Origin of the sequence: uncultured Jannaschia sp., from assembly GCF_947494055.1 — a bacterium.
In the GTDB taxonomy this organism is placed as follows: domain Bacteria; phylum Pseudomonadota; class Alphaproteobacteria; order Rhodobacterales; family Rhodobacteraceae; genus Jannaschia.
On record NZ_CANLTR010000001.1, the window covers coordinates 1 to 55,756 of the forward strand.

The window sequence follows — 55,756 nt, forward strand, 5'->3', positions numbered from 1 at the left end:
ACCACCGGCCGCGCGCTACGCTACACCGAGGGCTCCGCGCGCGGCCTCCTACACCACCAGCCGGGGCACTACCCGCGCTTTCCGGGACGGACCCGGAGATGCGGCTTTCACCAGTCCACCAGACGCCTTCTGAACAATACGGCTCCGGGAATGACTCGTCGTGTCCCGGCTGGTAAAGGCTAGCAGAGGCTTTCGAAGGATCGCGCGTGCATGGCGACCTACCGCGACACGTTTCCGGACACGGACACCGGATTGTTCCTGGCCTATGTCGGCATGGAAACCGACCTGATCTTTACGCGCGGCATCGATCTGTCAGGGTTCGCGTCGTACCCGCTCCTGCAAACGGCGGACGGCCGTGCGCTGCTCGAAGGGTATCTGAAGAACATTATCGAACTCGCGAGGGAGATGGGCCACGGCGTGATCCTCGAAAGCCCGACCTGGGTCGCCAACCGGGATCGAGGCGCGGCGATCGGGTATTCTCCCCGGACGTTGAAACGGCTCAACCGGGACGCGATAGCCTTGATGGCAGACATACGCGCCGCCAGCGGTGACGTGCCGACGATCATCAGCGCCAATATCGGACCACGCGACGACGCTTACGAACCCGCGGCGCGAATGACCGCCGAGGAAGCGGATCGCTATCACTCCGAACAGATCGCGGCCCTCGCGGATACGGACGTCGATATCGTGAGCGCCTACACGCTCGCCTACCCGGCCGAAGCGATAGGTATCGTCCGGGCAGCGCGGCATTTCGGATTACCGGTCGTGATTTCCTTTACCGTGGAGACGGACGGCAAACTCCCCACGGGAAGCACGTTGCCGGACGCTATTGCGGAGGTCGATTCCGCGACGGACGGATATGCGGCTTATTTCATGATCAACTGCGCGCATCCGGACCATTTCAGCCCCGTTCTCGAGGACCAGCACTGGTTGCTACGGGTCCAGGGGCTCGTCGCGAACGCATCGCGTTGCAGTCATGCCGAGCTGGATGAAGCGGAAGAACTGGATGACGGTGATCCGGACGAGCTTGCGCAACAGCTTTCCGACATTCGGCGGCGATTCCCGCATATTCGCGTCCTGGGCGGGTGCTGCGGCACCGACATGCGCCACATGCGAAACATCGCTGTGGCGGCTGCCTTGTAGGCCAAACCTTCACGCCCGCCATCCTTGCACGGAACAGGCTCCCGTCGATCTTTCGCCGTTGAGAGACAAGGTTGTCGGAAAGTGAGGCGACCCTGACATCGCGCAAGGCCATTCCTTCACCGTTTTCGGATGGAATTGCTCGGCCTCGGTGGCAGGCTTCAGCAGCAATCTCGACACCGAGCCGCTTGTGGATCCGTCATCTCAGCCTCAGAGAACGGACAGGATCGCCGCATAGGCGACCGCCGCGCCGACGAACGGCCAGAACCGGCTTTCGCGCTCCTCCGGCAGTTCCTCCTTCAGCACGTTCAGCACGACCCCGCCGGCCAAGAAGGCGAATAGGAAGGCGATCCAGATCTCCGACAGATCGGCGAGGCTGCCCAGTACCCAGCCCCCCAGGACGGCCCCGGCAAGGACCCAGCGCGCGACGCGATCGTAGCGCGCCTGATGGTCCTGCCGAAGCCCGAAATCGTTGGTGACGAAATGCAGCGCCATCACCGCCCCGTAGATCACCAGCGACCGGAACCCGGCATCCTCCCGGTGCAACAGGAGATAGCCGATGATCACGTTGTAGAGCGCGAAGGAGCCGATATGGAGCCAGAACGCCCAGGCCGTTGGATGCGCCCGCTCCACGCGCTTGCGGTGCGTTTTTATGGCCCGCTCCAGCCCGTAGAACGTCACCAGTCCGGTGAGCGCGAGCGAATAGACGATCGCTTCTGCGGCCGCCTCGTCCGTCTCGAGTTCGTGGGCGAAGGTGGCCCGGTGGCTCGCGAGTTCCGGCAGGATGTGCAGGAAGACATAGGCGACCGCCACGCCGCCCGCCCCCGACAACCAACGGCTGCGGGGGGTGCGGTCGAGGACCTTGATCCAGCCGATGCCGACGTGAACGAGGGCGAACAGGCTCGCGAAGAGGAAGCTGGCGACGATCATGCCGGGTCAATGCCGGGCGGCGTGCTCCGTTCCCCGCGCCCGCCCGGAGACCGGATCCGGTCCGGGAGGGGACGGTCCGAAGGCGCGATCAGGCCCGCGTCACGTCGTGGTCGTAGAGCCAGCGATAGGCACCGGTCAGCGTCGACGGCCGCACCCGGTCGAGCGTCCGCAGCGCCAGATGCGCCGCCCGTTTCCGCGCGCCCGACAGGTGATAGTTCCGCGCGTTCCCCCGCGCCGCGCGGAGCGCCCGCGCCACGCGGGGCCGGCGCGCATCCTCCCAAGCGGCCGGATCGTCCAGCATCGCGGCCAGCGTCCACGCGTCCTCGAGGGCGAGGTTGGCGCCCTGCGCCAGAAAGGGCAGCGTCGGATGCGCGGCATCACCGATCAGGGTGCAGACGCCCCGACGCCAACGCGGCGTCGCCCCATGATCCATGAGCCCCCAGAGATGCACCATATCGACCTGCGCCAGGAGGCCGGGCACCGGGTCCGCGAACCCGGCGAAAGCGCGACGGAGGTTCTCGGGCGCGTCCCTTCGCGACCAGCCCTCCGCGGCCCACTCGGCACGCTCCTCCACGGCCACGAGGTTGAGCGAGGTGCCGTCCCGCAGGGGATAGCAGACCAGGTGCCGTCCGGGCCCGGCATGGATGCGCGCCTCGCCGGGCCAATCCGTGACCGGCACGATGGCCCGCCAGGCGACCTGCCCGGTGAAGTCCGGACGGTGATCCGGCGCGACGAAGGCCCGCGCCGCCCCGCGTGCGCCATCGGCGCCGATCAGGCGGGACGTCGCGATCGTCTCGCCGGACGCCAGCCGGAGTTCGCGCCCGTCGACCCCGACCCCCGCGACCTCCGCCCCGAGCCGGATCGCGACACCCGTCGCCTCGGCCCGGGCCGCCAAGGCGGCGATCAGGTCGGCGCGATGCAGGAACCGGAAGCCGGGCCCGAGCGGGGCGCGAATGACGCGGCGTCCCGTAAGGCCTTCGATCAGGTGGATCGCCGCATTCCCGATCGCGGGCGGCGCGACGCCCAGCGCGTCCAGCACCCGTCCGCCATTCGGCGCGATCTGCAGGCCGGCCCCGATCTCCGTCAGCGCCGGGGCCTGTTCAAGGAGGGTGACGGCGTGGCCACGCTGCGCACAGGCGATGGCGCAGGCCAGCCCGGCGACACCGCCGCCGAGAATCGTGACGGCACCGCGACGGGCGTCAGTCGTCGCGATGGACCTTCTCGCGCCGCTCGTGCGTCTCCTGCGCCTCGACCGTCATCGTGGCGATCGGGCGCGCGTCGAGACGCTTGAGCGAGATCGGCTCGCCGGTCTTCTCGCAATAGCCGTACTCGCCCTCCTCGATCCGGCGCAGGGCCGCGTCGATCTTGGCGATGAGCTTGCGCTGCCGGTCCCGGGTGCGCAGCTCGAGGGCGCGGTCGGTCTCCTCGGAGGCGCGGTCGGCGATGTCGGGGATCGAACGCGCGGCGTCCTGCAGCCCCTCGATCGTCCGCTCGGTCTCGTCCAGCAGGTCGTTTTTCCAGGCGAGGAGCTTGCGGCGGAAATATTCCGTCTGCCGATCGTTCATGAACGGTTCGTCCTCGGCGGGCGTGTAATGGTTCGGAAGAAAGGTTTCGGCTTTCATGTGCGGTCCCTCGTGCCGGTTAATATGAGGACGGGGCCGTGGCGGACCTCCGTATCCGGCGCTTATGGCGGGCGCTTACAGGAGACCGCCCGCGATGTCACGCCCCGCGGGGGGTCCTGTTGGCTCCGTGTCACCGGGCTGTTATCGCGCGGGAAACGATGGCGGGCGAGGTCGCGGAATGATGCGGTTCGAGGGAACAAGCGACTACGTCGCGACGGATGATCTGCGGGTCGCGGTCAACGCGGCGATCACGCTGGAGCGGCCGCTTCTGGTCAAGGGCGAGCCGGGCACCGGCAAGACCGAGCTCGCCCGGCAGGTGGCCGCCGCGCTCGACGTGCCGATTCTCGAATGGTCCGTGAAGTCCACCACCCGCGCGCAGCAGGGCCTCTACGAATACGATGCCGTCAGCCGCCTGCGCGACAGCCAGCTCGGCGACGAGCGCGTCCACGAGATCTCGAACTACATCCGCCGCGGCCGGCTCTGGCAGGCCTTCGCGGCGGAGGAGCGCGTCGTCCTGCTCATCGACGAGATCGACAAGGCCGATATCGAGTTCCCCAACGACCTGTTGCAGGAGCTCGACCGGATGGAGTTCCATGTCTACGAGACCGGCGAGACCGTCCGCGCGCGCCACCGCCCGATCGTCATCATCACGTCGAACAACGAGAAGGAGCTGCCCGACGCGTTCCTGCGCCGCTGCTTCTTCCACTACATCCGCTTTCCCGACGAAGACACGCTGCGCCGGATCGTGGAGGTCCACCATCCCGGCCTGAAGCCCGCCCTCCTGACCGCCGCGCTCACCAGCTTCTTCGCGCTCCGCGAGCAGCCGGGGCTGAAGAAGAAGCCCTCCACCTCGGAGATGCTGGACTGGCTGAAGCTGCTGCTGGCCGAGGATCTCTCGCCCGAGGATCTCCGGCGCGACGGCGCGAACGCCTTGCCGCGCCTGCACGGCGCGCTCCTGAAGAACGAACAGGACGTGCATCTCTTCGAGCGGCTGGCTTTCATGGCCCGAGGGGGGCGCTAGGCGTCCGGACGCCGATCGGCGACGGCCCGCCGCATTCCGGTCACATTCCCCGCCCATGATCGACGGCAACGCACGAAGATGCGAGCGGGCAGGAATGGACGAACACGCACTCGAGCTTCGGCCGGTGACGGCGGCGGACCGGACAGTCTGGGGCGAACTCTGGACCGGCTACCTGGCCTATTACGAAACCGAGCTTCCGACGCAGGTCTACGAGACGTCGTTTGCGCGGCTTCTGTCGGACGATCCGACCTCGTTCTCCGGCCTGATCGCCTGGTCCGGTGGTGCCGCAAAGGGGCTCGTGCACTGGGGCCGGCACCCCCACATGTGGCGACCCGAGGGCGTGGTCTACCTTCAGGACCTCTACACCGTGCCGGAGGCGCGCGGGCGCGGCATCGCGCGGCGACTGATCGAGGCGGTCTACGCGGATGCGGATGCGCGGGGATGTCCGCATGTCTACTGGCTGACGCAGGAGTTCAACTACGCGGGCCGAATGCTCTACGACCGGATCGGCCGGCGCACGCCCTTCATTCGCTACGACCGTCCCCTCTGATGCGCCGGACGCTCGTCACCCTCGCCGTCATGGCGCTCGCCGCCTGCGCGCCGGTCCTGCCGCAGGCGACGCGCGGCGCGGTGGCGGAGGCCCGGATGGACCTGCCGCCGTTGCGCCGGTTCTCGGGCCCGCCCGCGCTCGCGATCCCGGTGCAGTCGAACCGGTCGCTCGCCCGCGACTTCATGGCGCTGACCTTCCGGCTCGAGACGGGGACGCAACTCGACACCTTCACCCGGTTCGAGGGTCCGATCACCGTCGGCGTGGAGGCACGCGGGCCGGTCCCGGGGACCCTCGGCCCCGATCTCGACGATCTCCTCGCGCGATTGCGGACGGAAGCCGGGATCGAGATCGCGCGCGCGACGCCGGGTGAGAAGCCCTCGATCACCGTCAGCGCCCTGCCCCGCGCGACGCTCGCGCGCCATGTGCCCGGCGCGGCCTGCTTCGTCGTGCCGCGAGTGAGCGGCTGGGCCGATTACCTCGCGCGCCGCAGAACGGACGCGGTCGACTGGACCACGCTCGTCACGCGCAGTCGGGTCAGCGTGTTCCTGCCCGCCGACGTCAGCCCGCAGGAGATTCGCGACTGCCTGCACGAGGAGCTGGCGCAGGCGCTCGGGCCTCTCAACGACCTCTACCGCCTGCCGCATTCGGTCTTCAACGACGACAACATGCATGTCGTGCTGACGGATTACGACATGACGATCCTGCGGGCGACCTACGATCCCCGGCTCGCCTCCGGCATGTCGCGCGACGCGGTCGCGGCGCGGCTTCCGGCGATCCTCGCGGACGCCAATCCCCGGGGCCGCGTCGCGGCGCGGGCGGCCGCGGCGTCGGACGCGAACTGGGATGCGGCGCTGCGCGGCGCGCTCGACCCGGCCGGCACGGACCGGACGCGGCTCGACAGCGCGCGGCGCGCCGTGGCGCTGGCGGAGGCGGCGGACTGGCCCGACGGGCGGCTCGCCATGTCGCATCTGGCGCGCGGCCGGGCCGCACTCCCGCTGGACGGCGACGAGGCCGTCGCGTCGTTCCGCACTGCCGAGCGGACCTACCGACGCGCCTTCGGCCGTGGCCTGCAGACGGCGCAGGTCTCGATCCAGCTGGCCGCCTTCGCGCTCTCCTCGGGCCGGGCGGACATCGCGCTGGCGGAGCTCGACCGGGCGATCCCGGCGGCCTACGACGGCCAGAACGCCGCGCTTCTCGCCACGCTCCTGCTGATGCGGGCCGAAGCGGTCGAACTGCGGGGCGACGCCGCCGAGGCACGCGCCACGAGGCGCGAAGGGCTGGCCTGGGGCCGCTACGCCTGGGGCGACGCCGCGCTGACGCGGCAGGCCGCCGAGGTTGCGAGCCTGCGCCCGGCGGCGTAAGGCGCGGCCATGCTCCCCCTGATCACAGCCATTCTCGGCGCCGTCCTCGGCGCGTTCACCGCCCGCCGCCGGCGCGGCAACGGCTTCGACATCGCGCAATGGGCGACGGTCTGGGCGATCATCGGCGGGCTCCTGGGCTTCCTCGCGCTCCTCGTGCTCGTGCGGCTCTGACCGGAGGCGCGATGTTCCTGCGCTTCTTCGAGACCCTGAGAGCCGCCGGCGTGCCCGTCTCGCTGCGCGAGCATCTGGCCTTTCTCGACGGCATGGCCGCGGGTCTCGTCACCTTCGACGTCGAGGGGTTCTACTACCTCGCCCGCGCTGCGCTGGTGAAGGACGAGCGGCATATCGACCGGTTCGACCGCGCCTTCGCCGAGACGTTCGAGGGACTGGAGCATATCTCGACCGAGGACGTGCTGAACGCCGTCGACCTGCCCGCCGACTGGCTGGCGAAACAGGCGGAGAAACACCTGAGCCCGGAGGAGCGCGCCGAGATCGAGGCGGCGGGCGGGTTCGACAAGCTGATGGAGAAGCTGCGCGAGCGTCTGGCCGAGCAGACGGACCGTCATCAGGGCGGCTCCAAGTGGATCGGCACCGCCGGCACCTCGCCGTTCGGCGCCTACGGCTACAACCCCGAGGGCGTCCGCATCGGTCAGGACGAGAGCCGTCACCGGCGCGCCGTCAAGGTCTGGGACCGTCGCGAGTTCCGCAACCTCGACGACAGCGTGGAACTCGGCACGCGCAACATCAAGGTCGCGCTGAAGCGCCTGCGCGCCTGGGCGCGGGAGGGCGCGGCGGACGAGCTCGACCTCGACGACACGATCCGGTCCACCGCGAAGGCGGGCTATCTGGACGTGAAGACCCGGCCGGAGCGGCGGAATGCGGTGAAGCTGCTGCTGTTCCTCGACATCGGCGGTTCGATGGACCCGCATGTCCAGGTGGTGGAGGAGCTGTTCTCCGCCGCCCGCGCCGAGTTCCGCACGCTCGAGCACTTCTACTTCCACAACTGCCTCTACGAAGGCGTGTGGCGCGACAATCGCCGCCGCTGGAACGCGGTCACGCCGACGCAGGAGGTGCTCAATACCTACGGCCCCGACTACCGCTGCATCTTCGTCGGCGACGCCGCCATGTCGCCCTACGAGATCGCCGTCCCCGGCGGCGCCAACGAGCACTGGAACGCCGAAGCCGGACAGGTCTGGCTCGAACGGGCGCGGGGGCAATGGGGTCGCAACCTCTGGATCAACCCGCTGCCGCGCGAACATTGGGACCACACCCGTTCCGTCGGCATGATCCGCGAGATCTTCGGGGACCGGATGGTGCCGATGACGCTCGAAGGGCTGGCGCGGGGGATGCGGATGCTGACCCGCTGACCGATCGTGCATACGTCAAGTTGCTTGATTAATCAAAGGTCGGATTGGACGCGCGCAAGTCGGCGTCGCAGTCCTGGCGATATTGCATGTCCATCGGTTCGTCGCGGACCGGGCGGACATATTCGTCAAGTTGCTTGAATAAGTCGCGCGCCGGCGAAAGGTCGGTCGCATGCGACGTGCCGACCGGTTCCCTTCGGCCGCCATCGCCCCCATATCGTCTGGCGATGCTGAAGCTTCCCGCCCTCCTCCTCGCGCTCGGCTACGGGCTCGTCATGTGGTTCTTCTCCGCCTGGCGGCTGAAGCGGGAGATGGACGAGTCCTCGACCCAGCTCGAGGATACCCGCCTCGACGCGGTGTTCGGGCGGATGGCCAAGGTGCTCGACGTGCCGCGGATCCGGGTGAACGTCCACGAGGTGCAGCCGGTCAACGGGCTCGCCGCGCCCGACGGACGCATCTTCCTGACCCGCGGCTTCCTCGACAAGTTCCGCACCGGCGAGGTCACGGCGGAGGAGCTTGCGAGCGTCGTGGCGCACGAGTTGGGCCATGTGGCCCTCGGCCATTCGCGGCGGCGGCTCATCGACTTCTCCGGCCAGAACGCGATCCGCGTGGTCCTGATGGGCGTGCTGGGCCGGGTCCTGCCGGGCGTCGGACCCTATCTGGCGAACATGCTCGCCTCGCTCGTGGCCGCGCGGCTCTCGCGGCAGGACGAGTACGAGGCCGACGCCTATGCCAGCGCGCTTCTCGTCAAGTCCGGTATCGGCACCGGGCCGCAGAAATCGCTGTTCCAGAAGCTCGAGAAGATGCACGGCGCCGGTGGCCGCGGCGTGCCGGCCTGGATGCTGAGCCATCCGAAGAGCGACGAGCGGATCGCCGCGATCGAGGCGAACGAGGCCCGCTGGCAGGTCGAGCGCTGAGCCTCTGGACGCGGGCCGCCCGCTCCGGCAGATGCGGGGCATGAGCGCCGCGACCCCCGACATCCTCTGCATCGGCTCGGTCCTGTGGGACGTGATCGGCCGGTCCAACGCCCACATGGAGCGGGGATCGGACGTGCCGGGCCGGATCGTGCGCCTGCCCGGCGGCGTCGCGCTCAACGTCGCGATGGCGGCGCGGGCCTACGGGATGACGCCCGCGCTCCTGTCCTGCGTCGGGCGGGACGCGGCGGGCGACGAGCTCGTGGCGGCGCTCGACCGGATGGGGCTGGTGACCGACACGCTCTACCGCTCCGAGGATCTGCCGACCGACATCTACATGGCCGTCGAGGGCGGCAACGGCCTGATCGCCGCCATCGCCGACGCCCATTCGCTGGAGGCGGCGGGGGAGAAGGTGCTGCGCCCGCTGGAGCGGCTCGCCTTCGCGGGCCCGATCGCCGTGGACGGGAACCTCACGCAGGACCTGCTCGCGCGGATCGCGGGGCGCGACGACCTTCGCGGCGCGGATCTGCGCCTAGCGCCCGCTTCGCCCGGCAAGGCGGAACGGCTGCTGCCCTTCCTCGAGCATCCCTCCGCCACGCTCTACGTCAATCTCGAGGAGGCCGGGCTGCTGCTGCACGCGCCGCAGGACGACGCCGCCCGGGCGGCGGAAGCCCTGCGCGAACGCGGCCTGTACCGGGCGCTGGTGACGGACGGCCCCCGGCTCGCCGCCTGTGCGCATCCCGGCGGCGTCGAGGCGCGTGCCCCGCGCGAGGTGATGGTGACGCGCGTGACCGGCGCGGGCGACACGTTCATGGCCGCGCACATCGCCGCCGAAGTGCAGGGAATGGACGTCGCGCGGGCGCTCGACCGGGCGCTGGAGGCGGCGGCGACCTACGTTTCGGGCGACACCTACTGATCGCACCCTGCCCGTTTCGCGGGCATCGGGCCACGTGCGGCATCGCCGCGGCGCGGGGGCTTGGTTGGCCTGCGTCCTTTGGCTTGTTCGCGCTCCGCGCCCGTCCTATGTCGGGGCGGCACCCAGACGGAACGACACATTTCCATGCAACTCGGCGACGACACGCCATCTCGCCCGCCGCGTCCGGGCCTGTTCGCCCGGTTGAGGAACAATTTCCTGACCGGCCTGATCGTGATCGCGCCGATCGGACTGACGTTCTGGCTGATCTGGTCGGTGATCGGCTGGATCGACGGGTGGGTGCTGCCCTTCGTGCCGCACCGCTACCGGCCCGATATATGGCTTCTGCAGCAATTCGGCCTCGACCTCGACATCCGCGGCATCGGGGTCGCGTTCTTCCTCGTCTTCACGCTGATCGTCGGCTGGGCAGCCAAGGGACTCATCGGCCGGTCGATCCTGCGCTTCGCCGAGAACCTCGTGCAGACCATGCCGATCGTGCGTTCGGTCTACGGCGGCCTCAAGCAGATCGCCGAGACGATCCTCGCGCAGGACCAGTCGAGCTTTGAGCAGGCCTGCCTAGTCGAATATCCCCGTAAGGGCATCTGGGCCATCGGCTTCGTCTCGACCAGCGCCAAGGGCGAGCTTGCGGCGCGGGCCGAGATGCCGATGCTGTCGGTCTTCCTGCCGACCACGCCGAACCCGACATCGGGATTCCTGCTGCTGGTTCCCGAGGACGACGTGGTGATGCTCGACATGAGCGTCGAGGATGCGGCCAAGCTCGTGATCTCGGCCGGCCTCGTCTATCCGGGCGAAAAGGACGCGAAGGACCGGGTGCCGGACCTCGACCCGGCCGGTTGAGCGCGTCCTTCAGACGGGATTGGTGTCCGACGGACGGCGATATTCGCCGTCATGCACGTGATCGATGCGGTCCTGCACATCCTGCGGCAGGCGGTCCCGGCGCAGCATGACCTTGCCGTCATGTGCATCGGCGATGTGGTCCGGCCCGATCTCGAGTTCGCCGTAGCCCTCGATATGCACGATCAGGTGGTCCGGTCGCACGTCGCGGACGGCGCCGATGCCGGTCTCGCCGTCCTTCACGAAGAGTTCGTCCTCGACTCGAATGCTGGACAGGGGCATGGCGTGGTCTCCTTGGCGGGCGGGGTATGGAACGCGCGGTTCCGGTGCGATACCCGATCAACGCATGCCGGGCCCCGCAAGTTCGCGCGAAATCGAACTGCCACGGCACGGACGCCGGTTTCGCGCTGTCAGGCCGGGCCGAGCGCGGCCACGCGCGCGGCGAAATCCTCGCCGCGTCGCTCGAAATTGTCGTATTGATCGAAGCTCGCCGCGGCCGGCGCCAGCAACACCGTCTCCCCCGGTCGCGCCTCGGCGGCGGCGTGCGCGACGGCCGTGGCCATGTCGGTGCAGATCTCCATGGCCACCCCCGGCCCGAGGGCCAGCGCGAAGGCCTCGGCCTCGCGCCCGATCACGTAGGCCCGGACGACGTGGCCCAGATGCGGCTGCAGCCCGCCGAGCCCGCCTTCCTTCATCAGCCCGCCGCAGATCCAGCGGACGCGGTCGAAGGCCTGCAGCGCCTGCGCCGCGGCGTCGACATTGGTGGCCTTGGAATCGTTGACGAAGGCCACCCCGCCCCGCTCCGCGATCCGCTGCGAACGGTGCGGCAGGCCGGGATAGGAGCGCAGCCCCGCCTCGATCTCGCGCGGGCCGAGGCCCAGAGCGCGGGCCGCGGCCCAGGCGGCGCAGGCGTTCTGGTGGTTGTGGCGCCCCGGCAGGCCGGGCACGTCGCGCAGGTCCACGCTCGCGATCTGCCGCGCCTTGCGATGCTCGGCCAGCCACCCCTTCCGCGCGGTGACGCGCCAGCCAGCGCCGGTGAGCTTGCCCGTGGAGACGCGGATCACCCGGTCGTCGCCGGGCGCCTCCTGCATCTGGTTGGCGAGGAACCGCCCCTCGTCCTCGTCCACGCCGACTACCGCGCGGTCCGGGCCGCCTTCCGCGAAGAGCCGGCGCTTGGCGGCGAAGTAGCCGCCCGGCCCCGCATGGCGGTCGAGATGGTCGGGCGAGAGGTTGGTGAGCACCGCGATGTCGGGCGTCAGCGAACGGGCGAGTTCGGTCTGGTAGCTCGACAGCTCCAGCACGACCACGTCCGCCTCCCCCGGCGGATCGAGGTCGAGCACGCCACGCCCGATATTGCCGGCCAGATGCGCGGTACGGCCGGCATGGGTGAGGATGTGGTGCAGCAGCGCCGAGGTCGTGGACTTGCCGTTCGACCCGGTGATCGCGACCGTCCGGGGCGGCGCGCCGTCCTGCCCAAGCGAGCGGAAGAACAGGCCGATATCGTTGTCCACCGCCACGCCCGCGTCCCAGGCGGCGCGGATCGCCGGGTGCGGCGCGGGATAGAGGTGCGGGATGCCGGGCGAGGTGACGAGCGTGACGACCCCTTCGAGCGCGCCGGGCTGCGTCAGGTCGCGGCACGCGAACCCCTCCGCCGCCGCCGCCGTCCGGCCTGCCTCGCCGTCGTCCCAGGCGATCACGTCCGCGCCGCCCGCCCGCAATGCCCGCGCCGCGCTGAGCCCCGAACGGCCGAGGCCCAGCACGGCGACGGTCGCGCCGGCGTAGCCGCCCACGGGGATCATTCCGCCTCCATCCGCATCTCGCGCCCCATCTGCTTCAGCGCCTCCCAGGGCGAGGGGTCGAGGACCGGGAAGACGGGCCCCTCGCGGTACCCCTGCACCACGGGAATCGCGAGGATCGCAGCGCCGATGAGGAACGCGACCGCCCCGTAGCGCGCCGCCGTCTCGGCCAGGGAAAGCGGCGGTCGTGCGCGCGCGGTGCGCCAACCGAGATAGCGTGCCAGGAGCCGCACGTCGCGCTCACCGTACCTTCAGCGTGGCGAGGCCGATCAGCGCGAGGATCAGCGCGATGATCCAGAACCGGATCACGACCTGCGGCTCGGCCCAGCCCTTCTTCTCGAAATGGTGGTGGATCGGCGCCATCAGGAAGACCCGCTTGCCGGTCGACTTGAAGTAGGCGACCTGGATGATAACCGACAGCGCCTCCACCACGAAGAGGCCGCCGATGATCGCCCAGACCAGCTCGTGCTTGGTGACGACCGCGATCGTGCCGAGCGCGCCGCCGAGCGCGAGCGAGCCGGTGTCGCCCATGAAGACGGCTGCCGGCGGGGCGTTGTACCACAGGAACCCGAGCCCGCCGCCGATCAGCCCCGCGCAGAAGATCAGCAGCTCCCCCGTGCCCGGCACGTAGTGGACGTCGAGATAGTCGGTGAAGTCCACCCGACCGACCGCGTAGGAGATCACGCCCAGCGTGCCGGCGGCGATCATCACCGGCATGATGGCGAGCCCGTCGAGCCCGTCGGTCAGGTTCACCGCATTGGCGGAGCCCACGATCACCAGCATCACGAAGGGCAGGTAGAACCACGACAGGTTCAGCAGCACGTTCTTGAAGACCGGCACGGCGAGCTGTCCTTCGAGTTCCGCCGGGTGGACGTAGAGCGCCACGAGCGCCGCGACGAGGCCGATCGCGAAGCCGAGCGCCAGCCGCACCCGGCCGGGCACGCCCTTGCTGTTGCCGGCGCTGACCTTGGAATAGTCGTCGACGAAGCCGATCGCGCCGAAGCTGATCGTCACGCCGAGGACGAGCCAGACATAGGCATTGTCGAGCCGCCCGAACATCAGCGTCGCCACCGTCACCGCGCCGAGGATGAGCACGCCCCCCATCGTCGGCGTGCCGGCCTTGGCGAAATGCGTCTGCGGTCCGTCCTCCCGGATCGGCTGGCCGCGCCGCTGCCGCTTGCGGAGCAGGTCGATGAGCGGACGGCCGAACAGGAAGCCGAAGATCAGCGCGGTGAAGAACGCGCCGCCGGCCCGGACGGTGATGTAGTTGAAGAGGTTGAAGACCCCGCCGCCGTCCGAGAATGTGGTGAGCCAGTAGAACATCCGTCACGCCTGCCGTTCGGTGTCGCCCAGGGCGCGCAGCCCGTCGACCAGCAGCGTCATCCCCATCGACAGCGAACCCTTCACAAGGATCGCGTCGCCCGGCCGGACCATCTCGCGCAGATGGCGGGCCATCCGCGTCGCGTCGGCCTCGTGGTGGCCGCGCTGGTTCGGGTCCAATGCGTCGTGCAGGCCGTGCATCAGCTCGCCCACCGTATGCACCGTGTCGAGCCGCTCGGTGGCGGGATGCCGGGCCAGCGCGCGGTGCAGCACCGGGCCGGTCGGGCCGAGCTCGCGCATGTCGCCCAGGATCGCGATCCGCCGCGCGCGCCGGGGAACCTCGGTGGCGGCGAGCAGGTCGAGCGCGGCGCCGACGCTCGCCGGGTTGGCGTTGTAGCTGTCGTCGATCAGGTCCACCGGGGCGGCGTCCGGGTGCAGCGAGATCGCGTATCGGCGGCCGCGCCCCTCGGGCGGGGTCCAGTCGGCCAGCCGCAGCGCCGCGCGCGCCACGTCGCCGCCGACGGCATGCACGGCGGCCAGCACCGCCATCGCGTTCGGCGCGAAATGCGCGCCGGGCGCGCCGATCCGCAGCATCACGTCGCCCAGCGGCGTGATCGCGGCACAGGTCGTGCTGTCGGCATTGGCGTTGACCTGGACCAGCCGCCAATCCGCACCCGCGGTCCGGCCGAAGGACACGCCCGCCGGGCGGGCGAGGATGTCGGTCATCTCGCTGTCGGCGTTCCAGATCGCCGTCCCCCCGGGGGTCAGCCCCTCGAAGATCGACGCCTTCTCGCGCGCGATGCCCGCGAGCCCGTCCGGAAACGCCTCCAGGTGGACCGGTTCGATGTTCGTGACCACCGCGACGTCCGGCGCGGCGAGCCGGACGAGCGGGGCGATCTCGCCGGGGTGGTTCATGCCGATCTCGACGATGCCGTACTGACATTCCGGCGGCATGTTGGCGAGCGTGAGCGGTACGCCCCATTGGTTGTTGAAGGACTTGACCGCCGCATGGGTGACGCCCTGCGCGGACAGAACGTGGCGCAGCATGTCCTTGGTGGAAGTCTTGCCGACGCTGCCGGTGACGGCGATGACGCGCGCCGCCGTCCGGGCGCGCCCGGCGCAGCCCATCGCCTCGAGCGCGGCCTGCACGTCGTCGACGATCAGCAGCGGCGCGTCGGCGCAGCCCTCGGGGACATGCGAGACCATCGCGGCTCCCGCCCCGGCCTCGAGCGCGGCGCGCACGAAGTCGTGCCCGTCGCGCGCCGCCGAGAGCGCGACGAACATCTCGCCCGGTCGGATCGCCCGACTGTCGATGGAGAGCGGCCCGGTTTTCCAGTCGCCCCGGACCCGGCCGCCGGTGGCGTCGGCGGCGTCCCCGGCCGTCCAGAGGCTCATGCCCGTCCCTCCAGCGCCGCCACCGAGATCGACGCCTGCTCCGCGTCGTCGAAGGGCAGCACCATGTCGCCCACCACCTGTCCGGTCTCGTGGCCCTTGCCCATGATCAGAAGCGCGTCGCCCGGCTCCAGCAGGCCCGCGCCGCAGAGGATCGCCTCCGCCCGGTCGCCGATCTCCGTCGCGTCGGGCGCGCCCTCGCGGATCGCGGCCCGGATCGCGGCCGGGTCCTCGCTGCGCGGATTGTCGTCGGTCACGATCACGAGGTCGGCATTCTCCGCCGCGGCTCGCCCCATCAGCGGACGCTTGCCGCGGTCGCGGTCCCCGCCCGCGCCGACGATGGCGACGATCCGGCCCATCACGTGCGGGCGAAGCGCGGCGAGCGCGGTCGCCACGGCGCCGGGCGTATGCGCGTAATCCACGAAGATCGCCGCCCCGTTGCGGCGCGACGCGGCGAGCTGCATCCGCCCGCGGACGCCGGCGAGCTTCGGCAGGGCGGCGAAGACCGCCTCCGGCGCCTCGCCCCCCGCGACGGCGAGGCCCGCCGCCACGAGCGCGTTCGCCGCCTGGAAGCCGCCGATCAGGTCGAGCCGGGCGCTGTGGCCCTGTCCCTGCCAGCGGAACAGGACCTCCTGCCCCGTCGTGTCGAAGCGCTGCCCCGTCAGGCGCAGGCGCGCGGCCTCGTTGCGGCCGACGCCGATCACCTCCTGCCCCCGGCTCTCGCAGGCGGCGGCGAGGTCGGGGCCGTGCGGGTCGTCGAGGTTGATGACGGCGATTCCGTCGCCCGGCAGCACGCGGTCGAAGAGCCCGGCCTTGGCCGCGAGATAGGTGCCCATGTCGCCGTGATAGTCGAGATGGTCCTGCGTCAGGTTGGTGAAGGCCGCCGCCGCCAGGCGCACCGCCTCCAGCCGCCGCTGGTCGAGCCCGTGCGAGGATGCCTCCATCGCCGCGTGGGTCACGCCGAAGGCCGCCATCTCGGCCAGCAACCCGTGCAGCGATATCGGCTCCGGCGTGGTATGGAGCGCCGGGGCGTGGAACGCGCCCTCCACGCCGGTCGTGCCGATATTGACCGCCGTGAGGCCGAGCGCCTCCCAGATCTGGCGGGTGAAGCTCGCCACGCTGGTCTTGCCGTTGGTCCCGGTCACCGCGACCATCAGCTCGGGCTGCGCGCCGGCCATCAGCGCGGCGGCGAAGGCCAGCGCGGCGCGCGGATCCTCGACCACGATCGCCGGCGCCTCGGCGGGAATCATCCGGGCGCCGGCCGGGTCGGTCAGGATCGCCGCCGCGCCGCGGGCCAGCGCGTCGGCGGCGAAGCGCGCGCCGTGGGTCGCGCTGCCGGGTAGCGCCGCGAACAGGTCGCCCGCACGGACCTTCCGATTGTCCACCGCGAGCCCCGTCACGGCGAGGTCCGCGGGGCCGGTCAGGCCGAGTTCGGAAAGGGTCTTCTGCATCGGTCCATGTCCCCCGGGCGCGGGCCTAGCGCGGGTCGGGCCGCGCGTCCATCACTGCACGGCTGCGTTGGCGAGATAGGCGCCGAACGTGTCAGACCCGGCATCGAAATCCGGCCGCACGCCCAGAAGGGGCGCGATCCGGCGAACGATTTCCGCGGCGATCGGCACGGCGGTCCACCCCGCCGTCCGCCGCTCCTCGCCCGCCGCCTCGATCTCCGGCTCGTCCAGGGAGACGACGAGGACGTAGTCGGGATCGTTCGCCGGAAAGATGCCGGCGAAGGTGGTGATGACCTTGTCGTCGTAATAGCCGCCGGTCGGGCTGGGCTTGTCGGCGGTGCCGGTCTTGCCGCCGACCTGATAGCCCTCGACCTCGGCCAGCGAGGCGGTGCCGCGCGTCACGACCTGCCGCAGCATGTGCCGCGCCTCTGCCGAGACGCGGGGGCTGACGACGCGGGGGCCGGGCTCCGGCGGGGTCTCGCGCGCCAGCAGCGTCGGCGTCACCCGGGTGCCGCCGCCGAGGAGCGACGCGTAGGCGGTGGCGAGGTGCAGCGGCGAGGCCGACAGGCCGTGGCCGTAGCTGACGGTGGCCGTCGTGATGTCGGGCCAGCGCGTGGGCACGATGGGCTTCGCGCCCGGCGCCTCGGTCAGCTCCACCGGCGTCGGATCGAAGAAGCCGAGCGATCTCAGGAACGCCTGCTGGCGGGTGGCGCCGATGTCGAGAGCCATGCGCGCGGTGCCCCGGTTCGAGGATTCGACGATCACGTCGGTGACCGAGAGGCGCGGCCCGTAATCGTGGAAGTCGCGGATCGTGAAGCGATTGACGCGCAGCGGGCCCGACGTGTCGATCATCGTCCGGGCATTGGTCAGGCCCAGTTCCAGCGATTGCGACGCGGCGAAGATCTTGAAGGTGGAGCCGAGTTCGTAGACGCCCTGCACCGCGCGGTTGAAGAGCGGATCGTCCCCCCGGTCGCCCTCCGTCCGGACCTGCGGACGGTCGTTCGGGTCGAAATCCGGCAGGCTCGCCATCGAGACGATCTCGCCGGTCCGCGCGTTCATCAGGATCGCGGCCGCCCCCTTGGCCTGCATCAGGTTCATGCCGGACGCGAGCACCCGTTCCACCGCCGTCTGCACCGACAGGTCGAGCGACAGCCGGAGCGGCGCGCCTTCGCGGGCGGGGTCGCCCAGATACGCGTCGAACACCGCTTCCACGCCGGCCACGCCGCGGATCTCGGCGGCGCGGACGTCCTGTTCGCCGTAGCGGGCGCCGCCGAGGATATGCGCGGCGAGCGGGCCGTTCGGATAGACCCGCATCTCGCGCCGCCCGAACAGGAGGCCCGGCTCGCCCAGATCGAAGACGGCCTGTTGCTGCTCGGGGGATATGTTTCCCTTGAGCCAGTAGAACTTGGAGCCCGAGGTGAAGCGGCGTGTCCAGGTCGCGGCCTCCATTTCGGGGAACACGCTGGCGAGCCCCTCGGCGGCGGCGGCGGGGTCCACCATCTTGTGCGGCTGCGCATAGAGCGCGGTGGCGGAGACGTTGGTGGCGAGCACCCGTCCCTCCCGGTCGGTGATGTCGGCACGCTCGGAGACGATGCCGGCGCCGGCGAGCCCGCCCGTCGCGGGCTCGCGCGCCTCGGAGGCCGAGATCGCGCCCATCTTCGCGCCGATCACGGCGAAACCGAAGACGAAGCAGACCGCGGTGAACTTGATCCGTCGCTCGGCCCGCCGGCGGGCCTTCTCCGGGTTCTCGCGGGCGGGCGCGGGCCGCGCCGGCGCGGTCGTCGGCGCGACGGGCACGAAGGGGTCGGTCGCGATGGCGCGGCGGCGTCGGAAGGGATGTCTCACGGCAACTGCTCTCCGTCGCGGGCCGGCGCGGGCGGCACGACGGGTTCGCGCACCTCCTCCTCGAGCCGGTGGTTCATCACGATCACCCCGTCGATCTCGGTCTCGAGCGCGCGGGCGGCCCAGTCGAAGCCCAGCTCGCGCGGGCCGGCCGTGGCGGGATAGGCGACCTGATCGGTCTCGGCGAAATGGTCCGCGGAGAGGGGCACGAGGCCCAGCATCTCGAAATTCATCTCCGCCAGTTCGTGCAGGCGGTCGGGGCGATTGAGATAGGCCCATTCGGCGCGCAGCATCGCGAGCTCCTGATGCCGGGCGCCGATCTCCCGCTCGAGACGGGCCACCTGCCGCTCGAGCGTACGGGTCTCGTAGCTCGAGCCATAGGCCCAGAAGGCAAGGCCGATCACCGCGCAGATCGACAGGGTGTAGAGCAAGCCGCGCATCAGATCGCCTCCAGTCGCACGGGATCGGGCAGGCCCAGCGCGCGGCGCGGCACGGAACCGGCGGGCGCGGCGGTCCGGCGGGCGAGGCGCAGGCGGGCGGAGCGGGCGCGCGGATTGCGCGCGACCTCCGCCGCGGTCGGCGACACCGCCTTGTGGGTCAAGGTGAAGGCCGGATCGCGGATCTCGCGTGCCGGGGCGTGCCGGCTGCCGCCGCCACCGGCATCGGCGCGGTCGGCGAGGAAGCGCTTGACCGCGCGGTCCTCGACCGAGTGGAAGGTCACCACGGCGAGCCACCCGCCGGGGGCGAGCGCGCGCTCGGCCGCGGACAGCCCCTCGGCCAGCTCTCCGAACTCGTCGTTCACGGCAATGCGGATCGCCTGGAAGCTGCGGGTCGCGGGGTGCGACTGGCCGGGCTTCGGGCGCGGCAGGCAGGCGGCGACGGTCTCGGCCAGATCCGCCGTCGTCACGAAGGGCGTTTCCGTGCGGCGGCGGACGATGGCGCGGGCGATCCGCCGGGCGGCCCGCTCCTCGCCGTAACGGTGCAGGATGTCGGCCAGCGTCGCCTCCGGCAGCGTGTTCACGAGCTCGGCGGCGGTCGGCCCCGCCTCCCCCATCCGCATGTCGAGCGGTCCGTCGCGCAGGAAGGAGAAGCCGCGATCGGCTTCGTCGAGCTGCATCGAGGAGACGCCGAGGTCGAGGACGACGCCGTCGAGGTCGCGCGCCGCTTCGTCCATGTTCGAGAACACGTCCTGCACCAGCGTCACGCGGCCCTCGGCGTAGTCGCGGGCCCAGTCGCGCGCCATCCGGTGCGCAAGCGGGTCGCGGTCGAGACCGACAACCCTGTCGGCACCAGCGTCCAGAAGGCCCCTCGTGTAGCCGCCCGCGCCCATCGTGCCGTCGAGCCATGTGCCGCGCACGGGTGCCACGGCCTCGAGGATCGCATCGAGGAGGACGGGGACATGAGGCGCATCGGAACCGGCCATCGTTCAGTCCACCAGCCGGCGCTTGCGTGGCAGCAGGCTCGCGATCGAGGTGCCTTCGGGCAGCGTGCCGAGGAGCGCCGCCAACGGGTCGACCGATTCCTGCGGCGCATCGGGCGAGTGGATGCGGAAGGTCTTGCCCATGCCGGCGAAGACCGCCTCCCCGTCGACGGCGACGCGGTCGCGCAGCGCCCTCGTCAGGATCAGGCGGCCGCTGTCGTCGATCGTGAGCGTGTCGGCATGGCGGAAATAGTAGGCATTGAGCGCCGGCAGGAGCGGATCGTTCTCCTCCATCTCGTCGAGGAGGTCGGCGATCTCGTCGAACGAGGCCATCGAATGACAGGTCAGCCAGGGCTCGCGCGGGTCGCCGTAGAGGACATGGACGCGCGGGTTGGTGCCGGGCTCGCGGTCGGGGTCGGCACGGTCCAGCACGCGACGGAACTCGGCGGGGATGGAGACCCGGCCCTTCGCGTCCACCTTGTGGGTGCTCGTGCTGATGAAGCGCTGCTTCAAGACCGCTCCTCGCCTGCGCCGCCCGGCGGCTCGTTGGTTTCACCGCCCCCGCCCGGGCAGGGCGCGCGACAGAAAAGGGCGAACCGGGGTCTGCCAACCCGGTCCGCCCTATTTCCCCGTCGAACGGACCCGTCAGATGGTCCAGTCGGGGCGTCCTCGGCGCGCTGTCACAGTGGGGGATGTCCGATAAGCGCGCCTCGGAGCCTTGTCGTCCAGAGACGTATGTGGGGGGTGCCTGTTTTGACCTGCCTCGTTTGGGTTTTAGGGGTCTGAGGTCTTCGCCTCTTTCCTCCCCGTGCTCTGTGAAGTCTTGATGCCACGAGAGGGACGGTCTGGGAAGCCCTCTCATGCCACTCGAACCCACTTTTCTTATCCACAGCGTGTGGGAAAATCTGTGGACAAGAAATTCATGCACATGATCCGGGCTTCGTGCGCGGGGTGGACCCAAGATGTTGTGTCAGCTTCAGGACGGATCGGTATCGCGCCTCGGCCACGCTTACGTTTCGTCCCTGCACGAATACGGAGCAGTTTACAGAATCTTAATCTCTCGGATTCGACCCGCGCAAGACGGTTGAAATGCGACTGCTGACCGGATTCCCAATGAATCCAGTCACCTTGTTCGCATGACGCTTGGTCGTCGAATCACGCGACCGCGATCCGGTCGTGATCGCGTAGGACGCTGTCGTAATCACCGACCCGAATCCCCCGATGGGCCGGTATCGCGAGTGCGCCCCGTTCGACGGCTTCATGGCATCGCGGGGCATGCGGGGGCGTGATCGTGCCTCGGACGCCAGAGCCGCCGATCGAAAAATCGCGACGCGCGCCCGGCGCATTGGCTCAGGCGAGGCCGTCCTCGATCATCTTTCGTGCGAGCGCGGCGAACGCGTCCGCCATCGCACCCGTTCCGGCGGCGACCGGCCGGCCCGCGTCGCCCGCGAGTCGCGTGTCGAGGTCGATGGGCAGCGCGCCGAGGAACGGCAGGCCGAGCCGCTTCGCCTCGGTCGCGACGCCGCCATGGCCGAAAATATGCGCCTCGTGGCCGCATTCCGGACAATGGAACAGCGACATGTTCTCGATCAGGCCGAGGACGGGCGTCTTCACCGTCGCGAACATGTCGAGCGCCTTGCGCGCGTCGAGAAGCGAGACGTCCTGCGGCGTCGAGACGACGATGGCGCCGTCGACCACGGCCTTCGTGCAGAGCGTGAGCTGCACGTCGCCGGTGCCGGGCGGCAGATCCACGATCAGCACGTCGAGCGGGCCGCCCGCATGATGGGTCCATTCCACCTGCCCAAGCATCTGCTGCAGCGCGCCCATGAGCATCGGGCCGCGCCAGACCACGGCCTTGTCCTCCGGCAGCATGAGCCCGATCGACATCATCGTGACGCCGTGCGCCTCGAGCGGGAGGATGCGCTTGCCGTCGGGCGAAGCGGGCCGCTGGCTCACGCCCATCATCCGCGGCTGGCTCGGGCCGTAGATGTCGGCGTCCAGAAGCCCGACCTTGCGCCCCTGACGGGCCAGCGCGACGGCAAGGTTCGAACTGACCGTGGACTTGCCGACCCCGCCCTTGCCGGACGCGATGGCGATCACCCGCGCCACGCCGGGCACGCGCATCGGCCCGTCCTGCGGCTTCGGGTGGCCGCCGACCTTGAGCGCGGGCGGTGCCTTCTCGGAGGTGGGCGCGGTTAGCACGGCCTGCACGCGCGCGGCGCCCGGCAGGCGGGCGACGGCGGCCTCGGCGGCGGCGCGAAGCGGTTCGGACACGCGAGCGATCTCGGCGGAGGGCACCTCGATCACGAAGCGCACGTCGCCGCCATCGACGACCAGCGCCCGGATCATGTCCGACGAAACCAGATCGCCGCCGTCCGGGGTGGCGATCTGCGACAGGGTCCGGGTGACGTCCTCGCGGGTGACTGTCATGGCATGGCCCTCCTTCGAGGGCTACGTGGCCCGCCTGCCGCGCGATGGCAAGGCCAGCCACCCGGTCACCGCGGCGCCCAGTAGCCCGCCGACGAGAAGGACGCGCGGCAGGCCAAAGAATCCGGCGAGCCAGCCGAGCACCCCCGAACCGAGCGCCACCGCGCCGATGCCGACGACGACCCAGAGCGACATGACGCGCCCGCGCAACGCGTCGGGCAACTCCTCCTGCACGGCCGCCTGCAGGCTGACGCCCGAAAACGTGGAGGCGAAGCCCAGCACCGCCGTCCAGCCGAGCGCCGCCCACCATTCGTGCGACAGCCCCACCAGCGCGACGGCGAGAACGCCGAGCACCAGCGTCAGGCGGGTGATCGGTGCGATGCCGCCCTGCCCCACGCCCGCCGCCTTGGCGAGCGCCGCGACCAGCGCGCCGAACCCCGCCGCGGCCGTCAGCACGCCCAGACCCTCGGCGCCGCGGGCGTGCACGCCCTCGGCCATGACCGGAAGCAACTCCAGATAGCCCCTGACGAGGATCGCGATCGCGCCGGTCAGGATCATCGCCTCGCGCGCCACGGGATGAGTGGCGATGTAGCGCAAGCCCTCGGCGATCCCCTCGCGGACGCTGGTTCGGCCCTGGCTTGCCGGAAGCGGCCGCGGGTCCATCCAGCGCGTCGCCACGAGCATCGGGAGATACAGGATCGACGACATCCACAAGGTCGCCACCGGCCCGAAGGCGGCGAGAGCCAACCCGGTCAGAACGGGGGCGACCATCCGAGCCAGGTTGAAGTTCAGCGCCGTGAGCGCAATCACGTTCGGCACGTCCGCCTTGGGCACCAGCCGGGGACCGAGCGACATCCGCACCGGATGGTGCGCGGCGGTGACCGACCCGATCGACAGCGCGACGACGACGAGTGCCGGTTTCCCGAGGCCCGGTCCCCCGGCCAGCATGGCGGTCCCCGCGAGCAACGCGCACATGGTCCCGGAGGTGAAGATCAGCGCGCGCCGTATGTCCGCCCGGTCCACCAGGACGCCGAAGACGGGCCCGGCCAGGATCATCGGCGCAAGCCCGAGCGCCGCGATCAGGCCCACGAACGGCGCCGAGCCCGAGACCTGCCAGGCGAGCCAGCCCAGCGTGACCCGTTGCGCCCAGAGTGCCTGGGTGAGGGGAACCGCGGCGATGAAGTAGGCCCGGAAGCCGGAATGGGAAAGCGCGCTCATGCCGGCAGAGCTAGGGCGGGGCAGCCGGAAGTTAAAATGCACTTAAGCCGGCCATGCAGTTGCTGCATGGCAGCATTGAGACATCGATCGTTGTGCAAGCGCAGCATCAGCGCCATGTTCCAGTCAACGAAACGAACACACCGACCGGCAATGGGGCCGGAAGGACATTGGAGCGAACGGCTCCGGACAAAGGAAATCGACATGGCACACGCAATCAACGGTACGACGGGCAATTTCGCCACCCTGCTGCGCAGCAACGTCGCGGCTCGTCTCGATGGTGTACGTGCGGAACTGGCCAAGCGCCGCGTCTACCGTAACACCTACAAGGAACTGTCGGCGTTGTCGGACCGCGATCTGGCGGATCTCGGCATCAGCCGCGCCTCCATCCGCACCATCTCCCAGGAGGCGGCCTACGGACACTGAGTTACCCTGGCCCGCGTCCTCCCTCGCGGGTTCGGGGATTGCGGCGGCGATCTCCTCCCTGATCCAACCGCCGCATAAAATTCCGGCCTCTCCTCCTCCCTTGGGGCCGGATAAGACCCTCGCTTCTCTCCTCCCTTGGGGCCAGGGTCACAGAAGGAACCGGCGGCGTCCTCTCCTCCCTTGGGCGTCGTCGGGCCCCCTTCGAAGATTTTTCGGGAACCTCGGGCGGTCGTCCGGACGTTCCTGTCAGGGTTTCGACGGTCGCCTCTCCTCCCTTGGCGAACGTCGGACCGGCGCACCGCCCTACCTCCTCCCTAGGGGTGGTCGCCAAAGAAGAGACGGCGGTGCCCTTCCTCCCTTGGGCATCGCCGTTTTTTTGTTTCCGAGAGACGCGTCGACGGGCCGCTAGACTAGGAGTCGCGCCAGGACGACAGCGAGCAGGGCAATCGTCGGATGGAATGTCGCCGCGAACCCGAAAGCCCGGAGAACGGGACGGATTCGATAGCCCAGGAAGAACGCGGCGCGGGCGATCACGAACCAGACGCCCATGACCGGCAGAAGTCGTTGCGCAAGCGATTCGTCGGCGAAAAGACAGGCCACCCCGGCTAGGCTGAACGCCAGGGTCTGCTCCGTCGTGTTCGTGACATAGCGCAGCGTCAGGTCGAGACGGGTGCCGGCCGCCGGGCCTCCGCCATCAATCGGACCGAGAAAATGACGGATTGCCGCGGCCAGACCGATCCCCGCGACAAGAGCGAGGCCGGCCATGGACAGGGCGAATGCGGCCGCGCGCGCAGGGGTTCCGAAGAATGCCCCCGTCCGGGCCTGGAACAGGACGCCGGCCGCGATGAACGCGGCCGAGACGACCCATGCCGCGAAGATACCGAGCCGGACGGCGCGCCTCTGCGCCCGGATGTTCCTCATGTCATGCTGTCCGCATCATCGCGCCAGCGCGCCAAATGCGGCCCGCGCCGACGACCCGCCCGCGCTAGAACGGCACGTCCCCCGCCTGATCGGCCGGGAGCAGGAATCGACCGACGATCTTCTTGGTGCCGGCCTTGTCGAAGGCGACCTCGAGCTTGTCGCCCTCCACCCCCAAGACCTCGCCGTAGCCGAACTTGGCATGGAACACCCGCTCGCCCGCGCCGAAGGCGCTAACGGCGGTCGCGTCGATGACGAGGTTCTTGGCCTCCGCCGGCTGCCGGATCGGTCGGGTGGCGTTGGCCTGCAATCGCCGCCAGCCGGGCGAGTTGTAGACGTCGGCCGAGGCCGCCTTCTCGGGCATCGTGGATTCGACACCGCCCGCCATGCCGGCCTGCTGCGCCGCGGCCATCCCCGTCGCGCCGAAGCCGCCACCGTAAAGACCGGGGGGCGTCAGCACTTCGACATGCTCGACCGGCAATTCGTCGATGAAGCGCGAGGGCAGCGCGGATTGCCACTGACCGTAGACGCGGCGGTTGGCGGCGAAGCTGATCGTGGCGACGCGTTCGGCGCGGGTGATGCCGACGTAAGCGAGCCGCCGCTCCTCCTCGAGACCCTTCACGCCGGTCTCGTCCATCGCGCGCTGCGACGGGAACAGGCCGTCCTCCCAGCCGGGCAGGAACACGGCCGGAAACTCGAGCCCCTTGGCGCCGTGAAGCGTCATCAGCGTGATCTTCGGTTCCTCGGCCTCGCTCTCGTTGTCCATGATCAGCGAGACGTGTTCGAGGAAGCCCTGGAGGTTCTCAAACCCCTCCAGCGCCTTGACGAGTTCCTTAAGGTTCTCGAGCCGGCCCGGCGCCTCGGGCGTCTTCTCGTTCTGCCAGAACCCGGTATAGCCCGATTCGTCGAGGATCTCCTCGGCCAACCGGATGTGGTCGCGTCCGTCGAGCATTTCCGCGCGCCAGCGGTCGAGCCCGTCGACGAGTTCGCCCAGAGCCGCCCCGCCCCGTCCGCCGATCGTCTTCGTGCGAACGCAGAGCCGCGCGCCCTCCACCAAAGAGACGCCGTTCGAGCGGGCCATGACCTGGATGTTCTGCTGCGCCTTGTCGCCCAGACCCCGCTTCGGCGTGTTGACGATCCGCTCGAAGGCGAGGTCGTCGTCGGGGCTGACGACGAGGCGGAAATAGGCCATCGCATCGCGGATCTCGAGCCGTTCGTAGAAGCGCGGACCGCCGATCACGCGGTAGGGCAAGCCGATGGTCAGGAACCGGTCCTCGAAGGCGCGCATCTGGTGCGTCGCGCGTACGAGGATCGCCATGTCGTCGAGCGTGAACGGCGCCATGCCGCGCGTGCCATGGGTCATCGCCTCGGCTTCCTCGCCGATCCACCGCGCCTCCTCGTCGCCGTCCCAGTGGCCGATGAGCCGGACGCGCTCGCCCTCCTCGGCCTCGGTCCAGAGCGTCTTGCCGAGCCGGCCCTTGTTCCCGGCGATCACACCGGACGCAGCGGCGAGGATATGCGGGGTGGAGCGGTAGTTCTGCTCCAGCCGGATGATCTCCGCCCCCTCGAAATCCTTCTCGAAGCGCAGGATGTTGCCCACCTCGGCCCCGCGCCAGCCGTAGATCGACTGGTCGTCGTCGCCCACGCAGCAGATGTTCCGATGCCCGCCGGCGAGGAGCCGGAGCCAGAGATACTGCGCGACGTTGGTGTCCTGATACTCGTCCACGAGGATGTAGCGGAACCAGCGGCGGTACTGCGCCAGCACGTCCTCGTGCCGCTGGAAGATGTCAATGACGTGCAACAGCAGGTCGCCGAAATCGACCGCGTTCAGCGTGAGCAGACGGTCCTGATAGGCGCGGTAGAGCGCGACGCCCTTGCCGTCGAAGGCCTGCGCCTCGTGCGCGGGCACCTTGTCGGGCGTCCACGCGCGGTTCTTCCAGTTGTCGAGGATGCCGCCCAGCATTCGCGGCGGCCAGCGCTTCTCGTCGATATTCGCGGCGACGATCAGTTGCTTCAGCAGGCGGTTCTGGTCGTCGGTATCGAGAATCGTGAAGTTCGAACGCAGATGGAGTTCGCGCGGGTCGCCCCCCTGCACGACCTCCCGGCCGACGAGCTCCGCGTGGCGGCGCAGGAGCTTGACGCAGATCGAGTGGAACGTGCCGAGCCACGGCATCCCCTCGGCCACCTCACCCATCATCGCGCCGACCCGCTCGCGCATCTCGCGGGCGGCCTTGTTGGTGAAGGTGACGGCCAGGATCTCGTTCGGCCGGGCCCGGCCCTGCGCCATCAGGTGCGCGATCCGGGCGGTCAGGGCCCGCGTCTTGCCGGTGCCGGCGCCGGCGAGCATCAGGACGGGACCGTCGAGCGTCTCGACCGCCTTGAGCTGCGCCGGGTTCAGCCCGCCGAGATAGGGCGCGGGCCGGGCGGCCATGGCGCGGGTGGACAGGCTGGCGGCTTCCATCGCGTCGGAATCATCGTGCATCATTAACCAAGGATAGGATGCCGGGCCGCGGAACGGAACCCCGTGTTCGCCTTGCGTTCGCGCCTTCGTCCCGGGGAAGTCCCCTGTCGGAGCGACATGCCGCCGCATGGGCAGAGAACCGGAACAGAATCGGCGGAAACCCTGTTCCGCTGGGCATCTCCGCTCCGTGAAAGACCTCCCGCGATGATACAGGACGGAATTCGGGCGACCGGCTCCCTTCTTCTCAACCGTCTGCTCTCGGGGATCTGGGTGCCGATGCTCGTCGCGACGATCCTGGCCGTGCTGCTGGCGCTCGGGATCGGGGTTCTCGACGAACGGGGCCTCGCGGCGTTGATCGCGGCCTTCGGAAGCCCGTTCGATTTCGGCGAGCAGGCGGCCGAGAACCATCTCGACGCGCTTCTCAGCGTGCAGGTCGCCGTCCTGACGCTCTACATCTCGATCACGCTCCTCGTGCTCACGCTGGCCGCCTCCTCGCTCGGCTCCCGCCTGATCGAGCGCTGGATCGCCCGGATCGAGATCCGCGCGACCCTGGTGCAATGGACCGCCCTCGTCGCCTACAGCCTCGCGGGCCGGATCTTCGTCAACCCGGGCGTGCCGGTCCCGCGTGGACTGGTCCTGACGGATTTCCTGCTGACGATCCTCGCGCTCGGCTGGCTCGGCTTCGGCTATCACCGGCTGGCGCGGACGGCGCATATCGACACCTCCATCGTGGGTCTCGGCCGAACCTTCGGGCACGACCGGCAGGATTGGGGCCTGACCGCCGGGCCCGATCCGGACGCGGAGCCCGAAACCGTCCTGCGGGCTTGGGCGTCCGGCTATCTCGGGGGGTTCCGCCGCGATGCCCTGATCGCGGCGGCACGGTCGGCCGGCGGACGGATGGCGATCCGCATCCCCGACGGGGCCTATATCGTCGAAGGCGATCCGCTCGTACATTTCTGGGGCGACGATGGCATGATGCAGGCGGCGTTCCGCAAGACGGGCGAGATCGCCGATTACCGAAGCGACCGGCCGCAGGGGCCATTCTCGCTTTCGCTCCTCGTCGAGATCGCGGCCCGTGCCCTCTCCCCGTCGGTGAACGACCACGAAACCGCCGCGACCTGCGCGGACTGGATCGGACATGGCCTGTCGACGCGGTTGCGCGGAGAGGCCGGGCCCGAGGGCTGGTTCACGGACGATCATGGCGAAGCGCGGTTGCACGTCCCCGAATGCGGGGTGATCGCGCAGTCCCGCCTCTACCTGTCGGTCTTCCACCGCGCGGCCCGGCCGCATCCCTTCGTCGCCCGGCGCCTCGTCTCTGCCTATTCCGCTGCCTATCGCCGGGCGCAGCACGCGATCGACCGCGCCCAGCTCTCGGAGATGATCGAAGAGGTCATGACCGGTCTTGCCGAAGACGCGACCGACTACGAGCGTGCGGCGGTCGAAGGTGCGTTCGACGCGGCGCGGCGGGGTGATCCGCCCCTCGTCTCGACGAATCTGGCCGCCGAATAGCGCGCCTTCGGGAGGTATTGCCGCGTTGCAGCGTGAGGGTTAGCGTCTCCTTGCGACCGGGTATCCGGTGAACCAGACGGAAGGACCGCGCATGGCCGATTTCGAAAAGATTCTCATCGCCAACCGGGGCGAGATCGCCATCCGCGTCATGCGCGCGGCCAACGAGATGGGCAAGCGGACGGTCGCCGTCTACGCCGAGGAGGACAAGCTGAGCCTCCACCGCTTCAAGGCGGACGAGGCCTACCGGATCGGTGAGGGGATGGGTCCGGTCGCGGCCTATCTTTCGATCGAGGAGATCATCCGCGTCGCGAAGGCCTGCGGCGCCGACGCCATCCATCCGGGCTACGGCCTTCTGTCGGAGAACCCTGGCTTCGTGGATGCCTGCGCCGCCGCAGGGATCACCTTCATCGGCCCGAAGGCTGACACGATGCGCGCCCTGGGCGACAAGGCCAGCGCGCGCCGCGTCGCGGTGGAGGCGGGCGTCCCGGTCATCCCCGCGACCGAGGTGCTCGGCGACGACATGGACGCGATCCGGGCGGAGGCCGCGGAAATCGGCTACCCGCTGATGCTGAAGGCGAGCTGGGGCGGCGGCGGGCGCGGCATGCGACCGATCGCGTCGGAGGACGAGCTTCCCGAGAAGGTGCTCGAGGGGCGGCGCGAGGCCGAGGCCGCCTTCGGCAACGGCGAGGGCTATCTCGAGAAGATGATCACCCGCGCCCGTCACGTGGAGGTGCAGATCCTCGGCGACAGCGAGGGCAACATCTACCACCTCTACGAGCGCGACTGCTCGGTGCAGCGGCGCAACCAGAAGGTCGTGGAGCGCGCGCCCGCCCCCTACCTGTCGGAGACGCAGCGCGAGCAGGTCTGCGCGCTCGGCAAGAAGATCTGCGAGCACGTCTCCTACGAATGCGCGGGCACGGTCGAGTTCCTGATGGATATGGATTCGGGCGAGTTCTTCTTCATCGAGGTGAACCCCCGCGTGCAGGTCGAGCATACCGTGACCGAGGAGGTCACCGGCATCGACATCGTGCGCGCCCAGATCCTTATCGCCGAGGGCAAGTCGCTGACCGAGGCCACCGGGATCGCCTCGCAATACGACGTTCAGCTCGACGGCCACGCGGTGCAGTGCCGGGTCACGACCGAGGACCCGCAGAACAACTTCATTCCCGATTACGGTCGCATCACCACCTACCGCTCCGCCACCGGCATGGGCATCCGCCTCGACGGCGGCACCGCCTATTCCGGCGCCGTCATCACCCGGTACTACGATTCGCTCCTGACCAAGGTCACCGCCTGGGCGCGCACGCCGGAAGCCGCGATCAAGCGGATGGACCGGGCGCTGCGCGAGTTCCGCATCCGCGGCGTGTCGACCAACATCCCGTTCGTCGTGAACCTGCTGCATCATCCGAAATTCCTGAACTACGAGTATTCGACCAAGTTCATCGACGAGACGCCGGAGCTCTTCGACTTCCCGGTCCAGCGCGACCGGGCGACGAAGATCCTCACCTACATCGCCGACATCTCGGTGAACGGGCACCCGGAGACGGCGGGTCGCCCCCGCCCGCCCGCGGATCTGCGCGCGCCGACCGCACCCGAGCGGCGCCGCGATGCACCGCCCGACGGCACCAAGCAGATCCTCGACCGCGAAGGCGCCAAGGGTCTCGCGGACTGGATGCTGGCGCAGGACCGGCTGTTGCTGACCGACACGACGATGCGCGACGGGCACCAATCGCTTCTGGCCACGCGGATGCGCTCCATCGACATGGTCCGCGCCGCGCCGGCCTATGCGGCGAACCTGCCCGAGCTGTTCTCCGTCGAATGCTGGGGCGGCGCGACCTTCGACGTGGCCTACCGCTTTCTGCAGGAATGCCCGTGGCAGCGCCTGCGCGAATTACGGGCGGCGATGCCGAACCTCCTGACGCAGATGCTCTTGCGGGCGTCGAACGGCGTGGGCTACACGAACTACCCCGACAACGTGGTCGTCAGCTTCGTGCACCAGGCCGCCGAGACCGGGGTCGACGTCTTCCGCGTCTTCGATCCGCTCAACTGGGTCGAGAACATGCGCGTCGCGATGGACGCGGTGATCGAGACCGGCCGCGTCTGCGAGGGGGCGGTCTGCTATACCGGCGACCTGCTCGACCCCGACCGCGCGAAATACGACCTCAAGTACTATGTCGGCATGGCCAAGGAACTCGAGGCGGCGGGCGCCCACGTGCTGGGCGTGAAGGACATGGCGGGTCTTTTGAAGCCCGCCGCCGCGCGACAGCTCTTCCGCGCGCTCAAGGACGAGATCAGCCTGCCGATCCATTTCCACACCCACGACACGGCCGGCATCGCCTGCGCCACGATCCTCGCCGCGAGCGAGGCCGGCGTGGACGCGGCCGACGTCGCGATGGACGCGCTTTCGGGGAACACGAGCCAGGCGACCTTCGGCACCATCCTCGCCGCGCTGAAGGACGACCCGCGCGATCCCGGTCTGGACGAGGACGCGGTACGTCGGATGTCGGATTACTGGGAACTGGTGCGCGGCCAGTACCTCGCCTTCGAGAGCGGATTGCAGGCGCCCTCCTCGGAGGTCTACCTGCACGAGATGCCCGGCGGGCAGTTCACCAACCTCAAGGCGCAGGCGCGCTCGATGGGGCTGGAGGAGCGCTGGCACGAGGTCGCGCAGATGTATGCCGACGTGAACCGGATGTTCGGCGACATCGTGAAGGTCACGCCCTCCTCGAAGGTCGTGGGCGACATGGCGCTGATGATGGTGAGCCAGGGCCTGACCGTGGCGCAGGTGCTCGACCCGAAGGTCGAGGTGTCATGGCCGGAATCCGTCATCGACATGATGCGCGGCAATCTGGGGCAGCCCCCCGGCGGCTGGCCCGAGGCGTTGCAGAAGAAGGTCCTCAAGGGCGAGGCGCCGCTGACCGACCGGCCGGGCAAGCACCTCAAGCCCATCGATCTGGAGGAGGTGCGCGCCGAGGTGTCGGCGAAGCTCGATCAGGAGATCGACGACGAGGATCTGAACGCCTACCTGATGTATCCCAAGGTCTTCACCGACTACGCTGAACGCCATCAGGTCTACGGCCCCGTCCGGGCACTGACGACGCCGGTCTTCTTCTACGGGATGGAGCCGGGCGACGAGACCTACGCGGAGATCGACCCCGGCAAGACGCTCGAGATCCGCTGCGTCGCCCGCACCGAGACGGGCGAGGACGGTGAGGTCCGCGTCTTCTTCGAGCTGAACGGCCAGCCGCGCACCGTCCGCATCGCCGATCGCAAGGTCGCGGGAACCCAGACGAAGCGCCCGAAGGCCGACATGGCCAATCCCGACCATGTCGGCGCGCCGATGCCGGGCGTGGTCGCCTCCGTCGCGGCACAGGCCGGGGCGAAGGTGCGCAAGGGCGACCTGCTACTGACCATCGAGGCGATGAAGATGGAGACTGGCCTGCATGCCGAACGGGACACGGTGCTGAAGGCGGTGCACGTTTCCCAGGGCACCCAGATCGATGCGAAGGACCTGCTCGTGGAATACGAAGCGTGAGGGCGGCGGGTCCGGCCGCGCGCCGGCCACCACGGGGGGCTTGCGTCCGGGACTCCGAGGGCAGCTCGGCAGCGCGTGGCTGTACCGGGATTTTCCCCTTGCAGGGCGACAGGGCCTTGGCTAAGTCGCGGCCATCGATGGCGCGCGGGCGTAGCTCAGGGGTAGAGCATTACCTTGCCAAGGTAAGGGTCGTGAGTTCGAATCTCATCGCCCGCTCCATCGAACGGACCGATTGGCGTGCGGGCGTAGCTCAGGGGTAGAGCATTACCTTGCCAAGGTAAGGGTCGTGAGTTCGAATCTCATCGCCCGCTCCAGTCCGGTTCATGAAAGGCCCTCCGCGTTCCCGCCGGGGGCCTTCGTCGTTCTGGCGCCCTTTCCTGCCCTCGCAGGTCAAGCTAAGGGAGCCGCGAACGATCCCCGAGGAGCCATCCCATGCGCACGGCCACCGTCGCCCGCAAGACCGCCGAGACCGGGATCGAGGTCACGCTCGACCTCGACGGGACCGGCACCTACGACAACCAGACGGGCGTCGGCTTCTTCGACCACATGCTCGACCAGCTCGCGCGCCATGCGCTGATCGACATGACGGTGCGATGCGACGGCGACCTGCATGTCGACGACCACCATACGGTCGAGGATACCGGGATCGCGCTCGGTCAGGCCCTGACGCAGGCGATGGGCGACAAGCGCGGCATCCGCCGCTACGGGTCCTGCCTGCTGCCGATGGACGACGCGCTGGTCCGCGCCGCGCTCGACCTGTCGGGGCGGCCCTACCTCGTCTGGCACGTCGAGTTGACGGTGCCGCAGATCAAGACCTTCGACACCGAGCTCGTGCGCGAGTTCTTCCAGGCCTTCGCAACCCATGGAGGGATCACGCTGCACGTAGACGGCCTGCGCGGGGTGAACGCGCATCACGTCACCGAGGCCGCGTTCAAGGCCGTCGCCCGTGCCCTGCGCGACGCGCTCGAGACCGATCCGCGCAAGTCGGACGCGATCCCGTCGACCAAGGGCTCTCTCTGATCATGCGGACCGTTCTCGTCGATTACGACAGCGGCAACCTGCATTCCGCGCAGAAGGCCTTCGAGCGGATGGCGCGGGAGGAAGATGCCGGCGAGATCGTCGTCTCCTCCCGCCCCGAGGACGTGGCGCGGGCCGACCGCGTCGTCCTGCCGGGCGACGGCGCGTTCCCGGCCTGCCGCCGGGGGCTCAAGGGCTTCGACGGGCTGGAAGAGGCGCTGCTGGAGGCGATCGGCCCGCGCGCCCTGCCCTTCCTCGGCATCTGCGTCGGCATGCAGATGCTGGCGACCACGGGGCGGGAATACGAGGAGGTCGCGGGCTTCGGCGTGGTGCCCGGAACGGTCGAGCGCATCGTGCCGTCCGATCCCGCCCTGAAAGTGCCCCATATGGGTTGGAACGACCTCGTCGTGACCGAGGCGCATCCGGTGCTCGACGGGGTCGCGACCGGCGACCACGCCTATTTCGTCCATTCCTACCAGATGATTGTCGACACTCCGTCCGACCGGCTCGCTCATGTCGAATACGGCGGCGACGTGACCGCCATCGTCGCGCGCGGCAACGTCGTCGGCACGCAGTTTCACCCGGAGAAGAGTCAGCGGACGGGCTTGCGCCTCATCGCGAACTTCCTCCGCTGGGCGCCCTGAGCTCAGTCGATTCGGACCCAGGTCTGGCTTGCGCAGATCAGGCCGCCGACGATGCAGCCGCGCAGCGCCATCCGGTCGCCCTCGACCGTGATCCGTCCGGAATAGACCTTGTCGTTCGTCGGCCGCCACACGCGGCCTTCGTATCGCCCGCTGCCCTGTGGAACCATGTCGCGAACGATCTGCTGGCCCAGCCCCGGCGCGCGGTATTCGCCGGTCTCGTTGAACGTCCGCACCAGGACGCCGCAATAGGCGTGGCCGCAGGGGGCGATCTCGACATGGGCGTAGCTGCCGCCGTCGCGCTCCGTCTGCCACGTACCCTCGATCGGGTCCGCCGCCGCCGGGGCGGCGAGCGCCAGCATGACGGCGAGGGCGAGAAGGATGCGGTTCGTCAAGACGATCTCCGGGCATGGCTGACCTGCAAGACGATCCTAGCCCGGCGCGACGGTCTTTCCCATCCGGTGCAGGTCGGGCATTGAGCCCGCGCAAGACAGGAGCGCCGACATGATCCTCTACCCCGCCATCGACCTGAAGGACGGACAGGCCGTGCGCCTGCTGCACGGCGAAATGGAGAGCGCGACGATCTTCAACGACAACCCGGCGGCGCAGGCACGCATCTTTCAGGACGCGGGCTGCGAATGGGTCCACCTCGTCGACCTGAACGGGGCCTTCGCCGGCCAGCCGGTGAACGCCGCCGCAGTCGAGGAGATCCTCGCGGCAATCGACGTTCCGGCGCAGCTCGGCGGTGGCATCCGCGACATGGCGACGATCGAGGCGTGGCTGGCGAAGGGGCTCGCCCGGGTGATCCTCGGGACCGCGGCGGTCGAGGATCCGGACCTCGTGCGACAGGCGGCGGCCGCCTTCCCCGGACAGGTTGCCGTCGGCATCGACGCGCGCGGCGGCTGGGTGGCGACGCGCGGCTGGGCATCGGAGACGGACGTGATGGCCCCCGACCTCGCCCGCCGGTACGAGGATGCCGGCGTGGCGGCAATCGTCTATACCGATATCGACCGCGACGGCGCGATGGGCGGCCCGAACGTCGAGGCGACGCAGGCGCTGGCCGAGGCAGTCTCGATTCCGGTGATCGCGTCGGGCGGCGTGTCCTCGCTGGCCGATCTGGAACGGCTCAAGGCGACCGGCTCCATCGCCGGGGCGATCTCCGGGCGGGCGCTCTACGACGGGGCGATCGACCTCGGGGCGGCCCTCGCCGCGCTGAAGGCGGCGTGAAGCTTCGTTACCCCGCGATCCTCGTTGCCCTCGGCCTCGCATTCCTCCTCCTCGATCTCTGGTTCGAATGGTCCCTGGGCGCATTGGACTGCACCCGGACGATCGACCTGATCGTCTGCATCGTCTCCGTGCCCGCGCGCTTCGCGCTCGCACATCTGACGCTGCTGGCGCGCGGGCTCCTGCTGCTCGGAGGGGCCTGGCTCTTGGCGGCGGCGATCCTGCGGGTGATCCGCGGCTAGGACGGCGCAGGTCCGGCCGCGTCGCCCTTGCCCCGCCCGCCAATCCCGGCCAAACCCCCGCCATGCTGAAGACCCGCATCATCCCCTGTCTCGACGTGGCCGACGGTCGTGTGGTCAAGGGCGTGAACTTCGTCGATCTGCGCGACGCGGGCGATCCCGTCGAATCCGCGCGCGCCTACGACGCGGCCGGCGCGGACGAACTCTGCTTCCTCGACATCCATGCCACCCACGAGAACCGCGGCACGATGTACGACCTCGTCACCCGGACGGCCGAGGCGTGCTTCATGCCGCTGACCATCGGCGGCGGCGTGCGGACCGTGGAGGACGTGCGCGACCTGCTGCTCGCGGGGGCCGACAAGGTCAGCTTCAATTCCGCCGCCGTGGCCGACCCGGACGTGCTGGCCCGGGCGGCGGACCGGTTCGGCAGCCAATGCATCGTCTGCGCCATCGACGCCCGGACGGTCGCGCCGAACAAGTGGGAAATCTTCACCCATGGCGGCCGGCGGGAAACCGGCATCGACGCCGTCGCCTTCGCGCGGTTGGCGGCGCAGCGCGGCGCGGGCGAGATCCTGCTCACCTCGATGGACCGCGACGGGACGAAGGCGGGGTTCAACCTGCCGCTGACCCGCGCCGTGGCCGATGCCGTGCCGATCCCGGTAATCGCCTCGGGCGGCGTGGGGACGCTCGACCATCTCGTGGCCGGTGTGACGGAAGGCCGAGCCTCCGCCGTCCTCGCCGCCTCGATCTTCCATTTCGGCACCCACACGATCGCCGAGGCGAAGGCCCACATGGCCGCGGCCGGCATCCCCATGCGGATGGAGTGACCATGCACGCGCTCGACGCCCTCTGGAACACCATCGTCGCCCGCCGCGACGCCGATCCGAACGAAAGCTGGACGGCGAAGCTGCTGGACAGGGGCCCTGCAAAATGTGCCGAAAAGTTCGGCGAGGAGGCCATTGAAGCGATCATCGAGGCGGCAAGGGGCGATCGCGAAGCCCTGACGCGTGAAGGGGCCGACGTCCTCTACCATTTCTGCGTCATGCTGGCCGCCGGGGGCGTCGACCTGGCCGACGTCCTGGCGGAGCTCGGACGCCGGCAGGGCCAGTCCGGCCTCGAGGAACGGTCTGCCCGCGCGACGGCGCAACCCACTGATCCGGCTGGATAGCGCGCGCGTCGGGCTATCCGCGCAAATCCACGCAATCCACTTCGGAGCCGTATGGTCCGTGCCGCCATGCACGTTTCGACGGGACACGCAAGACGGCGTTCCGGTCCCGGAACCTTCCCGCCGCCCTGCGGGTTACCTCGATGACCAGCCTGCAAACAGGTCACCGCAGCAACGAAAGGAATGTACGATGAAAACGCTTTTCGCGTCTACAGCCGTCGCATTGGCCCTCGCCGTCCCCGCCATCGCGCAGGAGACAGGCCCGTTCGTCTCCTCTATCGAGGGGGACTCCACCCGGGGGTCCGATCTGATGGGGTCGCGCCTCTACGTTTCCGAGACCGAGGTCGACACCATGGCCGGGCAGGGCCAGGACTGGAACGACGTCGGTGAGATCTCCGACATCATTCTCAGCAATTCCGGTGAGATCGACGCCGTCCTCATCGATATCGGTGGTTTCCTCGGCATTGGCGAGCGCACCGTGGCCGTGAACATGGACGACCTCCAGTTCGTCTCCGATGGTGCGGAGGCGAGCGAGTTCTTCATCGTCATGCAGGGCAGCCAGGCGGATCTCGAGAACGCGCCCGAGTTCCAGGACCCGATGAGCGGCAGCGGCCTCGAGACCGGCGCGATGAACGCGACGCAGGGCACCGGCATGGACACGCAAGCCGGTTCGACGCTGATGACAGGCGACAACGCCGATCCGAACATGGACCCGGAGGAATCCGCGCTGATCGCCGACGGGATGGAGCCCGAGGAAGCCCGGGACGCCGTAAACACGGCTGAGACCGAAACCGAAGACGCGATGCAGAACGCCGAGACCGAACTCGCCGAAGCGGGCAACGAAGCCGAAAACGCGGTGGAGAATGCCGGGGCGGAGCTGGCCGAAGCCGGCAACGAGGCCGAAGCCACGATGGACAACGCGGCGGCCGAGTTGACCGAAGGCGAGACCGACATGGCCGAGGGCGATGCCACGATGGCGCCCGAGGGCGACGCGGCGATGACGGGCACGGCCGGTCTGATGCCGGCGCCGATGATGGAACGCGAAGGCTATCAGTCGGTCGGCTACGACCAGCTGACCGCCGACGACGTAACTGGCGCGGCCGTTTACGGACCGGATGACGAGCGCGTGGGCGAGATCGGCGAACTGCTGATGAGCGACGACGGCAAGCTCGACAACGCGATCGTTGATGTGGGCGGTTTCCTCGGCCTCGGCGAGAAGCAGGTGGAAGTTCCGTTCGACAACCTGCAAATCCTGCAGGGCGACAACGACATGCGCATCTATATCGATGCGACCGAGGAGCAGCTCGAGTCCCTCCCCGAGTACGAGGGCTGACGCGTCCGATCCATTTGCAGGAAAGGCCCGCCGATCACGGCGGGCCTTTTCTTGTCCGGTCAGGCCGATGCGCCGATCAGCCGGGCGTGCTCGATCTTGGTGCAACGGTCCTGCACGAACACAACCCCCGCGTCGTCGCACATCTCTGCCGCTTCGTCCGAGATCACCCCAAGCTGCAGCCACACGCAACGAAGCCCCGGCAGATCACGTAGCGCCTCCCGAACCAGCCCCGGCACGGCCTCGGATCGCCGGAAGACGTCGAGCACGTCGATCGGACCCTCGATCTGCGCGAGCGAGGCGACCGCCGGCGCACCGAAGACCTCCTGTCCCGCCAGACCCGGATTGACCGGAACGACGTCATAACCTTGCGCGATCAGGTATTGCGACACGTAGTGGCTCGGCCGCCCGGGGTTCGCGGATGCGCCGAGACAGGCGAAGCGACGGGTGCTCGTCAGCAGGTCGCGTAGGGTCTCGTCGGATGGATATGTCATCGAATTACTGTAAGACGAAAAAGGACCCGCGGCGATGACGACGCGGGCCCGAGGTATGGAACGAGGGACAGTGAACAGAAGTACGAAAGTTCCAATTTCGCCTTCCTCAGACACAGTGATAACAGACTTGCAAGGAAAGAGTTCCCGCCGGGCACGATTTTTTCCATGTCGTCGCGGAGATATCCTCAACGTCCTGTTGACAAAGCGAAAAGCGCAACCGCCGCCGCGTTCGACACATTGAGCGATCCGAATGATCCGGCGGCATCGATGCGCAGAATCCGGTGGCAGAGCGACCGCGTCCGTTCGCGCAGTCCCGGCCCTTCCGCCCCGAGCACGATGGCCGTGGGACTCGTTGCGAGGCTCGGAGCGGCATCGGCGAGCGTCTCCTCCCCGATCCCGTCGAGGCCGACGAGCGTATAGCCGAGGCCCGCCAGTTTCTCCATCGCATCGCCGAGATTGCCGACGCGGAGATAGGGCTGCCGTTCGAGCGCCCCGGAGGCGGTCTTGGCCAGCGCTCCGGTCTCCGGCGCGGAATGACGGGCCGGCGCGATCACCGCGCGGGCGCCGAACACCTCCGCCGACCGCAGGATCGCGCCGGCATTGTGCGGATCGGTCACCCGGTCGAGCAGCACGAGCAAGGGCGCTCCGCCGCCCGGCCGGGCGAGATCCTCCAGCCGGCCCCAGTCGAGTGGCCGGACCTCCAGCGCCGCGCCCTGATGGACGGAGCCGGGGTCGAGCGGGGCGGGAAACTTACGCGGATCGACGATCTCCGCCGTCATGCCCGATTCGGGTACCGCCGCGCCGAGCCGGTCGGCCGCATTCTTCGTGAGGACGAGACGCAACCTGTCGCGCATCGGGTTCGCCAGCGCGTCCCGTACGGCGTGCAGCCCGAACAGCCAGACAGTCTCGCGCGCCCCGGCCCGCCGCGCCTGCTCTTTCGCGACGACCCATTTCGGCTTTTCCGTCATGCGATCCCCCGCCCGTTTCCAGTGCTTATCGCCGCTCGAGGCAGGCGCCACAACACCGCTTGACCCCACCGGGACCGGCGGCTATCCGGTCCACCGTTGGGCGACAGGCCGCAAGGTGTGGCAGGGGACTGTAACTCCCTCGCGGAGACGCACGCCTGGTTCGATTCCAGGGTCGCCCACCAACATCATACCGCAAACGCGCTGCCGATGAGGCTCTCTAGCCGCGCTGCAAAGCCGAACGGCAGAGGAGCGGACGCGCAGGCGCTCCGGGCCGCTGCCTCTCCCGCGTCGGTGCTGCGCCGGACCGAAAGTGTTCGAGGCGTTCCGACAGCGCTTGCGCATCGGTCATTCGCAGCGACGTCGGGTCGGACAAGAAGCGTTCCTACGCGACACCTCGGAGAAGGCGATCTGGTGGAATTCAGACAACAGGTAGCCACTTATCTATCACCGACGACTACATACGATCCGGATGCCGGTCATTGTATGCGCCAGATGCGCCGTCCGGACCCTAGTTTTGGACCCGCGCAACAAGCCATGCCGCTGCGAGACGCGTATGTTGCGAGCGAACCTGTAAACATCTTCCCGAAACAGGACGGGCCGCGGCCGCAGATCGGCGACGAGTTCCGCGTGCGCCACCCGCCGCCGCCGCATCCATCCGATCCGCTACGGTTAATTAGGGCCGATCCAGACGACCCGTGTTGTGCTCCATGTCTCCGGGAACGTCGTCGATGACATCGAAGCAAATTCGATCTGTCTGCTCGTCGAGCATGGTTCCGTAATTGCCCGACCCTTACTCCCCGGGCCTGGTGTAAGATCGTGAATCCGACGCTTATCCGTAAAGTCTGTAGGCAGTTGTAACGTCGATCCCCGTCAGCCGCTGCGACGGGGTTGGTAAGAACCGCTGACCGCAGCGCATCTCCCACATCGTGCGCTTGACGCTCATGTCTCTTGAACGTCGGGGCTCGGACCGCGGTCGACGATCAGCCTACGGGCAACCCCGTCAGGACCTGCGCCATCGCCGCGCCGTGCATGTCCCGGTCGCGGAGGCTTCCCTGAACTTCCGGCCGCGGGAGGCTCAGCTTGACGACATGCAGGTCCGGCAGGTCGAAGCGCCGCAACTCCGGTGCGGCGAGCCGTTCGGCATAGGTCTCCGTCGCGATCGCCTGCACGCGTCCATAGCTTTCCTCGGTGCAGAACAGGTCGATCGTCATCCAGAACGGACCCGCATTCTTCGACCGGATGCGCGCGATCCGGCCCAGTTCCACCGGCGCCTCAGACATCGATGACCTCGATGCGGAACCCGTCCATCGGATCGTCGAGCGACAGCACATGGTGGAAGACGAACTCGTATTGCGGGCCGAGCTCCACTTCGGGCGGGGAGAACGGGAAGGCGAAGGTGGGCATCGGCTCCTCCTCGGTCAGCGGGTGGTGCAGGAGCAGCGGATTGACGACCTTGGCGACCTCGCGGGCCACCTCCGCCTGGGGCGCAACGACCTGTGTCATCACGCCGACTTCGTTCGGCACGGCCCGGTCCGGCTCACGCGCGCCGAGTGTCGCGTCGAGACCGATGCGGCGCAACTCGAGATCGTAGGCCACGTCGCCCATCCGCTGCGAGATCCGGCGCCGCGCCCGGGCCTCGAGCGAGGCGCACCATTCGTCGATCGCGCCCACGTAGCGCGGGTCGCGCACCAGCACGAGCGACATGATCCCGTGCCCCGCCACCCGTGCGCCCTCGAGCTTGACCGCGTAGGGGCCCGGGACCCATTCGCTGCCCTCGACCCGCACGGCGCGGTCGCCCTCGGTGCTGTAGTTGGAGCGAGTCACGTCGAGGAAACCGCCGGGTTCGTAAAGGATGATCGGGTCACTGTTCTCGTAGAGCAGATGCGCCGCGACGGTCTGCGGCGTGGCGCGGGAGACCTCCGCCATCGGCGTGACGGTGAAGCCGGTCTCGTCGACCATGATCTCGATGACGCCGGTATCGGGATGCGTGCAGCAGAGCGCGCCGCATTCCCCGACCTTCGCCCCGTGCCACGCCGCGCCGGGGTGACAACCCCGTTCGATCGGCATCGCGGCGAGGATGGCCGTGTCGGTCGTGCGCCCGCAGATCACGATGTCCGCCCCGGTGGCGAGTGCGGCCTGCACCTGCTCCACGCCCGCGAGCGCGACGATGTTGGTGCAGGTCGCCACGTCCTCGACCGTCACCTCCGGGGCACCGGACAGCGGCGCGACGCGGTCCCAGGCGGCGGCGAGCGCGTCGGGGTCGCGGTCGCAGTAGAGAACGGCGATCTTCGCATGCCGGCCGGTCTCCGCCAGCACCTCCCGCGTGATCTCCAGCAGCCAGTCCACCGCCGTCCCCGCGCCGCAAGTCCCCGCCGTGCCGACGACGAGCGGACAGCCTGCGCGCGCCCCCGCGTCGATCAGCGCGGCCCATTCGGCCTTGGTCTGCGCGCGGGAATACTTGCTGACGCCTCGGCCCAGATAGGCCGGCCCGCTATCGGTCGAGCCGCCGTCGATGGCGATCAGATCGGGCGCGCGGGCGAGCCCCGCCTCCAGCGCGGCCTCGTCCCAACCCAGGCCGAGCGCGCCGGCGGGGACGAGGATTCTAGTCGGCCGGCTTGGCATGGTCGGGCACCTCGGGGCGGCGGATGATGCGGCGCAGGAACAGGGGCGCGACGAAGCCCAGCACCGCCGCGATCCACAGACCGATAGCGATGCCCGACGAGAAGAGGAAGGTCACGTCCCCGTCCGACAGCGTCATCGCGCGACGCAGGTTGTTCTCCATCGCGTTGCCGAGGAGGATGCCGAGAATCACCGGCACTGTCGGAATGTCGAGCTTGCGGAACAGCCAACCCATGATGCCGAACACGACCATCAGGAGCAGGTCGAAATAGCTTCCCGTGAGCGAGTAGATCCCCACGAAGCTCACCATCATCACGCCCGGCAACAGCAGTTGCGGCGGCACCGAGAGGACGCGCACGAAGACCTTCACCATCGGCACGTTCATCGCCAGCAGCACGAAGTTCGCGATCAGGAGCGAAGCGATCAGGCCCCAGACCACCTCCGGGTTGTTCGCGAAGAGCGTCGGGCCCGGCGTGATGTTGAGCGTCATCAGCACCGCGAGCAGCACCGCCGTCGTCCCCGAACCCGGCACGCCCAGCGTCAGCATCGGCACGAGCGCCCCGCCCGCCGCGGCGTTGTTGCCGGCCTCCGGTGCGGCCACGCCTTTCGCGACACCGGTGCCGAAGCCGCCCTTCGCCCCGGCGATGGATTTCTCCATCATGTAGGTCAGGAAGGACCCGAGCGATGCGCCCGCGCCCGGCAGCACGCCCGCGACGAAGCCCAGCACCGAGGAGCGCAGCATCGTCCAGCGCGTCCCCCACATCTCCCGCCACGGCACCGTCACCCGGTCGAGCTTCACGCCGATGGCGCTGCCCTTGCCATGGCTCTCGATGAAGACGAAGACCTCGGAGACGGCGAAGAGGCCGACGATGGCCACGAGGAAGTCTACCCCGTCGGCCAGATGCAGGTTGCCCCCCGTGAAGCGCGTGAAACCGGACGAGTTGTCGAGCCCGATCATCGCGATCCCGAGTCCGATGGCGGAGGCGAGCGCGGCCTTGGCCTGGTTCTTCGAGGCGATCCCGCCCAGCGTCGAGAAGGCCAGGAGATACAACGCAAAGTACTCGGCCGGCCCGAACAGATAGGCCACCCGCGCGAGCATCGGCGCGACGAGCGCCAACGCGATCGTCGCGAAGAGCGCACCGACGAAGGACGCGACCCCGGAAATGACCAGCGCATCCCCCGCCCGGCCGGCCCGCGCCATCGGGTAGCCGTCGAGCGTCGTCATCATCGCCGGCTCGTCACCCGGGATGTTGAGCAGGATCGAGCTGATCCGCCCACCATACATCGCGCCGTAATAGACCGAAGTGAGCAGCACGAGCGCCGCCGTCGCGTCGAGCCCCATCGTGAAGGTGATCGGGATCAGCAGCGCGACGCCGTTGGACGGCCCGAGCCCCGGCAGCGCGCCGACGATCGTGCCGATGAAGCAGCCGATGACCGCGAGGAACAACGTCCAGGGCGAGAGCGCGACCGAGAAACCGAGTGCGAGGTTGGACAGGATGTCCATGTCAGAATCCCCGTGGCCAGGCGAGCAGGCCAAGGCCCAGGACGAAGCGGAAGATGACGAAGAGCCCGACCGCGAGCCCGAGTCCGGCCAGTGCCGCGTAGCGCGGACGTGGCTCGATCAGGTAGCTCAGGATCGCGGCGGCGATCGTCGTTGGAACGAGGAAACCCAGCGGCCGTAGTGCATAGGCGTAGGCGACCAGCGTCGCGACCGCGATGGCGAGCCGCATCCAGGTGGCCCCGTCCGGAATTTCCGGGTCAGGGTCCGGCTTGAGGACCATGACCAGCCCGCAGATCAGCGAGACACCGGCCACGATGAGCGGGAATGTCTTCGCGCCGACCGGGTCCGTCATGAACCCGACCTGCAGGTTCAGAGCCGCGACGCCATAAGCCACGGAACCGAGGATGACGACCGCCCCGAAGATGCGGTCGCCCTTTCCCGTCCAGACATTCATCCGGCCGCACTCCCGGTGGCGGTCGGCCGCTCCTCAGGCCGAAGGCTGCAGGCCGCGTCTCCTCCGACGGTCACTGGATCAGGCCGATCTCGCGGGACAGTTCGGCCTGGCTCTCGATGCTCTCGTCCACGAAGGACTGGAAATCGTCGCCGACGCGCGTGAACGGGGCCAGACCGTTGTTGGTCATCGCCGTCTGCCATTCCTCGCTCTCGGCCACGGCCCGCAGCTTGTCGGCCCATTCCTGGAAACGCTCGTCGGAGATGCCGCCCGGTACGTAGAGCCCGCGCCAGTTCACGCCGGTCATGTCGACCCCCTGCTCGATGGCGGTCGGGATGTCGAAGCCCTCGACCCGCTCGTCGGACAGCACGGCGAGCGGCCGGACCTCGCCCGATTCGATGAAGCCGACAATCTCGGACATGTCGCCGGTCATGCCCTGCGTGAAGCCGCCGACGGTCTGGGTTATGGCGTCGGCGCCGCCATCGACGCCGATATACTTGATCGAGCGCAGGTCTTCGATCCCGTAGGCCTGCGCAAGTTGCAGCACCTTGAGATGGTCGAACCCGCCTGCCGCGGACCCGCCGGCGAAAGCGACGGAGGACGGGTCTTCCTTCATCGCGTCGAGCATGTCGGTCAGGCTCTCGAACGGGCTGTCGGCGGCCACGACGATCACGCCCGGATCGGCGCCGATCGCGCCGACGAAGCGCACCTGATCTGCCGTCGAGCCGCCATAGGCGTTCTGCGCCAGCCGGGTGACGGTGGCGACCGAGGCCGCGACGATCAGGTCCTCGTCCTCGTTGCGCTCGTTGACGACCGTCTGGAAGGCCAGCCCGCCGCCGGCCCCGGCCGTGTTGGTGACCTGCACGGGCTGGTCGACCTCGCCGATGTCGTACATGATCTTGCCGATCTGCCGGCAGGTGAAGTCCCAGCCGCCGCCCGGATTGGCCGGCGCGATGCATTCGGCCGCGCCGGCCGAACCGGCTGCGAACATGGCCGCGCCCGTCAGAAGCGCGCGAAACGTGTCGGTCATCCCTATCTCCCTGTTTGCAGGACGGTCCCGCTCCTCCCGCGGCGCCCTTGCACGCAGGTTAGCGAACGGGATCGGTGCTGCAACCGGTTTCGCGGCAAACCGGCGTCTGACGCGAGATCAGTCGTTGCGCGCTTCGCCCGGCTGAAAGCCCTCCGCGTCGCCGAGGAACAAGCCGACCTTGCGGAACTTGGGGATGCTGTCGCAGACGACCTTCACCACGATCAGCAGCGGCACCGCGAAGACCATGCCCATCACCGACCAGATCCACGCGAAGAACGCGACCGACAGGAACACCATCACGATGTTCAGGCGCAGCCGCTGCCCGACGAGCGCCGGCGTGATGAGCTGCCCCTCGAGCGCGGTCATCCCGTAATATGTCGCGAAGCCGCCGAGCGCCGGCCAGGGGTCCTGGAACGTCACGAAGCCGATGATCCCCGCAATCGCCGAGCCGACCACGGCGCCGACGAAGGGAATGAAGTTCAGCGCGGTGGCCATCAGGCCGATGAGCCAGGGCGAAGGCAAGCCCCACCACCACATGCCGAGGCCGATGCACAGGCCGAGGCCGATATTGATCAGCGTGATCGCGCCCAGGTAATTCCCGAGCCGTTTCTCGATCGTGTGCACGGTGCGGACGGTGTTCTTCTTGTCCTCGAACCGGTCCGCGACCTGCACGGCCTTCTGGATGAACAGGTCGCCGGAGGCCACGAGAAAGAAGAGAAGGCACATCGCGAAGACGACCTGGCTCAGCAATCCCGGCGCGATCGTCGCGACGGAGGTGGCGATACCGGAATTGTCGACGACCTCCACCCGCATCGGCCGCTCGCTTTCGTCCTCGAGCGCGCGCTCCGTCGCCTCCGCCGCTTCCGAGATCGACTCGAAGATTCCGCCGGGCCCCGCGGCCATGCCGACCATCTCGTCGATCAGACGCGGTATGTCGCCGACGAAGTCCGTCACCGGTTCGCTCAGCATCACGCCGCCCAGGACCAGCGCCGTTCCGATCGTCAGGGTGAAGATCCCCGCCGAGAGCGGCGCCGGGATGCCGAGCTTGCTGAGACCCCGGCGGGGCGCGTTCAGGATGAAATAGCCCAGCACCGCGCTGGTAACGGGGATCAGGAAAGGGGACGCGAAGACCAGCGCCTGCACCAGCAGGAGCAGGAAGATCCCCGTGACGGGAATCGCGAGCGGGTGCCGCGGCTTGTCGGCCGCAGGCAACTGGGGAAGAGCCGCGATGGTATTCGCCCCGACCGACTTTTCCTGCGGTTCATCGCGCGGGGCCAAGCTCATCCGCCTTTACCGCGTTCCGCTCGCCCATCGGCTCGCGCTGTCCAATCGTGGAATCACGTGCGGTCTGCGCCTCGATCTCGGAGTTCAGTTCCGCGCCCAGCAGGATGACATAGGCCGACAGCCACATCCACATCAGCATCACGATCACCCCGGCGAGCGAACCGAACGTCTCGTTGTAGCTCGAGAAGTTCTGCACGTAGACCGAGAACCCGATCGACACGATCAGCCACACCGCGCTCGCCACCACCGCGCCCGGCGTAAGCCAGCGAAGCTTGGCGGGATTGCGATCCGGCCCCCAGCGGTAGAACGCGATGACGCCGCCGACGAAGACCAGCGCCATCGGAATGTAGGCAACCAGCTGGATCAATCGCTCGAGCCAGGGCGCGATCGCCAGGAAGGACAGCGCGACCGGCAACGCGATCATCAGCAGCGCCGCGACGATCACGGCAACGATCATGATGAGGGTCATCGCGATCGTCCGGAGCTTCAGGATGACGTAGCCGCGCGTCTCGCGCTCGTCGTAGGCCATGTTGAGCCCCTCGATCATGCTGCCGGCCCCGATCGAGGCCGACCAGAGCGCCAGCGCGAGGCCGAGTGTCAGGCCAAGCGTCAGGCCGCTCTGCTGGGAGCCGGCCACCTGCATCGCCTGATCGAGGAGGATCCGGCTCACATCCGGCGGCACCACGGCCGAGATGCCCTCAAGCGCGCCCACGAGTTCCTGCGGCTGGTAAAGCAGGCCGGCGATCGCCATTAGCGCGGTGATGGCCGGAAAGATCGCGAGCAGGCCGTAGAAGGCGATGCCGGCGGCGACGAGCCCGACATGGTCCTTTCCGATCTGCCCGACCACGCGAAAGAAGATGTCTTTCCAGCCTTTCGTCGGAATTGCCGAAGGCCGCGACGCGTCACGGCCACGGTTCGGCTCCGCCTGCGCGATCTCCCGGGTGCTGCGTTGGAAATGCATCATCGCCACGCGACCAGGGACGCGGTCCGGGTGCCGGGGGCCGGGCCGTCCTGGATCGAGGCGAAATGCTCACGAAGCAACGCGACGTTGCGACGGTTGGACTTCAACCCGACATCGAGGAGGTCGCCCAAGAGCGGTACAGATCCCACGACCCAGTCGATGCCGATATTCGCCGCCATGCGCGCCTTGACGGAGTTCGGCACGCCCATTCGGTGCGCCTCCAGCCAGATGAAGCCCGCCGGACCGAGCGCCGCGATATCCCCGAGTCCCGGCACGATTCCGAGGATCGAGTCCCAACCGAAACGTATACCGGTCCCGGGGAGCCGGTAGCGGCTGTCCATGTTTCGGGCAAGGCGATCCAGACGGTCGAGCCGTGCGGTCATGTCCGGTGTCACGCATGTACCTCCTCTGATCAGACGCTCGATACGAGTGCCGGGTTCCCCACGTGACGTCAGGACCGCGACGCGGCGATCCGGACGGCGATCTCGCCCGGTAGCAGGCCCGCCTCGGGGGCGAAAACGGCGTCGGCCTCGGTCAGGACGGGGATGAGCCCGATCACCGCCCGCGCGAGATCGGCATCCTCGCGGTAGCCGTAGCGCACGCCCGACCGGTCGTCGGCCGCGATGGCCCCGTCTGGCTCGATCCGCACCCAGATCCCGCCGGCCGCGAGGTCGGCCGCCACCAAACCGGCGAAGCCGGCGGCGCGGTCGTCCCCGGCATCCACATGCAACGTCGCACGCCCGTCCGGACCCGGCACGTCGCCGGTCCAGCTCGAGGCGGCGTAGCTTTCCCCGTCCGGACCGAGCGCGCTGACCCGCGCGACGAGTGGTCCGGCGGGGGCCTCCCACGGCTCGAGCAGACCCGACAGCGACGTGCGACGCATGAGACGTGGTTCGGCGAAGGCGTCCCCCTGCCCCGGAACGCCCACCACCTCGACGAGGAACTCGGACGCACCGCCGCCCCGGTCGATCCAGACGAGTTCCACAGCCTCCGTGCCGAGATCGGAGAACCGCAGCGCGGGGGCGTTCAACTCGCCGGTTAGCGCCCCCTCCCGCGCCAGCTCGGCGAGCTTGTCGCGCGCGGCGGGCAGGTCGTTGGCCCCCTGCGCGAACCAGGCCGCGGCGACCGCGTCGCTCTTTGCACCCGCCGCGCCGAAGGAATAGATCAGTCCGAGATTGTACTGCGCCCGCAAATTGCCGCGCAACGCAGCCCGCGTGTACCAGAGCGTCGCCGCCCCGGCATCGCGCGCGGTTCCGGTGCCGATGTCGTACAGGACGCCCACGTTGAACTGCGCCTCGGCCGACCCGGCCTCCGCCGCGCGCAGGTACCATGCGAACGCCCCGGCCGGATCGCGCGCCTGCCCGAGCCCTCGATCGGCGAGCCGAGCAAGACCCAGCATCGCATCAACCGAACCCTGCTCCGCCTCCGCCCGCCAGAACTCCGCCGCGGCTGCATAATCCTTCGCCGCGAACGCCGCAGCCCCGTCCTGCGCGAAGGCCGCGGACGGCCCGAGCGCGAACGCGAACAGACAGGCGCGAAGAGCCGGTCCGGCGCGCCGCGTCACCGCCAGCTGATCTCCACGACGCGGTTCTCGGGTTCCTGTACGTCGTCGTCGGTATCGACCACGAGTTCGCTGTTGCCGCGGCCGAGCACCTGCAATCGTTCGACCGGGATGCCGCGCGCGGCGAGCGCGTCGACCACCGCCTGCGCCCGGGCGAGCGACAGCGAGAGGTTGGTGGCGGGGGAGCCGACCGTATCCGCGACGCCCGAGACGATCATCACGTAAGGGTCGCCATCGCGGAAGGTTCGTGCCGCGATGTCGAGCACATCGGACTGGTCGGACCCGATGCGCGCGCTGCCAAGTTCGAAATAGACGCGCAGCCATTCCGAAGCCGCGGGTCCGCTCGCACGCTCCTGCGTAGAGGCGGCGGACGCTGTCTCGGCGGGCGTGACGGCGGCGCTTCCGCTGTCCTGCGCGCCTGCGACCAGCGGCAGGAAGATTGCGAGGGTCGCGGTGGGGACGAGTTTGGCAATTCGTTTCATCGGATGAACCTTTCAATGAAGTTACGACAAAGCTACGTGGAAACGGTGGAAAAGTTTTCGGCGGCTTCAATGCCGCAGGACGGCCTTTGACAGCAGGATCTCGATGAGGCCACTTTCCGGCGCGGGTGAGAACCACGTCAGGTCGACGAGCTCGGCCCCGGTCTGCTCCGCCAAGGCCCGGGCCACCTCGGCATCCGCCTCGCGGAAGTACCGGACCTGGGGCTGCGCGACCGGCAACCGTGCCTGCCGCGTCTCGATCTGTCGGAACCCGTAGGAACGCAGGTCATCGGCATAGCCCGACGCGTCTCCCGCCCCGTCCGCCAGGATCAGCGCCACGCTGGGCACCGGACCGGTCAGCGGCGGCAGCGCACAAGCGAAGCAGGTGAAGGGATTGTCGGGACCCGTCAGCGGCGACGGTTTCGGCGGGGTCGCGAAGTCGGGCTTCGCCGCGGCGACACGCAACGGACGACCCGCCTGCGTATCCGGAACTGACCGCGAGAGTGCCGCGCCGCGCCCATGAGCCGTCACGCCGTCCGCGGGCGCGGGCATCGGCAGCTCGGCCTGCGGGGGCGTGTTCGCGACGAGGTCCGGGCGGGCGGCCGGATCGGGGGGACCATCCGCCTCGCCGGGACGCGCCGCCTTCTCGCCCACCTGTCCCGGTCCGAGAGCGGCAACGACGAGATCCGCGCGCAGTCGCGGGTCCGGGGCGGGATGGAAGGCCGGCAAGGCGTCGATCACGGAGGCAGATGCGATCCCCGCGCCCGGTCGGCCCGAAGCACCAGCAAGCCCGTTGCGGATAGACGTGACCCGGAGGGGGATGCGCGGCAGGTCCTGCACCCCGAATTCATATGCGGCCCGGTTCGGCAGGTCTGTGCGCGCCAGCGGCGCCCCGGCAATGTCGGACCGTTGGGCGGGCAGGTCCACCGCGGGCGCCGTCTGCCCGGATCCGCCGCGCCGGGACGCGATCGTCACCGGATCGAACGCCCCTATTGCCGCCAGTTCGATCGGTGCCGCGTCCTCGGCCAAGGCCCGCATCGCGAACCCGTCCGGCATCACAGGTCGCGTCGGTCGGATGGCGAGCCCCGATTCCGGCGCGCCGTCAGCCTGCGGCTGCCACATGCGGGACACGAACCTGTTGGGCGCGGCAACGGCGTCCGTCGCCACGGGACCGGACGGCCCGGCCGGAAGCGCCCCGGCGTCGTCCATCGCGGCGATCGCCGCGGCGACGGGGCGTGTCCCCGGCTGTGGCGGGTCGAAAGTCTCGCTTACCGGATCCGTTCGGATCGCATCCGGGCGCCCCATCACCGGCGCGGCGACGGCTGCCGTCGACAATGTTTCCGGCTCCGTCGCCAACGCATCGGGCGGTTGTCGCGCGGCGATCGCCGCAATCCGCATCGGCGATTCCGCGGGATCGGTCGTCGGCAGCACCTCGACGGTGAGGCTTCCGTCAGGGTGCGCGGGACCGGCACGCTCCGCTACCGCGACATCGGCCCATGACGTCATTACCGCCCCATCGTTCCCGGGAACGACACGTTCGACGCGTGGCGGCATGGGCGTGGTCGCCAGGACCTCCGGCGGGATCGACTGGGGCGCTTCGCCCGTGAGCCGAGGCGGGTCGGCGACCCGGTCGCCCGCGAAATCCTGGTTCGACAGGGTATCAGGTGCGCCGGGCGGGGCCTCCGGGGTCGTCTCGGTACTCTGCTGCGCCGACGGCGAAGGCGTTCCCGAGCGCAAGGGGGAGGACGAAGCAACTATCGCCTCGCGAGACGCCCCAACGCCGACGCCGATCGGCGCGGGTCCGGTCGCGCCGCGGGTGACGTCCGGGGGTACCACATCGGAAGCCCAATCCAGCCCGACCCCGATCGCCAGCACCGCCGTACCGCAAAGCGCCAGTCCGACAAGGCCGGACCCGCGGATCCAGGCGTCGCGCGATCTCTCGCCGGGTGGGGGTTCCGACAACGGCCGGGACCCGCCCTTCGACACTGCGCTGTCGGATGGACCAGACGAGGCAGGGACTCGCGTGCCGTCGTTCGCGGATTCGGCCCTCGAAGCCGCCCCCCCGGACAGCATCACGCTGATATCCGAAATCGATTCCGCGGGGGATTTCTCGACTGGCGCCTTTTCGATTCGCTCGGCGCGCTTCGCCCGCGCCTCGGCCAACCGACGCTCGAAATTCCCGCCCGGCCGCGTCCGGCCCTTTACCTCGCCGGGCTGCTCCGACGATAGGACGCGCGGCCCGGCCGTCTCTGGCGGGCCTGGAACCGCGTCCTGCGGATCGTGCGTGTCGCGCGTCATCGAATGGCGTTCCCCTGTCTGGACCTTAGCAGATAGGAGCGCCGCCCGGCAAATCACACTGTGGTCCCGTCTCGTACGCCGAGAGCCGGCCTGCGCCATCTCTATCCAAGCACGAAACAAGAAGCGCGGTGCCCCCACACGGACTCGAACCGCGGACCTACTGATTACAAATCAGTTGCTCTACCAGCTGAGCTATAGGGGCATGCCGGCCCTCATCTAGCCGCGTCCGCCCGGGCGAGCAAGAGCACCGCAACCAGTCCGACCGCCGTGATGACGAGCGCGGCCGGCGCGGCCTGCGAAAGCCGCTCGAGGCTCGCCTGATCGTGGACGCGGGTGGCCAGCGTGTCGAAGCCGAAGGGCCGCAGCAGCAGCGTCGCCGGCAACTCCTTCATCCCGTCGACGAAGACGAGAAGCAGCGCCATCGCGACCGAGCCGCGCATGAGCGGCAAGTGCACCGCCGTCAGCACGCCCCCTGGCCCGCGTCCGAGCGCGCGTGCCGCCATCGGCAGGGAAGGCGGGATCCGCCCCAGCGCCGCATCCGCCGCCCCCTGCCCGATCGCGAAGAAGCGGACGACATAGGCGAAGGCCAGCGCGGCCCAGGAGCCGGTCAGGATCAGCCCGGGATCGTGCCCGGTCAGCGCCAGCACCGCATCCGCCACCCGGTTGTCGAGCGCCGCCATCGGGATCAGGACGCCTAGCCCCAGCACCGCCCCCGGCGCGGCGTAGCCCACCGTCGTGATCGGCAGCAGCAGGCGCGGCAGCGTCCGGCCCGCCATCCGCACGCCGTAGGTCATGAAGAGCGCCAGCCCGACCGTCAGCACGGCCGCCGCCCCCGCCACCGTCAGCGTGTTGACGATCGCGCGGGCCAAGCCGGGCGCGAGCCAGCCATCGGCCGCCACGATGGCGTGCCAGCCCATCACCGAGGCCGGAAAGACGAAGCCGCCCAGCACCGGCACGAGGCAGGCGAACGTCGCGCCCCAGGCCGCACCGCCTTCGAGGCGCCGCCGGGTTACGGGCCGCTGTGCGCGCGCCGCCTGCCAGAAGCGGCGGCGGCGGCGGGATTGTCGCTCGATCCAGACGAGCGCAGCGATGAGGACGAGGACGACGCAGGCGATCTGCGCCGCCCCGCCCGCATTCCCGCCCGAAAGCCAAGTCGAGAAGATGCCGGTCGTCAACGTCTGCACGCCGAAGAAGTCCACCGTGCCGAAATCGTTCACCGTCTCCATCATCGCGACCGCGACGCCCGCCGCGATGGCGGGCCGCGCGAGCGGCAGGCCCACCCGCCAGAACCGCCGCCACGCCCCCGCGCCGAGCGCGCCGGCGACCTCGAACCCCGCGCCAGACTGCTCGGAGAAGGCGGCGCGGGCGAGGAGGTAGACGTAGGGGTAGAGCGACAGGGACAGGACGAGCACGGCGGACGGCAGCGAGCGGATGTCGGGGAACGCGTAATCCGCCGCGCTGGACCAGCCGAAGGTCGCGCGCAACGCCGTCTGAACCGGGCCGGCATAATCGAGGAAGTCGACGAGCGCGTAGGCTCCGACATAGGCCGGGATGGCAAGCGGCATCAGCAGCGCGGAGGCGAGCAACCTGCGACCCGGGAACTCGTGCATCGCCACGAGCCAGGCCGCCCCGGTCCCGACCGCCGCGGTCAGCACGCCGACCCCGGCCATCAGGACGAGCGTGGTCGACAGGTAGCGCGGTAGCACCGTCGCCATCAGATGCGGCCAGACATTCTCGGTCGGGTTCGCCGCCAGCCAGAACACCGCGGCGATCGGCACGAGGACGAGCGCGGCGATGGCGAGCGCGCCGGCCGACCAGAGATCCGGCAGGTGCAGGCGCAGCGCCGTCGGGCCGCTCGGAGCGTTTTGGTCGGACATGGGACGAGGCGCTAGAGGATCGGCGTTTGCCTGTCCAGCGGGGCGCCGTTAGGCTCGGATGCGACGACCAGCGAGAGGGCCTTTCTTGGACATCGCCATCCACCTCGGCGCGCATTGCACGGACGAGGACCTGATCCTGCGGACCCTGATGCAGAATGCCGATGCTCTGACCAGGCGCGGCATCGTCGTGCCCCCCGGCAATCGTGTCCGCCCGGCGATCCGGCGGGTCCTCGCCGCCCGCCCCGACGATGCCTTTCCGCCCAACGCGGAGCCGTTGCGCGACAGCCTGCTCGACGGCGAGCGCGCCCGGCGCCTGGTGCTGAGCTTCGAGGGGTTCCTCGCGACCTATGCCACCGCGCTCGACGGTCCCGACCTTTACCCGGAGGCGGGCCGACGCGCCGCATTGCTGCAGGACGTCTTCCCGCGCGACCGGGTCGCGTTCTTCCTCGCCATCCGCAACCCGGCAACGCACGTGCCCGCGCTATTCGAAGCGTCCTCGGCCGACGATTTCGGCGCGTTCCTCGACGGCGTGGACCTGCCTCGGCTGCGGTGGTCGGCAGTCGTCGACGCCATCCGCGCGGCCTGCTCGGATGCGGCGCTGACGGTCTGGTGCAACGAGGATCTGCCGTTGATCTGGCCCGACGTGCTGCACGCCGTCATCGGCGCCGACATCCCGCTCTCGGGGGAGGACGCGATCCTGCGGCAGGTGATGAGCGCGGAGGGAGTCCGGCGGTTCGAGGCCTACATCCAGGAGAACCCGGCCCCCGACCGCTCGACCTGGCGCAAGGCGGCCTCGGCCTTCCTGGTGCGTCACGCCGACGCCGCGCAGATCGAACCCGAGATCGCGCAGCCGGACTGGTCGGAGGAGATGATCGCCGGCCTGTCGGATCTCTACGAAGCCGACGTGGCGCGGATCAGGGCGCGGGACGACGTGACGTTCCTCGCGCCCTGACGCGCGTCAGGTCATGCCAAGCGCTTCGCGGTACATCTCCAGCACCGCCTCCTCCTCGGCGATGTCGTCGGGCTCGCGCCGCCGCAGCGCGATCACCTTGCGCATGACCTTGGTGTCGTAGCCGCGCCCCTTGGCCTCGGCCATGACCTCCTTGACCTGCTCGGCGATGTCCTTCTTCTCCTGCTCCAGCCGTTCGACCCGCTCGATGAACTGGCGCAGCTCGTCGGCGGTGACGCGGTACGTGTCGGCGGGCCCGCTATCCTGCGCGTCGACGCGTTGGGGTTCGGCCATGCTCTGCTCCTCTTGCCCGTATCGAGCGCCTTCGGTAGCGCCGGGCGGGGCGCGATGCAACGCAGGAGGATGCAGGGATGGCGGCTTTGATCTGGATCGGCGCGGGGCTGACGCTGGCGGGCCTGGCGGCCCTCGCCTGGTGCATCCTGGTCGCGCTCCGCGCCCGCCGCGCGGGGCTCGAAGGGCCGGCGATGGAGGCGCGGCTCCGGCGACTCGTCGCGCTCAACCTCGGCGCGCTCGCTGTGTCCGCGATCGGGCTGATGCTGGTAGTGACCGGGGTGATCCTCGGCTGAGGCAGCCGTGCCTCCACTCCGGTGCGCAATCCTGATGGGCCGCCGTCGCCGCGACCCCGTGTCCCGGGTCCGTCCGGAACCTCGTCTCGCAGATTGCGGTTCGATCAGCGACGACACGGCAAAGGAGGCCGGCGATGGCCAGCTACAAGGAAGGCGACAAGGTGAAATGGTCGTGGGGCAACGGCTCCGCGACGGGCAAGGTGCAGAAGACCTACGAGAAGAAGGTCACTCGCAAGTTGCAGGGCAGCGAGGTCACGCGGAATGGCTCCAAGGACGACCCGGCTCTCTATATCGAACAGGAGGACGGCGACGGCGTCCTGAAGCTGGCCTCCGAAGTGGAGAAAGCCTGAGGGAGACGTCCGCACGCCCGGTCAGTCGCGCATCGTGCGCGGCATGTCCGGCGGCGTCCTCTTACCGGACGGCAGGCCGCACAGGAGGATCGCGACCATGAACGCGACCGGGATCAGCAATTCGAGGCATTCCTCCAGCGTGCCCGCATTCCGGTTGACATCGTCCGGCACGACGATCCCCCAGGGCGCGAGCTTCCGTGCCAGTCCGTCGATCAGCTTGCTGAACCCGGCGAGCAGGAACCCCGTCGTAAAGGCCAGCGACCAGGGCGCGCCGCGCCTCAGCGCAGCGAGCAGGACAGGCCCTCGACGACGGATCAGGACGACCAGCGTGAGGGCCAGCAAGGCCCATACG

The 55,756-nt window shown here is 69.2% G+C and carries 56 protein-coding genes and 4 tRNA genes (1 of these 60 cut by a window edge); 25 read left to right on the top strand and 35 right to left on the bottom strand.

Annotated elements, in window-relative coordinates:
- Positions 1-210: 210 nt before the first annotated feature.
- On the top strand, positions 211-1,143 hold the full coding sequence (locus Q1A87_RS00005; RefSeq protein WP_299645775.1) for a homocysteine S-methyltransferase family protein: 933 nt from the start codon (positions 211-213) through the stop codon (positions 1,141-1,143).
- 207 nt (positions 1,144-1,350) lie between these two features.
- Here Q1A87_RS00005 and Q1A87_RS00010 read toward each other — a convergent pair whose 3' ends face one another.
- The 3 genes from Q1A87_RS00010 to dksA all read right to left on the bottom strand — a co-directional run bounded on the left by Q1A87_RS00010 (position 1,351) and on the right by dksA (position 3,692).
- On the bottom strand, positions 1,351-2,070 hold the full coding sequence (locus tag Q1A87_RS00010) for a hypothetical protein (protein ID WP_299645777.1): 720 nt from the start codon (positions 2,068-2,070) through the stop codon (positions 1,351-1,353).
- A gap of 88 nt (positions 2,071-2,158) precedes the next feature.
- Positions 2,159-3,283, bottom strand: a complete 1,125-nt coding sequence (locus Q1A87_RS00015; RefSeq protein WP_299646503.1) for an FAD-dependent monooxygenase — start codon at positions 3,281-3,283, stop codon at positions 2,159-2,161.
- The gene (gene dksA / locus Q1A87_RS00020; RefSeq protein WP_299645779.1) at positions 3,270-3,692 is read right to left on the bottom strand and encodes an RNA polymerase-binding protein DksA; all 423 of its coding nucleotides are present in this window, start codon (positions 3,690-3,692) and stop codon (positions 3,270-3,272) included. Before dksA ends, Q1A87_RS00015 begins: the two co-directional genes overlap by 14 nt.
- Positions 3,693-3,873: 181 nt before the next feature.
- Between dksA and Q1A87_RS00025 the strand changes: the two genes are divergently transcribed.
- From Q1A87_RS00025 to Q1A87_RS00060, 8 genes are all read left to right on the top strand, one after another.
- Positions 3,874-4,713 carry a MoxR family ATPase gene (locus Q1A87_RS00025; RefSeq protein ID WP_299646505.1) on the top strand — a complete coding sequence of 280 codons (840 nt, stop codon included), beginning with the start codon at positions 3,874-3,876 and terminating at the stop codon, positions 4,711-4,713.
- A gap of 94 nt (positions 4,714-4,807) precedes the next feature.
- A complete protein-coding gene (locus Q1A87_RS00030; protein ID WP_299645780.1) occupies positions 4,808-5,263 on the top strand; it encodes a GNAT family N-acetyltransferase in 456 nt (151 codons plus the stop codon).
- Positions 5,263-6,624: a DUF2927 domain-containing protein gene (locus Q1A87_RS00035; RefSeq protein WP_299645782.1), complete on the top strand. Its 1,362-nt coding sequence runs from the start codon at positions 5,263-5,265 to the stop codon at positions 6,622-6,624. Before Q1A87_RS00030 ends, Q1A87_RS00035 begins: the two co-directional genes overlap by 1 nt.
- A gap of 9 nt (positions 6,625-6,633) precedes the next feature.
- Positions 6,634-6,795: a hypothetical protein gene (locus Q1A87_RS00040; protein ID WP_299645784.1), complete on the top strand. Its 162-nt coding sequence runs from the start codon at positions 6,634-6,636 to the stop codon at positions 6,793-6,795.
- Between the two features lie 11 nt (positions 6,796-6,806).
- Positions 6,807-7,991, top strand: coding sequence for a VWA domain-containing protein (locus Q1A87_RS00045; protein WP_299645786.1), 1,185 nt, complete (start codon positions 6,807-6,809; stop codon positions 7,989-7,991).
- A gap of 224 nt (positions 7,992-8,215) precedes the next feature.
- Positions 8,216-8,905, top strand: a complete 690-nt coding sequence (locus Q1A87_RS00050; RefSeq protein WP_299645788.1) for a M48 family metallopeptidase — start codon at positions 8,216-8,218, stop codon at positions 8,903-8,905.
- A gap of 40 nt (positions 8,906-8,945) precedes the next feature.
- A complete protein-coding gene (locus tag Q1A87_RS00055) occupies positions 8,946-9,818 on the top strand; it encodes a PfkB family carbohydrate kinase (RefSeq protein ID WP_299645790.1) in 873 nt (290 codons plus the stop codon).
- A 144-nt stretch (positions 9,819-9,962) separates the two neighbouring features.
- On the top strand, positions 9,963-10,673 hold the full coding sequence (locus Q1A87_RS00060; protein WP_299645792.1) for a DUF502 domain-containing protein: 711 nt from the start codon (positions 9,963-9,965) through the stop codon (positions 10,671-10,673).
- Positions 10,674-10,682: 9 nt separating this feature from the next.
- On the opposite strand, the gene Q1A87_RS00065 is transcribed toward Q1A87_RS00060, so the two are convergent.
- The 12 genes from Q1A87_RS00065 to Q1A87_RS00120 form a co-directional block, all read right to left on the bottom strand.
- The gene (locus Q1A87_RS00065) at positions 10,683-10,952 is read right to left on the bottom strand and encodes a hypothetical protein (RefSeq protein ID WP_299645794.1); all 270 of its coding nucleotides are present in this window, start codon (positions 10,950-10,952) and stop codon (positions 10,683-10,685) included.
- A 128-nt stretch (positions 10,953-11,080) separates the two neighbouring features.
- Complete coding sequence (gene murD / locus Q1A87_RS00070; RefSeq protein ID WP_299645796.1) at positions 11,081-12,469, bottom strand: UDP-N-acetylmuramoyl-L-alanine--D-glutamate ligase; 1,389 nt, start codon at positions 12,467-12,469, stop codon at positions 11,081-11,083.
- Positions 12,466-12,699: a hypothetical protein gene (locus Q1A87_RS00075; RefSeq protein ID WP_299645798.1), complete on the bottom strand. Its 234-nt coding sequence runs from the start codon at positions 12,697-12,699 to the stop codon at positions 12,466-12,468. The genes murD and Q1A87_RS00075 overlap by 4 nt, the downstream gene beginning before the upstream one ends.
- 7 nt (positions 12,700-12,706) lie before the next feature.
- On the bottom strand, positions 12,707-13,789 hold the full coding sequence (mraY, locus tag Q1A87_RS00080; RefSeq protein ID WP_299645800.1) for a phospho-N-acetylmuramoyl-pentapeptide-transferase: 1,083 nt from the start codon (positions 13,787-13,789) through the stop codon (positions 12,707-12,709).
- A 3-nt stretch (positions 13,790-13,792) separates the two neighbouring features.
- Complete coding sequence (gene murF, locus Q1A87_RS00085; protein ID WP_299645802.1) at positions 13,793-15,181, bottom strand: UDP-N-acetylmuramoyl-tripeptide--D-alanyl-D-alanine ligase; 1,389 nt, start codon at positions 15,179-15,181, stop codon at positions 13,793-13,795.
- The gene (locus Q1A87_RS00090) at positions 15,178-16,629 is read right to left on the bottom strand and encodes a UDP-N-acetylmuramoyl-L-alanyl-D-glutamate--2,6-diaminopimelate ligase (RefSeq protein WP_299645804.1); all 1,452 of its coding nucleotides are present in this window, start codon (positions 16,627-16,629) and stop codon (positions 15,178-15,180) included. The genes murF and Q1A87_RS00090 overlap by 4 nt, the downstream gene beginning before the upstream one ends.
- 51 nt (positions 16,630-16,680) lie before the next feature.
- Positions 16,681-18,423: a penicillin-binding protein 2 gene (locus Q1A87_RS00095; RefSeq protein WP_299646507.1), complete on the bottom strand. Its 1,743-nt coding sequence runs from the start codon at positions 18,421-18,423 to the stop codon at positions 16,681-16,683.
- A 44-nt stretch (positions 18,424-18,467) separates the two neighbouring features.
- Positions 18,468-18,908 carry a hypothetical protein gene (locus Q1A87_RS00100; RefSeq protein ID WP_299645806.1) on the bottom strand — a complete coding sequence of 147 codons (441 nt, stop codon included), beginning with the start codon at positions 18,906-18,908 and terminating at the stop codon, positions 18,468-18,470.
- Positions 18,908-19,891 (bottom strand): 16S rRNA (cytosine(1402)-N(4))-methyltransferase RsmH, encoded by a 984-nt coding sequence (rsmH, locus tag Q1A87_RS00105; protein ID WP_299645808.1) that lies wholly within the window; start codon positions 19,889-19,891, stop codon positions 18,908-18,910. The genes Q1A87_RS00100 and rsmH overlap by 1 nt, the downstream gene beginning before the upstream one ends.
- A 3-nt stretch (positions 19,892-19,894) precedes the next feature.
- Positions 19,895-20,401, bottom strand: coding sequence for a hypothetical protein (locus Q1A87_RS00110; protein WP_299645809.1), 507 nt, complete (start codon positions 20,399-20,401; stop codon positions 19,895-19,897).
- 837 nt (positions 20,402-21,238) lie between these two features.
- Complete coding sequence (locus Q1A87_RS00115) at positions 21,239-22,318, bottom strand: Mrp/NBP35 family ATP-binding protein (protein WP_299645811.1); 1,080 nt, start codon at positions 22,316-22,318, stop codon at positions 21,239-21,241.
- A gap of 21 nt (positions 22,319-22,339) precedes the next feature.
- A complete protein-coding gene (locus Q1A87_RS00120; RefSeq protein WP_299645813.1) occupies positions 22,340-23,533 on the bottom strand; it encodes an MFS transporter in 1,194 nt (397 codons plus the stop codon).
- Between the two features lie 201 nt (positions 23,534-23,734).
- On the opposite strand from Q1A87_RS00120, the gene Q1A87_RS00125 reads away from it, so the two are divergent.
- Positions 23,735-23,956, top strand: coding sequence for a DUF1127 domain-containing protein (locus tag Q1A87_RS00125; protein WP_299645815.1), 222 nt, complete (start codon positions 23,735-23,737; stop codon positions 23,954-23,956).
- Positions 23,957-24,361: 405 nt separating this feature from the next.
- Here the strand turns inward: Q1A87_RS00125 and Q1A87_RS00130 are convergent, their stop codons facing one another.
- Positions 24,362-24,877 (bottom strand): hypothetical protein, encoded by a 516-nt coding sequence (locus Q1A87_RS00130; RefSeq protein ID WP_299645817.1) that lies wholly within the window; start codon positions 24,875-24,877, stop codon positions 24,362-24,364.
- A 64-nt stretch (positions 24,878-24,941) separates the two neighbouring features.
- On the bottom strand, positions 24,942-27,356 hold the full coding sequence (locus Q1A87_RS00135) for a UvrD-helicase domain-containing protein (RefSeq protein ID WP_299645819.1): 2,415 nt from the start codon (positions 27,354-27,356) through the stop codon (positions 24,942-24,944).
- A 183-nt stretch (positions 27,357-27,539) separates the two neighbouring features.
- On the opposite strand from Q1A87_RS00135, the gene Q1A87_RS00140 reads away from it, so the two are divergent.
- From Q1A87_RS00140 to hisH, 6 genes are all read left to right on the top strand, one after another.
- Positions 27,540-28,844 carry a DUF2254 family protein gene (locus Q1A87_RS00140; RefSeq protein ID WP_299645821.1) on the top strand — a complete coding sequence of 435 codons (1,305 nt, stop codon included), beginning with the start codon at positions 27,540-27,542 and terminating at the stop codon, positions 28,842-28,844.
- Between the two features lie 91 nt (positions 28,845-28,935).
- Positions 28,936-32,379 carry a pyruvate carboxylase gene (locus Q1A87_RS00145; protein WP_299645823.1) on the top strand — a complete coding sequence of 1,148 codons (3,444 nt, stop codon included), beginning with the start codon at positions 28,936-28,938 and terminating at the stop codon, positions 32,377-32,379.
- A gap of 144 nt (positions 32,380-32,523) precedes the next feature.
- Positions 32,524-32,598: transfer RNA gene (locus tag Q1A87_RS00150), tRNA-Gly, on the top strand.
- 20 nt (positions 32,599-32,618) lie between these two features.
- A tRNA-Gly gene (locus Q1A87_RS00155) sits at positions 32,619-32,693 on the top strand.
- A gap of 118 nt (positions 32,694-32,811) precedes the next feature.
- A complete protein-coding gene (gene hisB / locus Q1A87_RS00160; protein WP_299645825.1) occupies positions 32,812-33,399 on the top strand; it encodes an imidazoleglycerol-phosphate dehydratase HisB in 588 nt (195 codons plus the stop codon).
- 2 nt (positions 33,400-33,401) lie between these two features.
- Positions 33,402-34,040, top strand: coding sequence for an imidazole glycerol phosphate synthase subunit HisH (gene hisH / locus Q1A87_RS00165; protein WP_299645827.1), 639 nt, complete (start codon positions 33,402-33,404; stop codon positions 34,038-34,040).
- Positions 34,041-34,042: 2 nt separating this feature from the next.
- Here hisH and Q1A87_RS00170 read toward each other — a convergent pair whose 3' ends face one another.
- Complete coding sequence (locus tag Q1A87_RS00170) at positions 34,043-34,432, bottom strand: DUF2147 domain-containing protein (RefSeq protein ID WP_363322933.1); 390 nt, start codon at positions 34,430-34,432, stop codon at positions 34,043-34,045.
- 109 nt (positions 34,433-34,541) lie between these two features.
- Between Q1A87_RS00170 and hisA the strand changes: the two genes are divergently transcribed.
- From hisA to Q1A87_RS00195, 5 genes are all read left to right on the top strand, one after another.
- On the top strand, positions 34,542-35,264 hold the full coding sequence (hisA, locus tag Q1A87_RS00175; protein WP_299645829.1) for a 1-(5-phosphoribosyl)-5-[(5-phosphoribosylamino)methylideneamino]imidazole-4-carboxamide isomerase: 723 nt from the start codon (positions 34,542-34,544) through the stop codon (positions 35,262-35,264).
- Positions 35,261-35,503, top strand: coding sequence for a hypothetical protein (locus tag Q1A87_RS00180; protein WP_299645831.1), 243 nt, complete (start codon positions 35,261-35,263; stop codon positions 35,501-35,503). The genes hisA and Q1A87_RS00180 overlap by 4 nt, the downstream gene beginning before the upstream one ends.
- Positions 35,504-35,565: 62 nt before the next feature.
- Entirely contained in the window at positions 35,566-36,327 is a 762-nt protein-coding gene (gene hisF / locus Q1A87_RS00185) for an imidazole glycerol phosphate synthase subunit HisF (protein ID WP_299645833.1), read from the top strand.
- Positions 36,328-36,329: 2 nt separating this feature from the next.
- A complete protein-coding gene (locus Q1A87_RS00190; protein WP_299645835.1) occupies positions 36,330-36,668 on the top strand; it encodes a phosphoribosyl-ATP diphosphatase in 339 nt (112 codons plus the stop codon).
- A 187-nt stretch (positions 36,669-36,855) separates the two neighbouring features.
- Positions 36,856-37,998: a PRC-barrel domain-containing protein gene (locus Q1A87_RS00195; RefSeq protein WP_299645837.1), complete on the top strand. Its 1,143-nt coding sequence runs from the start codon at positions 36,856-36,858 to the stop codon at positions 37,996-37,998.
- A 59-nt stretch (positions 37,999-38,057) separates the two neighbouring features.
- On the opposite strand, the gene Q1A87_RS00200 is transcribed toward Q1A87_RS00195, so the two are convergent.
- Together Q1A87_RS00200 and Q1A87_RS00205 are read right to left on the bottom strand one after the other, a co-directional pair.
- Complete coding sequence (locus tag Q1A87_RS00200) at positions 38,058-38,489, bottom strand: CoA-binding protein (RefSeq protein WP_299645839.1); 432 nt, start codon at positions 38,487-38,489, stop codon at positions 38,058-38,060.
- A gap of 185 nt (positions 38,490-38,674) precedes the next feature.
- Positions 38,675-39,457 carry an RNA methyltransferase gene (locus tag Q1A87_RS00205; RefSeq protein ID WP_299645841.1) on the bottom strand — a complete coding sequence of 261 codons (783 nt, stop codon included), beginning with the start codon at positions 39,455-39,457 and terminating at the stop codon, positions 38,675-38,677.
- Positions 39,458-39,555: 98 nt separating this feature from the next.
- Here Q1A87_RS00205 and Q1A87_RS00210 point away from each other — a divergent pair.
- A tRNA-Tyr gene (locus tag Q1A87_RS00210) sits at positions 39,556-39,639 on the top strand.
- Between the two features lie 798 nt (positions 39,640-40,437).
- Here the strand turns inward: Q1A87_RS00210 and Q1A87_RS00215 are convergent.
- The 13 genes from Q1A87_RS00215 to Q1A87_RS00275 all read right to left on the bottom strand — a co-directional run bounded on the left by Q1A87_RS00215 (position 40,438) and on the right by Q1A87_RS00275 (position 53,518).
- Positions 40,438-40,737 (bottom strand): DUF4387 family protein, encoded by a 300-nt coding sequence (locus tag Q1A87_RS00215; RefSeq protein ID WP_299645843.1) that lies wholly within the window; start codon positions 40,735-40,737, stop codon positions 40,438-40,440.
- Positions 40,730-42,079, bottom strand: a complete 1,350-nt coding sequence (locus tag Q1A87_RS00220) for an acyclic terpene utilization AtuA family protein (RefSeq protein ID WP_299645845.1) — start codon at positions 42,077-42,079, stop codon at positions 40,730-40,732. The genes Q1A87_RS00215 and Q1A87_RS00220 overlap by 8 nt, the downstream gene beginning before the upstream one ends.
- Positions 42,060-43,580 (bottom strand): tripartite tricarboxylate transporter permease, encoded by a 1,521-nt coding sequence (locus Q1A87_RS00225; protein ID WP_299645847.1) that lies wholly within the window; start codon positions 43,578-43,580, stop codon positions 42,060-42,062. The genes Q1A87_RS00220 and Q1A87_RS00225 overlap by 20 nt, the downstream gene beginning before the upstream one ends.
- Position 43,581: 1 nt before the next feature.
- Positions 43,582-44,031: a tripartite tricarboxylate transporter TctB family protein gene (locus Q1A87_RS00230; RefSeq protein WP_299645849.1), complete on the bottom strand. Its 450-nt coding sequence runs from the start codon at positions 44,029-44,031 to the stop codon at positions 43,582-43,584.
- A gap of 70 nt (positions 44,032-44,101) precedes the next feature.
- Positions 44,102-45,058, bottom strand: a complete 957-nt coding sequence (locus Q1A87_RS00235; RefSeq protein WP_299645851.1) for a tripartite tricarboxylate transporter substrate-binding protein — start codon at positions 45,056-45,058, stop codon at positions 44,102-44,104.
- Positions 45,059-45,175: 117 nt separating this feature from the next.
- Positions 45,176-46,336, bottom strand: coding sequence for an AI-2E family transporter (locus Q1A87_RS00240; RefSeq protein ID WP_299645853.1), 1,161 nt, complete (start codon positions 46,334-46,336; stop codon positions 45,176-45,178).
- A complete protein-coding gene (locus tag Q1A87_RS00245) occupies positions 46,320-47,306 on the bottom strand; it encodes a YihY/virulence factor BrkB family protein (RefSeq protein ID WP_299645855.1) in 987 nt (328 codons plus the stop codon). The genes Q1A87_RS00240 and Q1A87_RS00245 overlap by 17 nt, the downstream gene beginning before the upstream one ends.
- Positions 47,303-47,698: a DUF4112 domain-containing protein gene (locus Q1A87_RS00250; protein WP_363322934.1), complete on the bottom strand. Its 396-nt coding sequence runs from the start codon at positions 47,696-47,698 to the stop codon at positions 47,303-47,305. The genes Q1A87_RS00245 and Q1A87_RS00250 overlap by 4 nt, the downstream gene beginning before the upstream one ends.
- Before the next feature lie 56 nt (positions 47,699-47,754).
- Positions 47,755-48,867, bottom strand: coding sequence for a tetratricopeptide repeat protein (locus Q1A87_RS00255; RefSeq protein ID WP_299645857.1), 1,113 nt, complete (start codon positions 48,865-48,867; stop codon positions 47,755-47,757).
- Positions 48,864-49,346: an OmpA family protein gene (locus Q1A87_RS00260; protein ID WP_299645859.1), complete on the bottom strand. Its 483-nt coding sequence runs from the start codon at positions 49,344-49,346 to the stop codon at positions 48,864-48,866. Before Q1A87_RS00260 ends, Q1A87_RS00255 begins: the two co-directional genes overlap by 4 nt.
- 66 nt (positions 49,347-49,412) lie before the next feature.
- On the bottom strand, positions 49,413-50,849 hold the full coding sequence (locus tag Q1A87_RS00265; protein WP_299645861.1) for a hypothetical protein: 1,437 nt from the start codon (positions 50,847-50,849) through the stop codon (positions 49,413-49,415).
- 921 nt (positions 50,850-51,770) lie between these two features.
- Positions 51,771-51,843: transfer RNA gene (locus Q1A87_RS00270), tRNA-Thr, on the bottom strand.
- 10 nt (positions 51,844-51,853) lie between these two features.
- Positions 51,854-53,518 (bottom strand): iron ABC transporter permease, encoded by a 1,665-nt coding sequence (locus Q1A87_RS00275; RefSeq protein ID WP_299645863.1) that lies wholly within the window; start codon positions 53,516-53,518, stop codon positions 51,854-51,856.
- An 85-nt stretch (positions 53,519-53,603) separates the two neighbouring features.
- Between Q1A87_RS00275 and Q1A87_RS00280 the strand changes: the two genes are divergently transcribed.
- On the top strand, positions 53,604-54,470 hold the full coding sequence (locus tag Q1A87_RS00280) for a hypothetical protein (protein ID WP_299645865.1): 867 nt from the start codon (positions 53,604-53,606) through the stop codon (positions 54,468-54,470).
- Positions 54,471-54,476: 6 nt separating this feature from the next.
- On the opposite strand, the gene Q1A87_RS00285 is transcribed toward Q1A87_RS00280, so the two are convergent.
- Positions 54,477-54,761 (bottom strand): DUF2312 domain-containing protein, encoded by a 285-nt coding sequence (locus Q1A87_RS00285; RefSeq protein ID WP_299645867.1) that lies wholly within the window; start codon positions 54,759-54,761, stop codon positions 54,477-54,479.
- A 77-nt stretch (positions 54,762-54,838) separates the two neighbouring features.
- On the opposite strand from Q1A87_RS00285, the gene Q1A87_RS00290 reads away from it, so the two are divergent.
- Both Q1A87_RS00290 and Q1A87_RS00295 read left to right on the top strand, forming a co-directional pair.
- Positions 54,839-55,054, top strand: a complete 216-nt coding sequence (locus tag Q1A87_RS00290; RefSeq protein ID WP_299645869.1) for a hypothetical protein — start codon at positions 54,839-54,841, stop codon at positions 55,052-55,054.
- Between the two features lie 134 nt (positions 55,055-55,188).
- Positions 55,189-55,404 (top strand): DUF2945 domain-containing protein, encoded by a 216-nt coding sequence (locus tag Q1A87_RS00295; protein WP_299645871.1) that lies wholly within the window; start codon positions 55,189-55,191, stop codon positions 55,402-55,404.
- A 21-nt stretch (positions 55,405-55,425) separates the two neighbouring features.
- Here the strand turns inward: Q1A87_RS00295 and Q1A87_RS00300 are convergent, their stop codons facing one another.
- Positions 55,426-55,756, bottom strand: partial view of a hypothetical protein gene (locus Q1A87_RS00300; RefSeq protein ID WP_299645873.1) — the 3' end only. 407 nt of this gene lie beyond the right edge of the window; the window shows 331 of its 738 coding nt (coding positions 408-738); its start codon lies off the right edge, out of view; it ends in the stop codon at positions 55,426-55,428.

Coding starts and splice junctions, on each gene's coding strand:
- Q1A87_RS00100 (WP_299645806.1), bottom strand. CDS start 18,908: ATGCGCGGCTTGCTCTACACCCTGTCGATCTGCGCGGTGATCGGCCTT.
- Q1A87_RS00005 (WP_299645775.1), top strand. CDS start 211: ATGGCGACCTACCGCGACACGTTTCCGGACACGGACACCGGATTGTTC.
- Q1A87_RS00010 (WP_299645777.1), bottom strand. CDS start 2,070: ATGATCGTCGCCAGCTTCCTCTTCGCGAGCCTGTTCGCCCTCGTTCAC.
- Q1A87_RS00040 (WP_299645784.1), top strand. CDS start 6,634: ATGCTCCCCCTGATCACAGCCATTCTCGGCGCCGTCCTCGGCGCGTTC.
- rsmH (WP_299645808.1), bottom strand. CDS start 19,891: ATGGCCGGTTCCGATGCGCCTCATGTCCCCGTCCTCCTCGATGCGATC.
- Q1A87_RS00205 (WP_299645841.1), bottom strand. CDS start 39,457: ATGACGGAAAAGCCGAAATGGGTCGTCGCGAAAGAGCAGGCGCGGCGG.
- Q1A87_RS00230 (WP_299645849.1), bottom strand. CDS start 44,031: ATGAATGTCTGGACGGGAAAGGGCGACCGCATCTTCGGGGCGGTCGTC.
- dksA (WP_299645779.1), bottom strand. CDS start 3,692: ATGAAAGCCGAAACCTTTCTTCCGAACCATTACACGCCCGCCGAGGAC.
- hisB (WP_299645825.1), top strand. CDS start 32,812: ATGCGCACGGCCACCGTCGCCCGCAAGACCGCCGAGACCGGGATCGAG.
- Q1A87_RS00125 (WP_299645815.1), top strand. CDS start 23,735: ATGGCACACGCAATCAACGGTACGACGGGCAATTTCGCCACCCTGCTG.
- Q1A87_RS00030 (WP_299645780.1), top strand. CDS start 4,808: ATGGACGAACACGCACTCGAGCTTCGGCCGGTGACGGCGGCGGACCGG.
- Q1A87_RS00275 (WP_299645863.1), bottom strand. CDS start 53,518: ATGTCCGACCAAAACGCTCCGAGCGGCCCGACGGCGCTGCGCCTGCAC.
- Q1A87_RS00035 (WP_299645782.1), top strand. CDS start 5,263: ATGCGCCGGACGCTCGTCACCCTCGCCGTCATGGCGCTCGCCGCCTGC.
- murD (WP_299645796.1), bottom strand. CDS start 12,469: ATGATCCCCGTGGGCGGCTACGCCGGCGCGACCGTCGCCGTGCTGGGC.
- Q1A87_RS00200 (WP_299645839.1), bottom strand. CDS start 38,489: ATGACATATCCATCCGACGAGACCCTACGCGACCTGCTGACGAGCACC.
- Q1A87_RS00135 (WP_299645819.1), bottom strand. CDS start 27,356: ATGCACGATGATTCCGACGCGATGGAAGCCGCCAGCCTGTCCACCCGC.
- Q1A87_RS00295 (WP_299645871.1), top strand. CDS start 55,189: ATGGCCAGCTACAAGGAAGGCGACAAGGTGAAATGGTCGTGGGGCAAC.
- Q1A87_RS00215 (WP_299645843.1), bottom strand. CDS start 40,737: ATGTCTGAGGCGCCGGTGGAACTGGGCCGGATCGCGCGCATCCGGTCG.
- Q1A87_RS00050 (WP_299645788.1), top strand. CDS start 8,216: ATGCTGAAGCTTCCCGCCCTCCTCCTCGCGCTCGGCTACGGGCTCGTC.
- Q1A87_RS00190 (WP_299645835.1), top strand. CDS start 36,330: ATGCACGCGCTCGACGCCCTCTGGAACACCATCGTCGCCCGCCGCGAC.
- Q1A87_RS00120 (WP_299645813.1), bottom strand. CDS start 23,533: ATGAGCGCGCTTTCCCATTCCGGCTTCCGGGCCTACTTCATCGCCGCG.
- Q1A87_RS00285 (WP_299645867.1), bottom strand. CDS start 54,761: ATGGCCGAACCCCAACGCGTCGACGCGCAGGATAGCGGGCCCGCCGAC.
- Q1A87_RS00140 (WP_299645821.1), top strand. CDS start 27,540: ATGATACAGGACGGAATTCGGGCGACCGGCTCCCTTCTTCTCAACCGT.
- Q1A87_RS00025 (WP_299646505.1), top strand. CDS start 3,874: ATGCGGTTCGAGGGAACAAGCGACTACGTCGCGACGGATGATCTGCGG.
- murF (WP_299645802.1), bottom strand. CDS start 15,181: ATGAGCCTCTGGACGGCCGGGGACGCCGCCGACGCCACCGGCGGCCGG.
- Q1A87_RS00220 (WP_299645845.1), bottom strand. CDS start 42,079: ATGCCAAGCCGGCCGACTAGAATCCTCGTCCCCGCCGGCGCGCTCGGC.
- Q1A87_RS00235 (WP_299645851.1), bottom strand. CDS start 45,058: ATGACCGACACGTTTCGCGCGCTTCTGACGGGCGCGGCCATGTTCGCA.
- Q1A87_RS00115 (WP_299645811.1), bottom strand. CDS start 22,318: ATGACAGTCACCCGCGAGGACGTCACCCGGACCCTGTCGCAGATCGCC.
- hisF (WP_299645833.1), top strand. CDS start 35,566: ATGCTGAAGACCCGCATCATCCCCTGTCTCGACGTGGCCGACGGTCGT.
- Q1A87_RS00145 (WP_299645823.1), top strand. CDS start 28,936: ATGGCCGATTTCGAAAAGATTCTCATCGCCAACCGGGGCGAGATCGCC.
- Q1A87_RS00245 (WP_299645855.1), bottom strand. CDS start 47,306: ATGATGCATTTCCAACGCAGCACCCGGGAGATCGCGCAGGCGGAGCCG.
- Q1A87_RS00290 (WP_299645869.1), top strand. CDS start 54,839: ATGGCGGCTTTGATCTGGATCGGCGCGGGGCTGACGCTGGCGGGCCTG.
- mraY (WP_299645800.1), bottom strand. CDS start 13,789: ATGTTCTACTGGCTCACCACATTCTCGGACGGCGGCGGGGTCTTCAAC.
- Q1A87_RS00055 (WP_299645790.1), top strand. CDS start 8,946: ATGAGCGCCGCGACCCCCGACATCCTCTGCATCGGCTCGGTCCTGTGG.
- Q1A87_RS00090 (WP_299645804.1), bottom strand. CDS start 16,629: ATGCAGAAGACCCTTTCCGAACTCGGCCTGACCGGCCCCGCGGACCTC.
- hisA (WP_299645829.1), top strand. CDS start 34,542: ATGATCCTCTACCCCGCCATCGACCTGAAGGACGGACAGGCCGTGCGC.
- Q1A87_RS00260 (WP_299645859.1), bottom strand. CDS start 49,346: ATGAAACGAATTGCCAAACTCGTCCCCACCGCGACCCTCGCAATCTTC.
- Q1A87_RS00265 (WP_299645861.1), bottom strand. CDS start 50,849: ATGACGTCATGGGCCGATGTCGCGGTAGCGGAGCGTGCCGGTCCCGCG.
- Q1A87_RS00065 (WP_299645794.1), bottom strand. CDS start 10,952: ATGCCCCTGTCCAGCATTCGAGTCGAGGACGAACTCTTCGTGAAGGAC.
- hisH (WP_299645827.1), top strand. CDS start 33,402: ATGCGGACCGTTCTCGTCGATTACGACAGCGGCAACCTGCATTCCGCG.
- Q1A87_RS00225 (WP_299645847.1), bottom strand. CDS start 43,580: ATGGACATCCTGTCCAACCTCGCACTCGGTTTCTCGGTCGCGCTCTCG.
- Q1A87_RS00195 (WP_299645837.1), top strand. CDS start 36,856: ATGAAAACGCTTTTCGCGTCTACAGCCGTCGCATTGGCCCTCGCCGTC.
- Q1A87_RS00130 (WP_299645817.1), bottom strand. CDS start 24,877: ATGAGGAACATCCGGGCGCAGAGGCGCGCCGTCCGGCTCGGTATCTTC.
- Q1A87_RS00060 (WP_299645792.1), top strand. CDS start 9,963: ATGCAACTCGGCGACGACACGCCATCTCGCCCGCCGCGTCCGGGCCTG.
- Q1A87_RS00045 (WP_299645786.1), top strand. CDS start 6,807: ATGTTCCTGCGCTTCTTCGAGACCCTGAGAGCCGCCGGCGTGCCCGTC.